This is a genomic window from Bacillus sp. FJAT-27225, assembly GCF_001685025.1.
Classification (GTDB): Bacteria; Bacillota; Bacilli; order Bacillales; family Cytobacillaceae; genus Bacillus_D.
This window is the reverse complement of the sequence record NZ_MAYU01000001.1, coordinates 1-57671: the sequence shown is the minus strand read 5'-3', so window position 1 is coordinate 57671 and position 57671 is coordinate 1. Positions and strand designations below refer to the sequence as shown.

General features: G+C 37.7%; 63 protein-coding genes and 1 pseudogene (1 of these 64 running past the window's edge). 15 read left to right on the top strand and 49 right to left on the bottom strand.

Annotated elements, in window-relative coordinates:
- From A8F94_RS00320 to A8F94_RS00295, 6 genes are all read right to left on the bottom strand, one after another.
- On the bottom strand, nt 1–370 hold the 5' portion of the coding sequence (locus A8F94_RS00320; protein WP_066193814.1) for a VOC family protein. It extends 29 nt beyond the left edge of the window; only the first 370 of its 399 coding nucleotides appear in the window; it begins with the start codon at nt 368–370; its stop codon lies off the left edge, out of view.
- Between the two features lie 298 nt (nt 371–668).
- A complete protein-coding gene (locus tag A8F94_RS00315) occupies nt 669–1199 on the bottom strand; it encodes a GNAT family N-acetyltransferase (protein WP_066193812.1) in 531 nt (176 codons plus the stop codon).
- A 135-nt stretch (nt 1200–1334) separates the two neighbouring features.
- On the bottom strand, nt 1335–2249 hold the full coding sequence (locus A8F94_RS00310; protein ID WP_066193810.1) for a hypothetical protein: 915 nt from the start codon (nt 2247–2249) through the stop codon (nt 1335–1337).
- A 496-nt stretch (nt 2250–2745) separates the two neighbouring features.
- Nucleotides 2746–3060 carry a putative quinol monooxygenase gene (locus tag A8F94_RS00305; protein ID WP_066193807.1) on the bottom strand — a complete coding sequence of 105 codons (315 nt, stop codon included), beginning with the start codon at nt 3058–3060 and terminating at the stop codon, nt 2746–2748.
- A gap of 189 nt (nt 3061–3249) precedes the next feature.
- Nucleotides 3250–3531 carry a hypothetical protein gene (locus tag A8F94_RS00300; RefSeq protein WP_066193804.1) on the bottom strand — a complete coding sequence of 94 codons (282 nt, stop codon included), beginning with the start codon at nt 3529–3531 and terminating at the stop codon, nt 3250–3252.
- Between the two features lie 110 nt (nt 3532–3641).
- Complete coding sequence (locus A8F94_RS00295; protein WP_066193803.1) at nt 3642–3842, bottom strand: hypothetical protein; 201 nt, start codon at nt 3840–3842, stop codon at nt 3642–3644.
- 585 nt (nt 3843–4427) lie between these two features.
- Here A8F94_RS00295 and A8F94_RS00290 point away from each other — a divergent pair.
- Together A8F94_RS00290 and A8F94_RS00285 are read left to right on the top strand one after the other, a co-directional pair.
- Nucleotides 4428–5036, top strand: coding sequence for a hypothetical protein (locus A8F94_RS00290; protein ID WP_066193798.1), 609 nt, complete (start codon nt 4428–4430; stop codon nt 5034–5036).
- The gene (locus A8F94_RS00285) at nt 5017–5643 is read left to right on the top strand and encodes a TetR/AcrR family transcriptional regulator (RefSeq protein WP_066193795.1); all 627 of its coding nucleotides are present in this window, start codon (nt 5017–5019) and stop codon (nt 5641–5643) included. The genes A8F94_RS00290 and A8F94_RS00285 overlap by 20 nt, the downstream gene beginning before the upstream one ends.
- A gap of 198 nt (nt 5644–5841) precedes the next feature.
- Here the strand turns inward: A8F94_RS00285 and A8F94_RS00280 are convergent, their stop codons facing one another.
- The 17 genes from A8F94_RS00280 to A8F94_RS00200 form a co-directional block, all read right to left on the bottom strand.
- Complete coding sequence (locus A8F94_RS00280) at nt 5842–6159, bottom strand: hypothetical protein (RefSeq protein WP_066193793.1); 318 nt, start codon at nt 6157–6159, stop codon at nt 5842–5844.
- A gap of 342 nt (nt 6160–6501) precedes the next feature.
- Nucleotides 6502–7347: an AraC family transcriptional regulator gene (locus A8F94_RS00275; protein WP_066193791.1), complete on the bottom strand. Its 846-nt coding sequence runs from the start codon at nt 7345–7347 to the stop codon at nt 6502–6504.
- A gap of 226 nt (nt 7348–7573) precedes the next feature.
- Entirely contained in the window at nt 7574–8317 is a 744-nt protein-coding gene (locus A8F94_RS00270) for a hypothetical protein (protein WP_066193789.1), read from the bottom strand.
- A gap of 367 nt (nt 8318–8684) precedes the next feature.
- Nucleotides 8685–9182: an AAA family ATPase gene (locus A8F94_RS00265; protein ID WP_066193787.1), complete on the bottom strand. Its 498-nt coding sequence runs from the start codon at nt 9180–9182 to the stop codon at nt 8685–8687.
- Nucleotides 9183–9347: 165 nt separating this feature from the next.
- Nucleotides 9348–9920 carry a GNAT family N-acetyltransferase gene (locus A8F94_RS00260; protein ID WP_066193784.1) on the bottom strand — a complete coding sequence of 191 codons (573 nt, stop codon included), beginning with the start codon at nt 9918–9920 and terminating at the stop codon, nt 9348–9350.
- A 295-nt stretch (nt 9921–10215) separates the two neighbouring features.
- A complete protein-coding gene (gene fabF / locus A8F94_RS00255) occupies nt 10216–11445 on the bottom strand; it encodes a beta-ketoacyl-ACP synthase II (protein ID WP_066193781.1) in 1230 nt (409 codons plus the stop codon).
- A gap of 29 nt (nt 11446–11474) precedes the next feature.
- Complete coding sequence (locus A8F94_RS00250) at nt 11475–11903, bottom strand: PaaI family thioesterase (RefSeq protein ID WP_077247497.1); 429 nt, start codon at nt 11901–11903, stop codon at nt 11475–11477.
- Nucleotides 11904–12608: 705 nt separating this feature from the next.
- The gene (locus tag A8F94_RS00245) at nt 12609–14540 is read right to left on the bottom strand and encodes a serine hydrolase domain-containing protein (RefSeq protein WP_077247496.1); all 1932 of its coding nucleotides are present in this window, start codon (nt 14538–14540) and stop codon (nt 12609–12611) included.
- A gap of 605 nt (nt 14541–15145) precedes the next feature.
- Complete coding sequence (locus A8F94_RS25500) at nt 15146–15385, bottom strand: hypothetical protein (protein ID WP_175384320.1); 240 nt, start codon at nt 15383–15385, stop codon at nt 15146–15148.
- Nucleotides 15386–15684: 299 nt separating this feature from the next.
- The gene (locus A8F94_RS00235) at nt 15685–16557 is read right to left on the bottom strand and encodes an alpha/beta hydrolase (protein WP_175384319.1); all 873 of its coding nucleotides are present in this window, start codon (nt 16555–16557) and stop codon (nt 15685–15687) included.
- A gap of 252 nt (nt 16558–16809) precedes the next feature.
- On the bottom strand, nt 16810–17961 hold the full coding sequence (locus A8F94_RS00230) for a thiolase family protein (protein ID WP_066193773.1): 1152 nt from the start codon (nt 17959–17961) through the stop codon (nt 16810–16812).
- A gap of 140 nt (nt 17962–18101) precedes the next feature.
- On the bottom strand, nt 18102–18692 hold the full coding sequence (locus A8F94_RS00225) for a TetR/AcrR family transcriptional regulator (RefSeq protein ID WP_066193770.1): 591 nt from the start codon (nt 18690–18692) through the stop codon (nt 18102–18104).
- A 442-nt stretch (nt 18693–19134) separates the two neighbouring features.
- On the bottom strand, nt 19135–20121 hold the full coding sequence (locus tag A8F94_RS00220; RefSeq protein WP_066193768.1) for an NAD(P)-dependent alcohol dehydrogenase: 987 nt from the start codon (nt 20119–20121) through the stop codon (nt 19135–19137).
- Between the two features lie 77 nt (nt 20122–20198).
- Nucleotides 20199–20729, bottom strand: coding sequence for a DUF2306 domain-containing protein (locus A8F94_RS00215; RefSeq protein WP_302621296.1), 531 nt, complete (start codon nt 20727–20729; stop codon nt 20199–20201).
- A gap of 417 nt (nt 20730–21146) precedes the next feature.
- A complete protein-coding gene (locus A8F94_RS00210; protein ID WP_254660753.1) occupies nt 21147–21869 on the bottom strand; it encodes a hypothetical protein in 723 nt (240 codons plus the stop codon).
- A 69-nt stretch (nt 21870–21938) separates the two neighbouring features.
- Complete coding sequence (locus tag A8F94_RS00205) at nt 21939–22175, bottom strand: hypothetical protein (protein WP_217490897.1); 237 nt, start codon at nt 22173–22175, stop codon at nt 21939–21941.
- Between the two features lie 193 nt (nt 22176–22368).
- A complete protein-coding gene (locus A8F94_RS00200) occupies nt 22369–25083 on the bottom strand; it encodes a LuxR C-terminal-related transcriptional regulator (protein WP_066193765.1) in 2715 nt (904 codons plus the stop codon).
- 574 nt (nt 25084–25657) lie between these two features.
- Between A8F94_RS00200 and A8F94_RS00195 the strand changes: the two genes are divergently transcribed.
- On the top strand, nt 25658–26527 hold the full coding sequence (locus tag A8F94_RS00195) for a LysR family transcriptional regulator (protein ID WP_077247493.1): 870 nt from the start codon (nt 25658–25660) through the stop codon (nt 26525–26527).
- Between the two features lie 56 nt (nt 26528–26583).
- Here A8F94_RS00195 and A8F94_RS00190 read toward each other — a convergent pair whose 3' ends face one another.
- Nucleotides 26584–27480 (bottom strand): PhzF family phenazine biosynthesis protein, encoded by an 897-nt coding sequence (locus tag A8F94_RS00190; protein WP_066193760.1) that lies wholly within the window; start codon nt 27478–27480, stop codon nt 26584–26586.
- 745 nt (nt 27481–28225) lie between these two features.
- Between A8F94_RS00190 and A8F94_RS00185 the strand changes: the two genes are divergently transcribed.
- From A8F94_RS00185 to A8F94_RS00165, 6 genes are all read left to right on the top strand, one after another.
- The gene (locus A8F94_RS00185) at nt 28226–28816 is read left to right on the top strand and encodes a TetR/AcrR family transcriptional regulator (RefSeq protein WP_066193758.1); all 591 of its coding nucleotides are present in this window, start codon (nt 28226–28228) and stop codon (nt 28814–28816) included.
- Between the two features lie 68 nt (nt 28817–28884).
- On the top strand, nt 28885–29043 hold the full coding sequence (locus A8F94_RS26435; protein WP_368072774.1) for a hypothetical protein: 159 nt from the start codon (nt 28885–28887) through the stop codon (nt 29041–29043).
- On the top strand, nt 28967–29284 hold the full coding sequence (locus A8F94_RS00180; RefSeq protein ID WP_368072772.1) for a DUF2269 family protein: 318 nt from the start codon (nt 28967–28969) through the stop codon (nt 29282–29284). Before A8F94_RS26435 ends, A8F94_RS00180 begins: the two co-directional genes overlap by 77 nt.
- A 1-nt stretch (nt 29285) precedes the next feature.
- Complete coding sequence (locus A8F94_RS00175) at nt 29286–29720, top strand: DoxX family protein (protein WP_066193756.1); 435 nt, start codon at nt 29286–29288, stop codon at nt 29718–29720.
- A gap of 250 nt (nt 29721–29970) precedes the next feature.
- A complete protein-coding gene (locus tag A8F94_RS00170) occupies nt 29971–30354 on the top strand; it encodes a VOC family protein (protein WP_066193753.1) in 384 nt (127 codons plus the stop codon).
- Between the two features lie 710 nt (nt 30355–31064).
- The gene (locus A8F94_RS00165) at nt 31065–31337 is read left to right on the top strand and encodes a hypothetical protein (protein ID WP_066193752.1); all 273 of its coding nucleotides are present in this window, start codon (nt 31065–31067) and stop codon (nt 31335–31337) included.
- A gap of 211 nt (nt 31338–31548) precedes the next feature.
- On the opposite strand, the gene A8F94_RS00160 is transcribed toward A8F94_RS00165, so the two are convergent.
- The 10 genes from A8F94_RS00160 to A8F94_RS00115 all read right to left on the bottom strand — a co-directional run bounded on the left by A8F94_RS00160 (nt 31549) and on the right by A8F94_RS00115 (nt 38574).
- Entirely contained in the window at nt 31549–32763 is a 1215-nt protein-coding gene (locus A8F94_RS00160) for a UTP--glucose-1-phosphate uridylyltransferase (RefSeq protein ID WP_066193750.1), read from the bottom strand.
- 118 nt (nt 32764–32881) lie between these two features.
- Entirely contained in the window at nt 32882–33229 is a 348-nt protein-coding gene (locus A8F94_RS00155; protein WP_066197098.1) for a VOC family protein, read from the bottom strand.
- A gap of 52 nt (nt 33230–33281) precedes the next feature.
- Nucleotides 33282–34037, bottom strand: coding sequence for a hypothetical protein (locus A8F94_RS00150; RefSeq protein ID WP_066193748.1), 756 nt, complete (start codon nt 34035–34037; stop codon nt 33282–33284).
- A gap of 42 nt (nt 34038–34079) precedes the next feature.
- A complete protein-coding gene (locus A8F94_RS00145) occupies nt 34080–34403 on the bottom strand; it encodes a hypothetical protein (RefSeq protein ID WP_066193743.1) in 324 nt (107 codons plus the stop codon).
- Between the two features lie 343 nt (nt 34404–34746).
- The gene (locus A8F94_RS00140) at nt 34747–35370 is read right to left on the bottom strand and encodes a hypothetical protein (RefSeq protein ID WP_077247492.1); all 624 of its coding nucleotides are present in this window, start codon (nt 35368–35370) and stop codon (nt 34747–34749) included.
- Between the two features lie 197 nt (nt 35371–35567).
- A complete protein-coding gene (locus tag A8F94_RS00135; protein WP_066193740.1) occupies nt 35568–36491 on the bottom strand; it encodes a GNAT family N-acetyltransferase in 924 nt (307 codons plus the stop codon).
- 82 nt (nt 36492–36573) lie between these two features.
- Nucleotides 36574–36864: a nucleotidyltransferase domain-containing protein gene (locus A8F94_RS00130; protein WP_066193737.1), complete on the bottom strand. Its 291-nt coding sequence runs from the start codon at nt 36862–36864 to the stop codon at nt 36574–36576.
- Between the two features lie 116 nt (nt 36865–36980).
- The gene (locus A8F94_RS00125) at nt 36981–37241 is read right to left on the bottom strand and encodes a hypothetical protein (protein ID WP_066193734.1); all 261 of its coding nucleotides are present in this window, start codon (nt 37239–37241) and stop codon (nt 36981–36983) included.
- A gap of 77 nt (nt 37242–37318) precedes the next feature.
- Nucleotides 37319–37792 carry an 8-oxo-dGTP diphosphatase gene (locus tag A8F94_RS00120; RefSeq protein ID WP_077247491.1) on the bottom strand — a complete coding sequence of 158 codons (474 nt, stop codon included), beginning with the start codon at nt 37790–37792 and terminating at the stop codon, nt 37319–37321.
- 68 nt (nt 37793–37860) lie between these two features.
- Entirely contained in the window at nt 37861–38574 is a 714-nt protein-coding gene (locus A8F94_RS00115; RefSeq protein WP_066193731.1) for a class I SAM-dependent methyltransferase, read from the bottom strand.
- A 278-nt stretch (nt 38575–38852) separates the two neighbouring features.
- Here A8F94_RS00115 and A8F94_RS00110 point away from each other — a divergent pair, with 278 nt between their 5' ends.
- The gene (locus tag A8F94_RS00110) at nt 38853–39482 is read left to right on the top strand and encodes a homoserine/threonine efflux transporter (protein ID WP_066193728.1); all 630 of its coding nucleotides are present in this window, start codon (nt 38853–38855) and stop codon (nt 39480–39482) included.
- A gap of 111 nt (nt 39483–39593) precedes the next feature.
- Here the strand turns inward: A8F94_RS00110 and A8F94_RS00105 are convergent, their stop codons facing one another.
- Together A8F94_RS00105 and A8F94_RS00100 are read right to left on the bottom strand one after the other, a co-directional pair.
- On the bottom strand, nt 39594–40121 hold the full coding sequence (locus tag A8F94_RS00105; RefSeq protein WP_066193724.1) for a GrpB family protein: 528 nt from the start codon (nt 40119–40121) through the stop codon (nt 39594–39596).
- A gap of 507 nt (nt 40122–40628) precedes the next feature.
- Complete coding sequence (locus A8F94_RS00100; RefSeq protein WP_066193721.1) at nt 40629–41081, bottom strand: hypothetical protein; 453 nt, start codon at nt 41079–41081, stop codon at nt 40629–40631.
- Nucleotides 41082–41218: 137 nt separating this feature from the next.
- Here A8F94_RS00100 and A8F94_RS00095 point away from each other — a divergent pair, with 137 nt between their 5' ends.
- Nucleotides 41219–42592 carry an MFS transporter gene (locus A8F94_RS00095; protein ID WP_066193718.1) on the top strand — a complete coding sequence of 458 codons (1374 nt, stop codon included), beginning with the start codon at nt 41219–41221 and terminating at the stop codon, nt 42590–42592.
- Nucleotides 42593–42751: 159 nt separating this feature from the next.
- Here the strand turns inward: A8F94_RS00095 and A8F94_RS00090 are convergent, their stop codons facing one another.
- Nucleotides 42752–43831 (bottom strand): aldo/keto reductase, encoded by a 1080-nt coding sequence (locus tag A8F94_RS00090; RefSeq protein WP_066193716.1) that lies wholly within the window; start codon nt 43829–43831, stop codon nt 42752–42754.
- Nucleotides 43832–44065: 234 nt separating this feature from the next.
- Here A8F94_RS00090 and A8F94_RS00085 point away from each other — a divergent pair, with 234 nt between their 5' ends.
- Both A8F94_RS00085 and A8F94_RS26620 read left to right on the top strand, forming a co-directional pair.
- The gene (locus A8F94_RS00085; protein WP_066193713.1) at nt 44066–44896 is read left to right on the top strand and encodes a protein-glutamine gamma-glutamyltransferase; all 831 of its coding nucleotides are present in this window, start codon (nt 44066–44068) and stop codon (nt 44894–44896) included.
- A gap of 235 nt (nt 44897–45131) precedes the next feature.
- Nucleotides 45132–45314 carry a YjcZ family sporulation protein gene (locus A8F94_RS26620; RefSeq protein WP_066197095.1) on the top strand — a complete coding sequence of 61 codons (183 nt, stop codon included), beginning with the start codon at nt 45132–45134 and terminating at the stop codon, nt 45312–45314.
- Nucleotides 45315–45536: 222 nt separating this feature from the next.
- On the opposite strand, the gene A8F94_RS00075 is transcribed toward A8F94_RS26620, so the two are convergent.
- From A8F94_RS00075 to A8F94_RS00015, 12 genes and pseudogenes are all read right to left on the bottom strand, one after another.
- Nucleotides 45537–46055: a GrpB family protein gene (locus tag A8F94_RS00075; RefSeq protein WP_066193710.1), complete on the bottom strand. Its 519-nt coding sequence runs from the start codon at nt 46053–46055 to the stop codon at nt 45537–45539.
- 23 nt (nt 46056–46078) lie between these two features.
- Nucleotides 46079–46830 (bottom strand): annotated as a pseudogene (locus A8F94_RS00070) (class I SAM-dependent methyltransferase).
- A gap of 90 nt (nt 46831–46920) precedes the next feature.
- On the bottom strand, nt 46921–47307 hold the full coding sequence (locus A8F94_RS00065) for a VOC family protein (protein WP_066193706.1): 387 nt from the start codon (nt 47305–47307) through the stop codon (nt 46921–46923).
- Nucleotides 47304–47804: a hypothetical protein gene (locus A8F94_RS00060; protein ID WP_066193703.1), complete on the bottom strand. Its 501-nt coding sequence runs from the start codon at nt 47802–47804 to the stop codon at nt 47304–47306. The genes A8F94_RS00065 and A8F94_RS00060 overlap by 4 nt, the downstream gene beginning before the upstream one ends.
- Before the next feature lie 150 nt (nt 47805–47954).
- Nucleotides 47955–48116, bottom strand: coding sequence for a hypothetical protein (locus A8F94_RS25495; RefSeq protein WP_175384318.1), 162 nt, complete (start codon nt 48114–48116; stop codon nt 47955–47957).
- 508 nt (nt 48117–48624) lie between these two features.
- Complete coding sequence (locus A8F94_RS00045) at nt 48625–49101, bottom strand: GNAT family N-acetyltransferase (protein ID WP_066193695.1); 477 nt, start codon at nt 49099–49101, stop codon at nt 48625–48627.
- Between the two features lie 111 nt (nt 49102–49212).
- Nucleotides 49213–49992 (bottom strand): class I SAM-dependent methyltransferase, encoded by a 780-nt coding sequence (locus A8F94_RS00040; RefSeq protein ID WP_066193693.1) that lies wholly within the window; start codon nt 49990–49992, stop codon nt 49213–49215.
- 139 nt (nt 49993–50131) lie between these two features.
- Nucleotides 50132–50995 (bottom strand): phosphotransferase family protein, encoded by an 864-nt coding sequence (locus tag A8F94_RS00035; RefSeq protein WP_066193690.1) that lies wholly within the window; start codon nt 50993–50995, stop codon nt 50132–50134.
- Between the two features lie 80 nt (nt 50996–51075).
- Nucleotides 51076–51702 (bottom strand): hypothetical protein, encoded by a 627-nt coding sequence (locus tag A8F94_RS00030; protein ID WP_066193688.1) that lies wholly within the window; start codon nt 51700–51702, stop codon nt 51076–51078.
- Nucleotides 51703–51919: 217 nt separating this feature from the next.
- Nucleotides 51920–52396: a cell wall elongation regulator TseB-like domain-containing protein gene (locus A8F94_RS00025; protein ID WP_066193686.1), complete on the bottom strand. Its 477-nt coding sequence runs from the start codon at nt 52394–52396 to the stop codon at nt 51920–51922.
- Nucleotides 52397–52568: 172 nt separating this feature from the next.
- On the bottom strand, nt 52569–53057 hold the full coding sequence (locus A8F94_RS00020) for an NUDIX hydrolase (RefSeq protein WP_066193683.1): 489 nt from the start codon (nt 53055–53057) through the stop codon (nt 52569–52571).
- A gap of 91 nt (nt 53058–53148) precedes the next feature.
- The gene (locus A8F94_RS00015) at nt 53149–54084 is read right to left on the bottom strand and encodes an alpha/beta fold hydrolase (protein ID WP_066193680.1); all 936 of its coding nucleotides are present in this window, start codon (nt 54082–54084) and stop codon (nt 53149–53151) included.
- 359 nt (nt 54085–54443) lie between these two features.
- Between A8F94_RS00015 and A8F94_RS00010 the strand changes: the two genes are divergently transcribed.
- Nucleotides 54444–56123: a GMC family oxidoreductase gene (locus tag A8F94_RS00010; protein ID WP_066197093.1), complete on the top strand. Its 1680-nt coding sequence runs from the start codon at nt 54444–54446 to the stop codon at nt 56121–56123.
- 171 nt (nt 56124–56294) lie between these two features.
- Nucleotides 56295–57464, top strand: a complete 1170-nt coding sequence (locus A8F94_RS00005) for an MFS transporter (RefSeq protein WP_066193677.1) — start codon at nt 56295–56297, stop codon at nt 57462–57464.
- Nucleotides 57465–57671 lie beyond the last annotated feature (207 nt).

Genomic DNA, 57671 nt, shown 5'->3' with positions numbered 1-57671 from the left:
CAATTCTTTTATTTTCTTCCTTCTTATCTATGTATTCGAATAAACCAATTCGATTTCCCCAAGGATCAGAAAAAGTGCACCACTTTACTGGGACTTCCTCGCGGGAGAATACTTTAAAATCCTCAACCTTTAAATCACGACCCAGCCTTGACTTTTCCGCTTCTACATCTTTTACAGCCAAGCGAAGAGGTCCGCTGCCTGAGGAAGGTGTTCCTTCAGCTACCTGTAACCAGCATCCAGGTACCACCTCCCATTCCACAAAGCCATCATGCGGAATAAAATCTGGTGCCTTTTTCAAGAATGATTGATACCATTTTTGACCTTCAGTAATATCAGTAACGCGAATTTGATACGTCATTTCAAAAAACAACAAAACCCCTCCCATATAATCATTTTTCTTTTTAACATGATAGATCGTTTAGACATTACAAATTCAACAAAAGGCCGATCCGGGGTTTTATGTAATCAAGAAAGAAACGAAACAGAGTATAATCCTATCTGAATCAACAGGCTGTTATAAAAATACTTTTTAAATCAACCATGTCTTAGGTTTATATGTAAATCGCACACTTTCTTTATGAATAGATTCTTTTGTCCTTTTTCTTCCCTATTGTTCAATTAATTCTTATGAAATAAACTATACTACCTCCTCAATTAACATAAATGGGTCAAACCTCTTTATACATAAGAATGTCATCGGCATAAAATTCCTCATTAAACTTTACTTCTTTTATTTTTCGCCCTTCCTCAACAAATCCCATACTTTTGTAAAGTGAAATCGCCCGTTGATTTGTTGATAATACACCTAAGCTTACTTTTTCAATCAAGGGGTTTTGCTCCGCCCAGTTTAACAGTTCTTTAATTAGCAGTTTGCCAATGCCCTGGTTCCTGTATTCTTTCTTAACCATTGCAGAAAAGGAACCCGTATGAGAAAGTCTTTTCGTATTTTTGGAACGAAAGACAATAAACCCGACAACTTTCTGTTTCATTTCAGCTACAATTAGAGTTTCCCTATCATTCTCTAAGATTTTCTGGAACCAGCTCCTCATTTGCGCAGTGGTTTCTTCGAACTCTTCTATAACCGAAATCATAAATTCGCTTTCTAAAAGAACTTCCCTTTCAAGTTCCAAAAGGGCTTCCGCATCTTTACTATTCCCCGTTCTTAAGGAAACTTGGGGTTTACTTTGCTGCATCAGCATTAGCCTCCCTCTATCAAAAACTTGCGATTCAAATAGGCACCTTGGTTCTTCTTGAATAAGAGTGCCAAATACAGCTGTTTACTTTACAAGCATTTGCTGGCACTTGATCACTCTCAGTATATTGCTTTAACAGTTTCACTCATTAGTAGCATGCTCCAATTGCCTTATAATTGCAGCCAATTGTTTGGTTAGATAAGGTGATACGTTGCCAATTCTAGCTACTTCTTCTAATAGCGGAAAGGTGAGTCCTCCCCATGGACCTAGTGGATCGAATACTTGCCTGCCTATTCGCAAGCCTGCTTTTTCGATATGGTTATTTAATCTTTGCAACCCTTCATTTAGTAGGCTGACTGGGAGCGGTTTGTTCCTACGCTGTGACCACTCTACCAAAAAAAACATTCCCCGCAAGATATCATATTCAAAAAACCTTGGAAAACAAGGATTCAGCCACTCCATATTGACGACGTGTCCACTTTCTTTGGAACATACAAGACTATGTTCTATCAAGTAACGTGCACCTTCATCCAAGAAAACGGATTCCTGCTCTGTGAATGGTCTGTTTGTATACCAAAGGATAGCCTCAAGCGGAGGTAGTGTTGAAACAAAAGAGCTCTTATGAGAATGAGTATAAGCTGTAGGCTCACAGTTCAGTCCTCCATCAGGCAGCTGATGCTTCAGGAACCATTCTCGAATCCAAGGTAGATCCTTATCCAAATCACAGCCATATGCCATCAAAACCATATAATATACGGCAAGCTCACAATGGCAACAGTCCATCTTCATTCTATCGGCTTCACTTGTTGGATAATCATCGGCGTTTATGACGAAGGTTGGCCAAGTTTGAACCTCAAGCAAATATTTTGCTCTGGCAATAGCGGAAGCAGGAATTTGTTTAACCTCCCCCATTTCATAAAGAGTAGCCATATGCCACCACGCCCCATTCCATTTCCTACGTCCGTTTTCGCCACGTTCAATATCAAATTCTGCATTAGATTCAAGAAATCGTATAGATACTTCGATTGCATCATGAATACTTTGATTTGTTTTCATCTTGAAATTCCCCTTATATTTACTATTACAAAATTACTGCTAGTATCAGATTTACATTGTATCAATTACATATAAAAGAACTTTGCCACTTACATAAATGGAATCTATATTTATAAACAATTGCATGAAAGCCTGTATATTGATTAAGTCTGTACCAAATGAGGTTTCGATTGAACAAAGCCATCCGCCTTGTAAATTTTTCTAAAACAAATAGGTTGACCTTATATTCACAGAATATTCCGTTTTATGTTTATCGGCATTAAGTAGCGTTTAGGGGATAAATAATATGCAGTATCTTTGGAAATCCTCAAATTAAAAACTATATTCTTCTTCCACTAACCCGTTTGTTCAATAAGGAGTTCAACAAAAAAGTGCGGTAATCCTTCCTGGATCATCGCACCCACCCGTATATATAAGTACGTTTGTTCACAACCTTTGCTTTGAATAAGAAAAAAGTTGCCACATGACAGCCAGTCCTATATTATGGAGTTTAATTCTAATTAGATGAAATGCCCTTCCCACCTTTTGTTATTAAGGTGCTGATTCTTTCCATACCAGTAATAATTGGTTTCGCACGACTTATTAATGTCTGGGTAGCTTCGAGACTTAGTGACGCTTGATGGGCATCTTCATTAGCCCACACTTCATAAACATAAACAGAACTTGGCTCATTCTCAGAAATATTCACAAGATATATTTCACATTCATCCAGGTTCTTCATTGATTCTCCCGCTTCCAACAGAATATCAACCATTTTTTCTTTTTCGCCTTCTTGTACCATAAACTTGTTAAATAGACTAAATTTGCTCATACCATCCTCCTTAATTATGTCACCTGTTAAGTATTTCTATATCTAAACACGCTTCTCCTATTATTCCCATAAATAAAACTAATCAAATCTTCTTGAGCTAACCTGCCCCGTTCGTTTAATAAGGAATTCAACAAAAAGGTGCTTTAATCCTCCTGGACCATCGCACCCGTTAGCTGAATATATAACTACTTAACTTGCTGTTGTGTTACCTCTTAACTTTAAAAAAGTTTTTACAATAAGTGCAAGGGAAATGAACAAAGTAATAAAACTTGCAACAAAGAAACCAATTGCATATGAAGGAATATTCGCTTCTGGTACTCGGTCATTTATTTCTAATCCTAAAAAGTATACTCCAATGCCATCACCATCCACATTTGTTCCAAGAGACCATAAATCTACTCCTTTGTTGACCATTAGAACAGTAATGAAAGCAAGAAAAATAAAGACTATCCAACTATTAATAGTATTCATTTATACCCCTCTTCACATAAAATATTAGAATATTTTCTCTTTTACCTCAACTACTCGTTGCACGAACCTGTTAGTCATAACTACATTGACCGCAGTGAATGATTATCGATTTAATTATCTTGACGAATGGCAATCCTTGTACTTAAAAAAATAGATATGCCACCCACTAAAAACGCAATTAAGTAAAAAATTCCGAATCCCAAATCGACTCCTTGTGGAACTGAACGATCGACTGATATTCCAAAAATAACTGTTCCTGCAATAATAACTAATCCGATAATTAACAATGCTCCTTTTAAAAACCTTTTCATATTTCTCTTCTCCCCTTTAATCGAACCTTTATAAAATAATACCATAAATAACCAAATGTTTAGTTTAAAAGTTACCGTCGTGTTTCAAAACTAAACTCCCCCGTTTTGTTCAATAAGAAATTCAACTACATTTTATTATTCGTTTGGGAATTCCGACCAGAAAGCCCTCGAAGGAACTTTTCTTTGGCCGTTCTTTATATAGCCCCATCGCCTTATTATTCTCTGTGATAGCAGTTGTATTAGGCATACTTTCTCGGTATTAAGGAATTATTGATTAATGGTAAACTGAGGAACTAGCAATCTGGAATTAACGAAGAAAAGCAATGCGTTTTCATGGATAGAAGGTGTCCTGAATTTTCAGGACACTTTTTTTGAAGAAACTCCGTACCTGGTGATAAAAAGTATGGCGCTAGCAAGCTCTCCTATTATTTTTCACTAAAATCGGACCACCTTTCTATTGTAATACCTCTCATGTCGTTATTTGCCGAACAGAACATGGTGACAAGGAATCATCCTCATCATAAAATTTAATTAACTCCAGTTAATTAATTTACTTGGGTAAAAATATGTTGAGGAGGTACTTCCTTGATCCGTAAACTCGAAGGCGTAACTATTAAGATGTGGCTTATGTTTTTAATTAGTTCACAAGCCATTTACCTGTTCATGCAGACGTATTCCATCCCTAGGATTGTTAAGGAAGCTGGCGGCTTAATGATATTTGATGTTAAGCCGTTGGGCTATAGTTTTACGTATGCGGTTAAATTTCTATCCCGGCTGTCTGAGGAAGGGTATAACGTGTATACGCATGTGCAATTACCGCTGGATTTTTTCTTTCCGTTGCTAAACTGCCTGGCCGGATTGTGTTTGTTCGGTTTGCTTATCCGCTTTTCCCATAAGTTGACCGGGAAATCAGCTCCAACGAGCCATTCCTCTTTTTCAAAAATTGTATTGTCCCTCCCATTGATTGCCATGATCTGTGATTACCTGGAAAACATCTTGATATTCGTAATGCTTACCTATCAATCGGCGGTTCCCAGAGGTATTGTAAATGCGGGAAGTGCTTTTACGATTACAAAGAGCATGGCTACTTCACTTTTTTATAGTCTGGCCATCATAATTTTTATCTTAAGCTGTGTGTCCTGGATAAGAAAACAGAGAAAGAAGGAATCTATTCGTGGAACATTTTGGGGTTAGGGAAAAAAAGGCTGCACTTTTGAAAGTATCGATACTTGAAGAAATGATAAAGCTTCTGGAATTTAAAAATCTAAATGACATTACCGTTGATGAATTGTGTACGAACGTCAATACGACCAAAGTAACGTTTTTTAACTACTTCCATTACAAGGAACAAGTGCTGGACTATTTTGTACGAAAATGGCTTTATGACAGAAGCTTTGACACCCACTGCAAACGTTATTCGGGAGAGGAAGGTTTGTATCACGTTTTTCAAACGATTTGCGAAGATTTTATACCTGGCAAAAAAATCATGGTTTCCCTCATCCATTATTATAGTAAGCTCACTGAGAAACCTGCCGCCATCGAGCTTTCATCTTATGAATATTACTTATTTAATGCAAAAGCATTCGAGCAAAAGGTCAAGCCCCTGAACTTGCAAGAGGTATTTATCTACTATCTCTCGGAGATACCGTCCATCCACTCCTCCAGATACACTGACGTTGTCGTTCAATTACTTGCTTTAATGTATGGTGTCCCAATTCAAACTCATATTATGGAGCTGAATGATATGTATCCTTTCTATCAGAGAGGCCTCTATAGCATTTTACGTGGAAATTGCACGTAGGTCTCAAGGTACACAGAAACTTAATCTAGATTCCGTTCGAGTAAGAAAAAGTGGATTTTATCCTTATTGGATAAGCCCACTGATTATTGCAATAAGGAAAACGTTATGCGGACTTGTAGTATTGGATTTCAATACACCTAGTATTCCTTCACTTTACAACATCTTGGTATTCAACTATTCTCCGTCGAATAAGAACTTTTAATTCATTATTTGGTTTAGAACATCTCCTTCACCATTCTTGTCCACAGATTCCAAAACTATTTTGTTTTGACCGTTCAAGAAGTAATAGTATGTATAGGAATCTCCTTTAATCGTAACAGAAACCATCCAATTTTTATCACCTGATAAATTCGCTATAAAAGGTTGTATCGTTATGGTTTCCTCTGGAAGGTTTTTGTTAACCGTTAAATATTCAAAAACTGCCTTTTCGGTAGAAATCAATTTATATTGAACATAACCAATAACGATAACTATCACACCTACTAAACCCAATAAAATCGTTAAGAATTTTTTCAATTTATCACCCCCAAAAATGAATTTATAGTGTAATTTTACACCTTATACAACTTTTTGTCACCATGATTTTCCAATAACATTGCAAAAAAAGCAGCTCAGTTTTTAGATTTTGAGCTGCTCTATATATAATTTATCTCTAACATTATATTCAACTAAACTAAACGGTTTGTTTAAGCACATTCACTACAAGCATTTTTCAATAATGTGCTTTTCCACGTTTGTTCAATAAGGAGTTCAACAAAAAATGCGTTAATCCTGCTTGATCAACGCACCTGTTTGTTTAAGTATAATTTTTTACAATCGATATTCTAATTTAAGTTTTGTAAAAAAGGAGAATAAAACTTATTTTGGAATTACGGGCACCCAAAGTTCGTTTCTTGGTTTATGCTTGGGTGGATAATAACATTCGATACAAGGTATATCCGCCAGTTCATATCCAGAAGTCGGAACCCATTCTGTGTATAATCGTTTCCAAGCATTCACTATACCTGGAAATACAGCCCAGGTCCTGTGAGTTATAGAGAGTATTTCCATATCACTTGGAATCTCTTTATTATATCTGACACCCATAAAATATGTAAATTCTTCATCCATAATGGCTGCCTCTTTTCCACAAACGCCCAAAAGACTTTCAAGTGTGCATTTTGGTTCTTCCCAGGACATATCAATCAATTGTTGCATAAATCCATCTTTTTTGGCACTACTCCAAAGCGTGGGAATTGTTTTAAAGGCTCTACTCGTTTTGACTGCCTTACCTTTACCTGCAACTTTTAGATCAAAATCAAGATTCTCAATTCGATACTCCATTTCGGTATCCCCTTTTATCGAAATTTGAAAGGAAATTCTAGGAAAGGCTTTTAATTTTACCCCTTGGTTACGAGCTTCGGAAGGTTTAACTCCATGCGTCTTTTGAAAAGCACGGGAAAAAGAATCAGGGGACTCATAGCCATATTTTAAGGCTACGTCTATAATTCGGATGTCACTTTTTTGAATATCAAATGCAGCAAGGGTTAAGCGTCTCCGTCTGATATATTCAGATAGGGATATTCCAGAAATAGATGAAAACATCCTTGAAAAATGATACTCGGAACTATGAGCTACTTGTGCAATTTTTTTATAATTTATATCCTCCTCCAGATTGTTTTCAATGTAATCCAAAGCACTATTCATTCTATCTATCCAATCCATTACTCCTCTCCTTCTACTTATTAAATTTTACAAGAAAAGGTATTTGTTTACCCGACATTTCCTGCACAAATATGTCGGATTATTTCAATACCACTGACTTAATTCTATTTCCTTCAGAAATTTCCTTGTTATGCCAACCTGCATCATAAATGATGAGGAATTCAACAAAAGGCGTTAATCCTTCCTGGACAACGCAAAAGAAAACTGCCCTGTTAATACGATTTTTCTAACGAGCCATTTGTTCTAAATATGGTTGTAAATATTCTTCGCAATACCTTTTGCCGTCAAAAAAATTGGATACTGAATCTATATTATTCTCCAAATAAACCACACTTTGAAATTCAGGTTTTTCACCTTTTAGCAGAAGTTCTTCTGTAAAATGTTTATAGCTTTCAATTAATTCATAGGAGGTTATTTTTAATTTAATGTGATACAGAACTACTATGAAATCAAATGTTCCACCTGTTTTAATAAAAACTGGTGTACACTTTTCAATCTTATTAGCTTCATAAATCCCTAACTCTTCAGCAAGTTCACGTAAAACATTTTCTTTAAGATCGAAATAATCATCTTTCTTATCATTCCAACTCAACCCACCACCCACACACTGAAACCTTCCAGGGTACGCCGTATGATTACCCATTTCACCAAAGACAAATTTTGAATCATTTGTTTCAACTAATCCAGCTCCAAATACAACTTTACACCCTTCATCATCTGTAATACGGTTTCTAACAGTATGTAAATAGTGAGCATAATCGGTACAGTTAATCACTATCTTGTACGAGTTCTGCTCTTCAATAATACTTTGAACATTAAAAACTTCTCCCCTATGAAATGCGTTTTGTTGGTTAATTTCTTCCCAAAAATCTTCTACTTCTTTCCTTCGTTTTGAGGATAATTCGACAATCGTATTAGAATAAAGAATTTCTACATCCTTTGTTAGTTCTATCAATTGAATCGGTTTCATTTTTGCCCCCGAAAATAAATTTTGAATCAGAAATTCATTAATTATCCGGTACCGTTTGTTTAATAAGGACTTCAACAAAAAGGCGGTTAATCCTTCTTGATCCAATGCACTCGTTCGATTAAGTACACTTTTTTCACAAACTAAAGTTTATTACAGGAATACCGCCCCTATACTTGAACAAAATAAAAGCTTTACTCCATTATTGAAGTAAAGCACCCGATAGTTTAAGTGTACCACTTCGCAAAGTTACATCGATTTTAACATATATACATTGAAACTTTTCTTACTCACACATTTCATTTTATATCATATAGAGCACCTCCCAGAAAAAAAGGTACTCTATACACACGATTCATTGAACTCCTTGTTATTCTTTTCCGCTAAACTCTAAAATATTTAAACCCTCGGATGCCTCTGGTGCTTCAAAAAATTTAGTAACATGTATAAACACCGCTTCCGTGTCAAAAGCTGCTCTTTCAGGTTGTTCTTTACGCCTTTGTGCAATTTGACGTAAGCATTGCTCGTTATTTAAATTAAGGAAAATTAGTTGATGGCTTGCATTGACCTCTGACGCGATATCCAAAAACCACTTTCGCAGTTTCTGAGTGTTAGCTGGAAAATCCATCACTACATCTGTACCGACACTTAATATGTTTTGGACATGCTTTTTCACCAATGGTTTAAGCTGAACAGAGAATTTTAGATAGTCATCAAATGAAACAATTTGATTGGGATAAAGAGATGAAAGCCATTCATCCTCAGACAACAGTACCGCATGTTTATCTATCGCCAATTGTTTTGATTTAGTTGATTTTCCAGCTCCCATTTTTCCACAGAAAAAGTATAGCGTCCCTAATTGTTTCATATTTTTGACCCCCGAGCTTATTTTAGTTTAAACTTTTTACTTCGTTAGTTCCCATAGACATTCTCCTCTTATTAATATTTAGACGTTAAGATTTATATCGAATTTACTTACTTATTGTACTAATTTTCTTTACTTTGGCTCTTACAAATCATTGATTCGAAATAACTATCTTTTATTAATGAGAAAAAACTCTTCGCTTATTATTGAATACATTTTTAAATCTTGATGTTTTCCTTTGGCGAGCAGTCCTTTTCTAATGACTCCTTCAAAGGACATCTTTGCCTTTTCCATCACGCGTGCCGAACCGATATTTTCTAAGTAACATCTTGCTTGAATACGAACTAAGTTCATATTGTTAAAGCCGAACTTTATTACTTCACTTGCGGCTTCTGTGGCAAATCCCATTCCCCAATAATCCTTGGATAGAGCATATCCGATTTCAGCTACTTTATGTTGTGTATCCCATATGACAAATTCAATCGTACCAATCAATTTTCTGTTTTCTTTATATTCGATACCCCAATGAACCAAATTCTTATTTTCCCATTGATTTATTACCCGTTCAATTGTCTCCTTTGTTTCTTCTAAAGAATTGTGAGCGTTCCAAGAAGCGTACTTTGGCACTTCCTCATTAGAACAGTATGAATACATATCTTCTATATCATCTAAAGTTATCTTTCTAAGTTTAAGTCTTTCGGTTTCTAAGTTCGGAAAATCGCTAAATATTTTATCAATCATTAAAAACCATCCTCCGATTTGTACTATATTTCTCTTCGAAAGGTACAATTTCCTTCTTTCACTAAACTGCCCCTAGTTCAATAAGATAAAAGAGTTCCCTAACCGGCCCATGTTCATAAGCTAAAGGATCTTTAGTTTAAGTAAACATTTAACAAAATAAATTAGTTGTGCGGAGAAAGATAAATAGTATTTATGATTAATCATCTAATGGTTTTCAAATCAAAGTGAATTCAGTTATTTCCGTTATTGTGTGAGTTCCGGACTTTTATATAATTCCAAAATTTTAATCTTTATTTTAAAACTTCTTAAATACTAATACAGCGTTATGACCTCCAAAACCAAAACCATTTGAAAGGGCATAATTTATCTTACAATCCACTGAGTGGTTTGGTACATAATCTAAATCACATTCTTCATCGAAATGTTCATAATTAATTGTAGGAGGTGCAATATTTTCCAAGATACTTTTTATAGTAATGATTGCTTCCACCCCACCAGCAGCACCAAATAGATGACCTGTCATTGATTTTGTCGAACTAACCTTTAGAGCATATGCATGGTCACCGAATACACTTTTTATTGCTTTCGTTTCCGATTTATCACCTTCTGGAGTGCTGGTTCCATGAGCATTTATATAATCAACATCACCATGATTAATTTCAGCCATTTCTATTGCGAGATTCATTGCTCTAAATGCACCCTGAAAATCTGGTGAAGTAATATGATAAGCATCAGTTGTTGACCCATATCCGATAATTTCTCCAAGAATAGTTGCCCCTCTATTTTTTGCATGCTCATATTCTTCAAGTAGTAAAATTCCAGCTCCTTCAGACATTACGAAACCATCACGATTTTTATCAAAAGGTCTACTAGCTGCTGTTGGAAAATCATTATTTGTTGACATCGCTTGCATTCTTGAAAAACCTGAATAGGCTAATGGATTAATTGGTGCTTCTGCCCCACCTGCTAAAATGGCATCTGAATAACCATGACGTATGTTCAAAAACGCCTCTCCAATTGCATGATTTCCAGTTGCACATGCAGAAACAGGAGCAAAACTAGTTCCTTTGAATCCTGTTTTTATTGAAATGATTCCAACCGCCATATTACTAATCATCATAGGTACCATAAAAGGAGAAACTTTTCTCGGTCCTTTTTCTAGAAGTGTTTTATGATTCTCTAGTACAGTGTCTATACCACCAATACCCGAACCAATGAAAACTCCACATCGATTAGCATCGAAATCCCCAATTGTTAATTTTGATTGATCCAATGCTTGTTTTGATGCTGCATATGCATATTGAACAAATTTGTCATACTTTCCTAACTCTTTTTTATCAAAATAATTTTCAGGAAAAAATCCTTCGACATAACCACCTATTTTAGTACTAATACCTTCATAGCTCTCAAATTCAACCTTTTTAATTCCTGATTTCGAAGCCTTTATATTATTCCATAAAGTTTCTACATCACTACCTAAACATGAAACGGCACCATATCCAGTTATCACAACTCTACGAGTCATTGAAATCCCTCCTAAAATAAAGCTAAAGATTATCTGTTCTTTGCATTTCTCCCTTTTAAAGTCATACAAGTAGAACTTGCTTTAGCAACCAATGACATATCTTCATCATAAATTGAGCATTCAATAAGACCTATGGTACTTCCTTTTTTCACTACAACAGCATGGGCTTTTATGGTTGTCTTCCATATGGGTTTTAAGTAGTTGATTTTCAATTCGACTGTTGTGAAAGTTTCATGTTCATTCAACAATGTAGCATATGCAACTCCCATTGCTGCATCTGCCAAATCACATAGAATACCTCCATGTACAGTTCCCATCGGATTGAAATGAACTTCCTCTGTCGTTAATTTAAATACGGACTCTCCATTCTTAACTTCTACTGGCTCAAATCCAATTAATTTTGCCACAGGAGGGACTGAAATTTCCATATTGGCATTTAATTTAATCGTGTTCTCCATCATCTATCTCCCTTTACTAATTTGTGCATTCTACGTTTCAAGTACAACCTTAAACACTAACTACTGGAGAAATGCCAGAAAACCCAAGCGGCATCGTTATTGCTAATAGTCCTGCTTTTTTTAATTCAATATAAGTCGGTTTGCATAAAAGGTGTTAACACACCATAAGCCATTTGCTAAGCCAGTATTCGATATAACCAATAAGAAACCCACCATTAGCTGAGCCTATACATCCCTTCTTTTGCTTGCTAAACATTTCACCAAAGAGACCAAACGGTCTTTTGTTTTTCAAAAAAAATAATATAAATAAAAGAATTAGAAAAGAATTGCTTTTATCAGAATGATTACCATGTCTAAATATCGCTTATCCTTATAGAATCTGCTGAGGGCCAATGTTCCTTCCATGGAAGTAAGAAAACACTGCCATCTGTTCAGTTTCAACATGTTTTTCAATCATTTTGACTCATTCCAAACTCCCAATCCATTGTTAAATGTTACACTTCAACTTCCAATGAAGGTTAGTTGAAGTGTGTTGTTTAAATTGTGTTCAACAATCGGGACGGATTGCAAAAGATTGTACTTAAATGAGTTAGGCTGGATTAACGGGAATTATTAAGATTCGACTATGCAAGCACTTACATTATCCGTATGAATAACTCCGTACACGTATACTGTAAAGGTCCTTCACAATCAAATTAAACAAGTCTAACTATAAAACTGCCAAACGATCAACAGGAAGATGAGAATAAGGAACATGACCATTGATAATTTATAATAGAATTTTTGTGATTTAGTTATCTCTGTTTTTCGTCCTTTTACCAGCATTAAGACAATCGATACGACACCTAAAGCAGTTAATCCATAATTTATCATAATATGTCCTACAATTTCTGAATAACCCCGTAAACTTACCATAAGCATTCTAGCTACCAATATGAAATTGTTTATGACGATTGCTGTCCCTGTTAAAATTAAAATGCTATTCCACCTTTGCAGAGGTGATGCAGGATGTTTCTTTCTTCTCCGCCGGATTCCCTGGAAAAGTAAAATAAAAGGCGAAATGATTAAATACAAAACACAAAGGATCGCTAATATTAAATGAATAATCAGAAATGGCGTCGATTTCCATGTGGATACCGGCAAATAATCTGAAGTGGAGGCGGAAATTTGCGTTACTTTCCCATTTTTCACATGAAAGTAAATGGGCCCTATAGTAGAAAATATCGTATCACCTTTTATTTTTTTATATACATAAGGACTTGTTTGAATGTAATTGGCGTTTAAGCCCAACGCGTTCAATTGGATTTCACGATCACTAACAGCGGTAATTTTTAATGAAAGCAATTCGTAATAGAAGTTTAGAAAACCATGATACGTTCTTTGGGCAGGCGTATACGTTCCCTCAAGTTCTGAGGCATCTGGCATGTTTTCATTTGAAACTGCAACAGATACAGGCTCCTCCCCGACCAATTCCTTCGTTAAGCCGTAGCGAATATCCACTTCTCCTGATTGATTTGTCAGTATAATAACAGCAAAGTTATCCTCCGGAACAATATGGAAGTTACTAGAGAAAGCCTCCGTATTCCCTCTGTGTGTAAGGCCTCTCTTTTGACCCGCGTATTCCCAAAATCCATGGGCATTTCCGGGTATGTTATCATTAGCACTGTAGCTTTGAGTTAGGAATTCATCCAACGTCTCCTTTTTTTGAAACAGTGGGGATGACTCCCCTTCCTTCAGCATTAACGCTGATGCAAATTTAGCTAAATCTTCAGCATTTCCATTTATTGCACCACTCGGATACATTGATATATATAACGCATTGGATTCGTTAAATTGTGATGGCCCCCCCGGTTTATACCCTGTAGCCTTGTTCTCTAACAGCTTCTTATTGTCACTAAGCTTCGGATGTATTGAGGCATTTTGGCTGCCTATTTTTGAAAAAATATGTTCCGAAACATATTGATAAAAGTCCTGTCCGGTGAGACGCTCAATTATATATGCTGCAAGAGAGGCACTGAAGTTAGAATACGCTACAACTTCACCAGGTTTATACACCTGTATTGGTTCTGCCAGCTTTAATCCTTCTTCTAAGGACTTGACCTTATCCGGTGATGAATAGCCTAACTCAAAGATATAATCTTCGAATCCAGCAGTATGGTGCATCAAGTCTAACATTGTAATAGGAGAATCATATTTCAACTTTGTCAAAAATCCCTCTGGCAAATATTTGCGAATATCTTCATTTAAGTCGATTTTCCCTTGCTCCACCATCTGCATGACAGATGTCCAGACAAATAGTTTACTAATTGACCCCCATTCAAACACAGTTTTCTGGGGATCAACAGGGATATTTTTTTCAATATCAGCATCCCCATACCCCTTAGACAAAACAATTTGATTATCTTTTAAAATGACAATTGCTGCCCCTGATGTTGTTTTTCCAATATAGTCTTTCATATAATTGTCAACAAAACCTTCCAGGTCAGAGATCGGAATTCCTGAAGGGGTCGTATTTTCCGATTTAGAGATTGGTGCCTTCGCAGCCCATGAAGTTACGGGCCATGAAAAAAAAATAGAACCCAATACAATCATACTCAAAACAATAGAAACAATCTTTTTTCTCACAAGTGTGCGCAAGCTAATAATCCCCCTAAATCTACTATCTAGATTTCCCCTGCCAATGAACAGCCATAGACAAAGTTATTCACAAATTTGAGCCTTCTTAATTTAGAAAAAATGCTTTTTTACTCTCTTCATCAAGGGAATAGTGAAAATATATTTATTTATTAATGACCATCCATCAAATTTTTGTACATTTGTCCGAAGGGTTCCAGAGGCATTTTCATTTGTACATAATTAACTATTTCTACGTTATTTTCTTTTTATCTCCAATTCGAGCAATGAGTTTTAACCTCTATCTCTAATATAAAACATAAACCATCTTTCTCTTTATATTGATAGTTCATACCTTAAACCTCCCTCCAAATTGATTGTTATTATCCTTATCTTAGGTTCTCTTTGAAAATGATTCAGTCCCTTGACTTTAATACGGTTGCAAAAAATATAAGTTTCAAATTTTAGGAAAATTTTCTAGAATATTACAATTCGACAAGTATTTTCGTACTTAGAATCCTCCGAAGATACTTACAAGAATCCTTTTTTTTAACTATGACGCGATAACATGAAAGAACTTTTGACGTACTTTTGTAACTGACTACCCTTTTTGAGACAGGAAACCCCTTTTATGCAGCCAATTTACGGTATTTAACCGGTGATTGGCTGTATAGTTTCGTTTGAAGGATTTTATCATAATAAGTAATGTTTTCTTCGGAGATTTGTATCACACATGCATACGTTGTGCGATTTCCCGCTAAAGATAATGACTTGCCTATTATTACATCATGCATATAAATTGTATTCATCGCGGCCACAAAAAAGAATTTTCCATTGAATTGATGAAGGGACCGATGATTAATAGCCATACTTTTTTCTGTATCCTTTGTTCCTCTAAATAACCTGCACTTCCAATAGTTAACTGTTCTAATAATAGAAGTGCAGGATAGAATGACTGCATTTGAAGTGTCTTTTGTCGACAATCTGAAACAGGTAAGAATGTCTTGTCTTACGAAAAATGTATACTGTATTGCACGGATAGCAGCGACATAGCCTCCTGGACCTGCACCAATAACCAATGTATCTACTTTGTTCCCCTTTCATGAACTAATCCCGTATCTTGGTGTTAAATGATTAAAAATGATTTATAAAAATCATAGGCTTTTTTTCAATCTTGTTGAGCCGTAAAATTCTTCTGAAAGAAAGGTAGTACCTGCTTCCAATATTGTGGATCTGTTTCTGAGTTTCGATGACCTTGACTTTCCACATAAATATGCGGAACATCTACATTTCTCACAATATAATCTAATTCAGAAGAAGGAATAAAGTCATCCTTATTCGAGTGAATCAAAAGAACAGCTGATTTTGTATTTTTGAGAGCTTGAGGTACATCAAACTCCTTTATCTCTTTTCTTGTTATTCCCGCTCTTATAAACATTAATTTAGCTATCATTGGTCCTAATGGGTAATAGGGCAGCTTATAGCTCTTTAATGCTGCCTTTATGATCGTACTGATTTGGACAGGAATAGAATCAGCAACCACTGCTTTTATTCCAATGTCCTCTTTTATTGCTAATACACTACCAAAACCACCAAGCGAATGAGCTAAAATGCCAATCCGAGTTGGATCAATTTCATTTCTTGATTTAGCATAATGGATCGCAGCGATGACGTCATCCCGGAAAATTTTCACTGTAGGAGCCTTAACATTATCGCTTTCTCCATGACTTCTTACATCAAATAGCAATAAGGCGTATCCCTGTTCGTAAAGAGGCTTTACATATCGTTTCATTTTTGCCCGGTTAGACCCCCAACCATGAACCAAAATAATTAGAGGGCTTTTTTGTTCACTCGAATTTGCTGGGATAAACCACCCGGTTACTTGATCCTTACCACTTTTAAAACTTACATTCTCATAAGGGAAATCTGGTGTGATATCCACTGGATATTTTCTAGGAGTTTGGCTTTTTGTAGTGAGTTTCCAAACAATTGCAACTAACGAAACTAAGAAGATGAAACAGGCCCAAAATATTATAAGCACGTAATTCACTCCTTTGTAAATTCAGCATTTTAAAATAAGAAACCAAACGGTCTCTTTTTATCCAAAAAAATTTATGAACAAAATAGTTATCAATACGTTCTATATAATTTTTTAATCACTTATTTGATTATACTTTTATCATTGTAAATAACTTACCCAACATAAAGGTTCCTTGAATAGTGGAATTAACATGGCACAATTAAAATTATCCTGAATTGGAAATGAAACTTTCCAGTATGTTCGTTACGTGGATTAAGTTAATCTTTCTATAATAGTTGCGTTAGCCATTCCATTTGCTTCACACATAGTTTGTAAACCGTAGCGTCCTCCGGTTCTTTCCAACTCATTCATCATCGTAATCATTAATCTTGTGCCACTTTCTCCAAGCGGATGGCCTAATGAAATTGCACCGCCGTTTGGATTCAGTTTATCAGTGTCGACACTGAATTCTTTAAGCCATGCAAGCGGAACAGAAGCAAATGCTTCACTAACCTCAAAGATATCTATATCTTGAATGGAGAGACCTGCTTTTTTCAATACTTTCTTTGTTGCCGGTATTACTCCAGTAAGCATTAAAGTAGGATCAGATCCAATAACGGAACGGCCAATTATGCGAAACCTTGGTTTTAATCCAAGTTCCACTGCTTTTTCTCTTGACATTAACAATACAGCAGCTGCACCATCAGATATTTGGCTAGAGCTTCCAGCTGTAATTTTTCCATCCTCTTTAAATGCCGGTTTTAATAAACTAAGTTTTTCAAGGCTTGTTTTTTCTCTTGGGCCTTCATCTTGCATCATCACGATCTTTGTTCCATCTGGCAAATATACTTCTACAGGCATGATTTCTCTATCAAATCGTCCCTCATTTCTGGCATTAATAGCTTTTTGATGGCTTTTCAGTGAATATTCATCCATTTCCTGTCGGCTGATTTCCCATTTTTCTGCAATTCTTTCAGCTGATAATCCTTGACTGATGATTTCATATTTAGAAGTAAGTACCTCATTTGGTGTAACACCTATTCGATTTGACCACATGGGTACGCGTGACATGCTTTCAACTCCTGCTGCAACGACAATATCCATGTCACCACTGATAATTGCCTGAGCAGCAAAATGAATAGCTTGTTGACTCGATCCGCACTGACGGTCTATCGTTGCTCCAGGGACTTCAATTGGGTAGTCAGCAATTAATAATGCCATTCTGGCAATGTTAGAAGCTTGCTCCCCAACCTGGTCAACACATCCCATTATGACGTCCTCAACCAGTTCAGGTGAAATTCCTGCTCTTCTTACCACTTCCCTTAAAGGTTTTGCAGCTAATTCCTCTGCTCGAATTCCACTTAATAAACCATCTTTTTTGCCTATTGGAGTTCTAACACCTTCTATAATAACCGCTTCACGCATAAACAACTTCCTTTCTACCTAATAAATTTTCATCCAATTTAATAATTGAAAAAATTCGATAATCATAAAAAGAAACCAAGCAGTCTCTTTTTTAAGTAAAAAATGCCAAGCAACAATAATTGTTGCTTGTTGATAATCCCTTAAATAGAAAAGGAACGGATATAATTTTGCAAATGAACCACGGCATTATCCAAGTAAGTGGAATCCTGATACAGCCGACTTAAAGCCAAGCTTCCTTCCAAAGTAGAAATTATAATAATTGAGGCTTGTTTCGCATTAACATCGACGGTGAATTCATTAATTTCTTGCCCACTAACAATTAACCCTTCCACGAACTCTAATAAATCTTTCATTGCAGATCGTACGAGGGAAGCTAATTCAGAGGAAGTGTCGTCAAATTCAATTGCACCGTTCATTAGCGGGCAGCCTCCAGGTAATGGAAAGCCTTTTTCTAAATCCTGAAAAACACTTAGTACAGCAAATAAACGATTTTGCATGCTTTTTTTATCTTTTATTGCTTGCCTATAATGCTCAGTCATAATTTGAACAGAATACTCAAATGCTTCAATGGTTAGTTCTTTTTTGCTGTCAAAGTGCCGGTATATCCCCCCTTTTTTCAATCCAGTCTCTTCCATAATGTCACTAATTGAAGAAGATGCATAACCTTTTTGGTTAAAATGATTTGAAGATTTAGAGATGATCATTTGCCGAGTCTCTTGACCTTTTCGCAATTTCCAGTTCACTCCTTTTGCAAAATGAAATATTTGAAATTACATAAGATCTACCACTAGATGGAGATTTTCACAATTAAAAGAGACCGAATGGTTTCATTTGATTAAAGTATACATCAATTTGAATTCATTATCAACAAGTGGATTAAAATACAATTCATAAAATTTTGAGGATGTCTGTATTGTTTTCATTCCCAGTGCTCCTTGCAAACAACTTATAGACAACAAAGAGAACACCTTTTACGACTACTTAAGTCACTCCATCCAATCGATACCCCACGGCGGAACCATACTGATTAAATCATAGCGCCTTGTGCCCTAATGAGCAGATGCGGTAAGCATTTGGCTAAATCTTCCCCAGTTCCATTTATTGCACCACTCGGGTATATATGTCACGGATTGGATTCAGCAAATTGTGATGGCCCCCTCGATTTATTGTGTATTAAGATTGTTGTTTTGCCCCAAATTTTATGACTACATTTCCCCTCTTATGCCCCTTCTCAACATATCTATGGGCTTCAACTATCTCCTCAAACTGAAAGTATCTATCAATGACCACTTTTAACTTACCAGTTTCTACAAGTTCTTTTAGGTATTCCAGTGCTTCTGGGGTTTCAGGTGAATTTTGACCCAAAATGAATTTCTTACTGCTTGTCAATTTAGTCCAAAGCATTCGAACATTTGGTAATACTACAGCAATATTTATATAGGTTCCATCCTTTTTTAGCGATCTCATACAAGCTGAAAACGAACTCTTACCTACTGTGTCAAAGATAACATCGTAACTCTCACCTTTAACTGAAAAGTCTTCCTTCGTGTAATCAATTACCTTGTCGGCTCCTAGAGATTTTACCAATGCCGTATTCGTGGTACTGCAAACCCCTGTAACTTTTGCTCCGAGATGTTTGGCAATCTGTACAGCATAACCTCCTACACTTCCTGAAGCACCATAGATAAGAACTTTTTGACCACTCTCAATGTTCGCTTTTCTAAGATGAAATAATGCTGCTCGTGCCCCAATTGGGATAGCAGCGGCTTCCTCATAAGATATATTAGAAGGTATAAGAGTTACTGGCCCTTCTTCAGGCAGACACTTATACTCGGCATAAGCACCAAAACCCACTAGGGATGCTGCAAAAACATGATCACCTTTCTTAAACAGTTTGACAGCTTTTCCTACTGACTCGACTACACCTGCTAATTCCATCCCCAAAATTTCTTTTTTCGGTTTTCTAAAACCTAATGCGATTCGGGCAGGTAGCCAAAATTCTCGTGGAACTACAAAAGCACGTGTTCGAATATCTGCTACTGAAACTGTTGTCGCCTTTACCTTAACAAGTATTTCATTTTCTGCAGGAGTAGGTTTTTCAACTTCTTTTAGTTGAAGAACCTCGGGGGGACCATACTTTGTGTACACAATCGCTTTCATCAATATTATTCCTCCAATTCGTGATTTCCCATTAGTTTCATGCGAATAAATTGAATAAATTGGAAACAACTCACTCTTTAGCAGCTTCCTTCAGGTTTTTTACTGATAGGAAGAATCGGTTGATGTCGTGCGAGCTCGAGGGCTGACCTCTTGCGGATTGCCCATTCGGCAACGATGAGGTTAATTACCCATCCTGCCCCCATCAGTAGGGCTTCGCTGAGCTCACTTGGCGGGCCAGCAATTATTTCCCCAGCCAATAGTGTCAACATCTGTGTACCCGCACCAAGCCCGATCGCATAGCCACGTATCATCCATGCGCCGTGCTGGCCCACCTGTCCTCGCCGGATTGCGGCAAAGCCGAGAAGGATAGACACGACCATGGCCGACCCAAACATGAGCCGGAAAATATAAAGCAGCAGCTCACCAGTACCGTCCACACGGGGATGGAACAGGGTCATCCACAGTCCTGAAATCCCAACCATTAGTCCGCATAAAACCAAGAGCAAACCAGTAGCACGATGCCAACCAGGCCTACGTCGCCTGAAACCAGTTGCGAATTGGAATGCACCCAATATCGCATACACGATGGAGCATAAGATATGCAGCACTACCGGTAAAGTCACCGCAAAGAACCGTTCGTTGGTCAGCGTTATTTCAGCTCCACTAGCCAGCACTGATAGGCGGAATATTCCAGCAGCGAGCGGAGGTGCACTCAGAAAGAGGAGTGCAGCGACGAGCCACTTTGCCGAAACTTCTTTTGCAGGTGCTTTTATTTTCTGAGATGTAGGTTTCCCTAGCTCATTGCGCTCAGGCACATTGGGGGCTTGATCTTTATCGTAGACACTCACTATTAAATTCAACTCCTTGAAAGAATTTGCGTGGTGGTTTGTTTAAGATAACGGGTTACATTGTTTATTGATAGAGTGCTATCTAGAAGCAATGAGCGGCGGTATAGCCACTTGTTCAATTCTTCCACTATCCAACGAACTTAATTTAACTTCTGTTTGGCGTGACTGGATGGAAGCCTAGACTTTCTTTCGCTTTTCAAACAGGAGCGCATATCCTAGAAAAATTAGAGCCAGTCCCATCGGCACCGCCAATATCCGATCAAGCGGGTGTCCGAGTAACGATGCTGCCAATGGCGCTAAGGCCCCGAAGGCAAGCACGCCAGCCGCCCATCGAGGTAGGATGCCGGCGCGGAGCGTAGCAATACTAAACAGTATGCCGCCAAGAATATACAGTAGAGCTCCTAACCGCCCAAATGCTGGGAGGAATCCAAGGTTAACCTCGCTTGCGTACCCACTGAAAATCCCCAAGAAGCCCTCCACAAACTTAGGTACGTCTGCTGCCACCAAAGGTAAGATAAAGGCTTCGGCGAATGTAAAGACTGTCGTGGCTATCCAAAAAAGACTAAACAGGAAGTAGCCAATTAAACCAATCCAACCCGCTTCGCTCACTTGCCTTGCGTAGATTCCCAGAGTACCGATAAGAGCCAAGAGGGCCATGGCGATGGTCAAGTACGATGCCATTGCCCCAGCCCCCGTAATCACTGAAGAAAGATTGTCAGGTGGATGGATCAGCTGAATGCCAATATAAAGGATACCTGCCACCATAGCTGCTAAGCCTGACCAGCGGATAAGATTCGCCGATGTTACCTTGATTTTGTTCTCCAACCTGGCCTCGAAGCCCTGGTTGGTGTAATTGTGCTCGTTCCCTTCAATGATTGATGTCCTGGGATCTGTTTTCATCTGTTTCTCTCCTTTTTTAAACAATTTGTTTTGCCTGTGTTACCATCTGACGGGTTCGGCTGATTGGGATCAATTACGATTGATTGAAATTAATGTCAGGCCGAGATCACGCACTTTCCTCAATAAGCCATATAATTCAGCCTGATCGGCCACTGGGCCAGAGAGGATGGTTGTTCCGTCGGTTTTGTGGGTAAAGGCCATGTTCGCAAACTTGTCGGCCCACCGGGAATCAAGGTATCCCTTGAGACGAATTTCGTACATTCCAGGCTCATGATGGTCTGCTGTTAATGCACGTGTTTCACTCATTTCATTCCTCCTTTATTTCACTTCTGTGGATGTATTCCATTACTTTCCTAACCAAAAGATACATGTTGATGTGGTGAGAAAGCATCACTACATGTGGTGATTTATGTGGTGATTTTTCACCAGGAGGCTGTTAGAAAAGAAAAAGCCCTATCACGTGGTTCATGATAGGGCCAGGGTGCAATATTTGAGCTTACTAGAACAAATCGAGTTTCTCAGCCAGGCGGACTGCCGCCCGCCTGTTATTCACCTCAAGCTTGCTATATATGTTCTTAGTGTGGGTTCGTAAAGTATTGAGAGACACTATGAGTTCACGGGCAATCTCTGGACCACTCAGGTCGGTTCTGAGTAGCCTAAGCACTTCAAGTTCACGATCACTCAGAGGCTCTTTCATAATCTGTTCGGCATGCGTTTTACTCTCATCCCCGGCAAAGGTTGTTAGGAGGCTACGGACATAGTTCAGAGCGATCCCATGTTTCGCTGCAGCTTCCAGCAATGCGGCCATCGGTTCACCTTCATCCAAAAAGATGCGGACGTAGCCCTCCGGCTCAGCCAGGGTCAGTACCCGTTCCAGTGGTACAAGCGCTGCAGGGAGATTGCCTTTTAAATACAGCGTGAGTGCCTGCAAAATCAGAATTTCAATGGCGCTTCCCATCCTCCCATCCTCTTCCGCTGCTTGGAGGAGGCGTTCCAGGAGTCCTTTGGCCTGAAGTATGGAAGGCTCTTGCCTGTCGTTCTTATATTTTGCCAAGAGCACTCTAACCAAAGTGATATGCTCGAATTCACGTAGGTAGTAAAGGTCATCCTCTACGGTCAGGCCCTGTTCCCGCGCCCAGTCTAGGGCTTTATCCAATCTACCCTGCGCCACCCACACCCGTGCTTTCAACGCTGCTACGGGACGTACATTTGGAAAAAAATCACTAATATACAGGTTCTCTGCCTTATGGAGCAGATCGAGCGCATCGTCCAGATCTCCTTGTGCTTCCCGTATTCGAGCCATTGCGACGCGCCAGCGAAACCCGTTTTGCTGGAACCCAGTCTGCTCGCCCTGCTCCTTACTTTTAAGTAGATACTGCGTAGCTTCATGTAAATCGTTATGCTCATAGTAGAGCTCACTCATTCCCACGTACATGTCTGCCATTCCCCGAAGTACGGGATTGCCCTGTTTCATGGCGAGTTGCAAGCCCTGCTCATAGATCCGCATCGCCTGACGGGGTCTACCTTGTGCGATCCGTATATCAGCCAGAGCGATTGTGCCCCCGATAACGTCAGAGATATTTCCGCTCTGCTGTACTCTTACCATCCCACCAGCAAACATCCGGTACGCTGTTTCGAGATCCCCGTTCGTCCAAGAGGTGAGTCCCAGGATCGCAGTTGCCGCACCACGTCGAAGTTGGTCATCCTCCGGTACTAGGTCGAGCACCTGTTGGGCGTATTTTATAGCGCCGGTTACATCACCCAACACCTGAGCAAGTCCTGCACGCAGCACGGCAATTGTACCTGGCAGACCACGAAATTCCTCTTCGTCCATGAAGACCACCTCTGCCAATGAGGCTTCCCTTCCCTCAAGGATGTCCGTTGTCGTTTCCAACCAGAGTTCTGCAGATTGGAGCCGCCCTTCAACGGCCTCTAACTCACCGCAAGCCAGTAACGCCCATGCATATGCAACACTGAGTACAGGCCTGAAGCGGAACAGATCTTCGGGTAATGCCTTCATCCAGCTTCGCACCGTTCCAATCTGTTTACTCCTGCGCATATCTGGCCATGCTAGCTCGACTAGGTCCGCCGCTCGAGCGAAATCCTCAGCGGCCAGTGCGTGGCGGATTGCATCGGCTGCCGAGCCGTGTTGCTCATACCACGAACTTGCGCGCCGATGCAGCGTAGCTACTATATCAGGCTGCTCCTCTCTCAAATGTGTAATGAGAACTTCGGCAAAGAGATGATGATAGCGATACCAGTGACGACTGTCATCCAGAGGAACGACAAAAAAATTACCTCTTAGCAGAGTCTCCAACATTGTGTTACCTTCTTTTTGCCCAGTGACGGCATCGCACAAAGGACCATTTAACCGGTTAAGAATGGAGGTCTGTAGTAAAAAGCTCCGAACATGATTAGGCTGCCGTTGTAGAACCTCTTCGACTAAATAGTCCAAAATAAAACGATTGTCTCCAGCGAATGCCCATATGAATGCTGGTATGTCCTTGCGCCCCTGCATCGAGAGTGCTGCCAACTGAAGACCAGTAATCCAGCCTTCTGTACGGGTTTCCAGCGCAGTAATTTCGTCGGTTGAAAGTTTTAGGTCCATCAACTGATTGAGGAACGTGGCCGCTTCATTGGGAGTAAAGCGTAAATCGGTTGCACGCAACTCGGTTAAGTGACCCCGGGCACGTAACCGGCCTAGGTGAAACTGCGGATCCTCACGGGTAGCGATGACCAGGTGCATCTGTGGCGGGAGATGCTCAATTAGGAAGTGAAGGCAATCGTCTATTCGTTTGGAATCAATGACATGATAGTCGTCAAGAACAAGCACAAATTTGAACGGGATGGTTGTCATTTCATTAAGCAGTGCCGTCAGAATCGATTCCGTTGACGGTTGCTGTGTCGAGTTGAGCGAACTAACTACGCTCTCTCCAATATTCTCCGCGATCGTCTGCAATGCAGCGACAATGTGAGTTAAGAAGCGCGTATAGTCTTCATCCCCTTCGTCAAGCGACAGCCATGCAACAGTTCGCTCACAACCGGTGACCCATTGACTGACCAACGTAGTCTTGCCAAAGCCAGCGGAGGCAGAGATGAGGGTCAGCTTGCGGTTCAGACCCTCATTCAATCGCTCGATCAGGCGCGGTCTGAGGATAACATTAGTCCTTGGCATAGGGATATAAAGTTTGGTGGATAAAATTGGAATATTCATAGATTAATAATAACACGAAAATCGGCTTCCGCAACAAATTGCAAAATAATTGATTGACCGATCCTATGACTCCACAAAAAGCCTTTTGTTTGGCATATAACACCTCTTAGCATAGCTTTATCATGATTTTTATCATAATAATGATAACGAAACAAATTTCTTTCACATAATCGAATCACTGTAAAGGAAAAAAGTGGGTGGTATATAAAACCTATAAAGAGCAAGTGTCGTCAAATTCAATGCACCGTACGACTACTTAAGTTACTCTATCCAATCATGAAATTAAATCCATTGAGGATGAAATCCTGCAAATAAGCGAGTATTGGTGAGAAAATTGAATTAAACTGAGGGAGTTTAAGTAAGATACAATGAAATAAAAGAGAATATTTATATATTCTTATAAAAAATTTTCGAAAGAAGGCATAAAATACCTACTATTGCAAAGTTTATGGAAAATTATTGCTATAGTTCTTACTTAGTGTTTAACTAACGTATGACGAAAGTTCAATCAGCACTGATTGAGTACTTCATACAACTTGCAATTTTTGATGCTAAGATAAATTTATGAAAATGGGTGAGTGTATTGGCAATTTTTCAGTATGAAGTTTTTTTAGCAGTGGTTGACAATGGTAGTTTCACTAAAGCAGGGGAGAAACTCGGGTTGTCTCAATCAGGAGTAAGTCATAATATTTCAACGCTTGAAGCGGAACTAGGAATGGTATTACTTCATCGCAATCGTAATGGGATTTCTTTAACTGACGCTGGAGTAAGAGTCATATCGCATATACGCCAGATTGTTCGTCATGCAAATTTGCTGGAGCAAGAAGCAGCGCTTATTAAAGGATTTGAGATAGGAAGCATTAAAATTGGTAGCTTCCCTAGTTTTTCTTCAAAAATCTTTCCTAGTATTATTAGAACCTATGTAAAAATGTATCCTCATATTCAGATAGAACTTTATGAGGGCGGCTATGACGATATAAAAAATTGGCTAACAACAGGAACTATTGATATAGGTTTTCTTCCGCTTCCAGCAAATGGATTTGAAACCATTCATTTATTTACAGATAAATTAGCCCTTTTAGTTCATAGGGATCATCGTTTGAGTACACAAAAACAAGTTCATATAAAATCACTACATAATGAACCATTTATCATGCCTAAAGCTGGATGTGATTTTTTAATAAAGGATTTTCTCAAAAAAAGCAACGTACAACCTACTGTTCTTTTTGAAGTTATAGATAACAACACTATAATATCTATGGTTCAAGAAAAGCTAGGAATAACCATTATCTCAGAAATGATTTTATCTGAAAAAATTTCAAACACAAAAGTTATTCCCTTAGAACATGACTTGGTTCGTGAAATAGGCATGGCGCTAAAATCAATTAAGCAAGCTTCACCCGCTGTCAAGAGATTTATTGAGATTACAAGAGGATTATTTTAAAGAAACGGCTCGAATTTGAAGTATCTGGGAAATCTTCCGATTCAAGCCGTTTGCATTTATATGGTTAAGATTCCACGAATAGTTGTAATTGCTGCACCAGCCACTTTAATGGCTGGGTTTGTTTTATTAGGAATTACCGTCACATTAAGCAAACCAGGTCTTCCCACTGCATCACCTTGGGCAATCTTTAAATTTGTTGTTTTTGTTTGGGAAATGAGACCTTCTAAATAAAGAAAACCAGCTAATGCCCCATTTGCAGCACCTGTTACCGGATCCTCAGAAATACCAACACCCGGGGCAAAATCTCTCGTATATATATCAACATCTTTCTTCGTGTTAAACGTATATAGATGTGTAGTACTAATCGTATGTTCTTTATTATGTTTTCCTAGAGCTGCTAAATCAGGCATTGCTTCATCGATGGCCTCTTGATCTTTAATCGGCACGAGTAGATGCCAGTTACCTGTATTAGCTAGTTTTATGGGATATTCCAAATCTATACTATTAGATTTAACACCAATCATTTGACTAAGGATGTTGTAATCAATTGCAATTTCTTTCGTTTGTGGGGTAACTTGTGTCATCTCCACAACAGTTAATTCACCACCTTCTTTGTGCCACATAACAGGTATATTCCCAATATTCGTTTCTAACACAATGCCGTCTTTATGTTTAGCTAAACCAAATTCCGTCGCCAGCAACCATGTTAACCCGACCGTTGCATGACCGCAAAAATTGATTTCTTCAGTGGGAGTAAAAAATTTCACTTTATAATCTGCGTTATTATTTTGTGAAGGCAGTAAAAAGACAGATTCAGGTAAATTTAACTCTTTAGCAATGCTTTGCATTTCACTTTCTGTTAGCTTTTCTGCATCTAATACGACTCCCGCAGTATTTCCTCCAAACTTTTGTGTAGTAAAGGCATCTACATGAAAAACCCTAATTTCTCTCATCTTTATTATCCCCTTTCATATCGTGCTAACTTGATTGTATGCCTTCTTATTGAAGCAGTAAAATGAATGTTTTTTATGCAATAAATCAGAAATACGAATGGATTCTGGAGTTCAGCAATAATTAAAGTTCCTAACAGGTTTTTCATTATTTACAAATTGAAGATATATTTGACTATGTATCAGTTGAAGAAGAATAAAAAAAACGGCTTGATTTTCCTTAAACAGGAACCTAGCCGATTACATAAACTCACCAGGACCCATTAATTTCTGATCCTGGATTAACGCCCCCATTAGTTGAAGAAGAAGCTATCTTCCATAAAAATCCTCGATGTATGAGTGAATATAGTATTCGGACACATTAACCCATACTATTGCCAGCCCTTGAGCTGCTTATTTTCTGACGATTTTTCATGTAACTAAATATCAATGACTTTAAAGTATTCGTTATCCTTTAAAGAAAAAAACCTAAAATTTAGGACCTTAGGCAACTTTATTGGTTTATGTAAAACTCTCGGCAAGGATATGGTTCCAGACATTATATCCCTCCTTTACGTGACTTCTTATTGAACATAAGCACTCGTATGTTTAAGTACATTTTTCACAAAATTAACTTTGAAAAAAAGTGGGACTGGCGAAATTGTTAAACAACTAGGAACCAATACGCATATTTTACAAACCGATGGTCGGTATGTTAAGCTGAATGTATTCAAAATAAGACTGATTCTACTACTCCGGAGGGTTGACATTGAAACAAGATGAACGAAGATTGCAAACAACTAGGCTTCTACTTGAAACGACTAAAGAGCTGATACGGGAAAAAGGATGCCATTCGATTACGATGAAGGACATCATGAACAGATCGGGCTTGTCAAAGGGGGCTATTTTCCATTATGTGAAGAGCAAAGACGAACTTTTTGTGTGGGTATTGCAGGAGCGCTTGGAAGAGACTAACCACCTTTTTATGAACGAAGTGGAGCAAGGACGCCGATCATTTGATGAGCCATATCAAAAAATATTTGAAAGTATTTCGGCTTATGCAAATGCGGACGTGACGAACAAAGCGCTGATGTATTTACTTGGAAAGGAGGACCAGCCGGTTATTGCGGAAGCACTCAAGCAGTATTATGAACGTGCTGTATTCTTATCCAGACAGTGGATCGAGACCGGTCAAAGGCATGGTGTTATTTCAGAATTGGTCGATGCAGGCAAAACAGCAGAAATGTTCGTTCTTCTAACAATCGGTTTGCGTGTCCAATCCACGATTCCATCTGTTACTTCTGTTTTTAGGGCCCAAGAATTCTCGTCGTTTATTATCGATATCTTAAAATCCCGGTAAAGGGAACAGAAGTGATGATAGTATGAGCTTGTGGTTAACATTGCATCTGATTGGAGTCGTATTATTCGTTGGTAAAAATATTACAGCAGCCTTTGGAAGATAAGGGCGCATTTGACGAAAAACGTCCTGCTGGCCGATTATATATTTACGATTCCGGGTCATGCCCTCAGCATCGTCTCGGGCAGTATAATGGCTGCACAGGCGGGAATGCCAATGGCGGGGTTTAACTGGCTTAAGTTGTCGCTCATATTATTAGCCATAACCGGGATCATCTGGGCCGTTATTCTTATACCGATGCAGCTTAGAATGATACGATACAGTGCGGAATGCATCGAAAGCGGCACTATCTCCAAGGATTATCAGGATGCTTCTCGCTCGTGGGCTGTCTTCGGCGTCGCTGCTACGCTATTGCGCGTTCGTCATATTATACTTTATGGTAACAAAAGGTTTCTAAAAGGGAGGGATTAAGGTGGTACCATTTTATGTGCTTGTCACCGCTTTTCTTCTGTTCAAGGCCATTGGCTTGATTGGAGTACCCTATTTCGAAGGCTGGCATACCTCGCTTCAAGGAGCAGTAGCCTTCATGCTGCTGCTTACCGCATCCGCTCATTGGGGGACAAGGCGCTATGATTTAATCAGTATGGTTCCGTCGGCTTTTCCTAGACCGGATTGGATAGTTACAGCTACAGGAATATTTGAAATTGCCGGAGCTATCGGTATAATGTTTCAGCCTACCTCTAAGGTAGCGTCTTTAGGATTGGCGGTGTTGCTAATAGTAATGTTTCCAGCAAATATACGGGCGGCCAGAGAAAAATTAACGATCGGAGGGCGGCCTGTACCTAAGCTGATTCCCCGAACCTTACTTCAAATCGTTTTTATTACAGCCGTCCTTTTGGCAGGTTGAACCTACGGTTTCATTCGGAAACCCATTATTTCCTGATATTGGCTTTTTTTAGTTACCAACTACATTGTTCGTAAACAAATAAAACGATTGTTCAAGAAGCGGCTCTTGATCAAGCAGTTGCAAAAATGTTTGACTAAGCACATCTCTTTATATTCACATTAGATTCGAACTGCGACATATTATTTTAAAAAGGGTTTTCTTTTAATTTATTGAATAAGTAAGTAAAGCTGAATCAAAGGGTGGGATGTTTATGAATTCACTTGGTTCTCCAATCGCTTGTAAGGTAAATAATGTTTTTATTCATGTCAGTGACCTAGAAAGATCAGCAGAATGGTACAGCAATCTACTTGGAATACCCTTTAATCTAGATAATGTTGCATCTCCTGTTTACAATATTCCAGTTACAGGAGAGACTGGACTTACTTTAGATGACCACACTTTTGATCCAAGCTTTAAGCTGAAACCTTCGGATCATGTTTTATTTAATTTTTTCGTCAAAGATATTGATGTAGCATACAAATTTATTAAAAGCAAAGGAATAATAGTTGTTAAAGAAATAGAGCGTATTGGTGATTTTGCCTATTTTAATTTTGAAGATTTAGACGGAAATGTATTAATGATTTGCAATTGCTAAATATGTTGATCAAGGTTTATATTTCTATTCAATAGCTCTTTTTACTTATGCACAATTAAAGTTCAATGTGACTTAATGCTTAAAAAGTCGTATTAATGTTTTTTTGATTTGGGTATCTATGAGACGGTTAAATTACGGTCTAGATACCTTTACCCTAAAGGATACCCGAGCAAGGTTAACAATTGAAACCCTGGGAACCTTGCTCCACCTCCTCTGTTACCAATTATGCATATCAGCCACCTTCTACATGCCCCGTTTGCTTAATAAGGATTTCAACAAAAAGGGCGATGATTCCTCTTGGAACATTGCTCCGGTTAGCTAAAAAGAAAGTTATTTTTTCCTACCGATGTAAAGCAAGTGAGTTGAAATTCCCAGAATATATGGGTCTGTGGCAATCTCTTTCATTAAATCAACGATTTTTTTAACTTCCTGTTCACCTTTGCCCCTCCAGTAATTCCAACTCTCATTGTTTAAAATAGCACCCGCATTTGAACCTATTAAGTCTAAAGTTTCAAAACCATGCGGTTCTTGGATTCCGCTCTCCGCCCCGGTGTGACGGCAGGTTATTTGTAGGTAATTAACGAATATCCCTTAATTTGAGTGTTAAAGAAGTTTTCGGACATTTTGATGATTTGTGTGAGTGATATTCATGTTACACTAATTAATATAGTTCTGAATTATCAATAAATTTACGTTGAGGGTGAGATACATTGAAGGGTAAATATGGATTTTTATCTGTTATTTTTACCATATCAGGACTTGTACTATTTTACTTGAGTTCTCTAGGAAGTAACGGAATTTTCAACCCTTTTCTTTACACCGGGCTTGCTTCTTGGATAACGAGTTTTGTGTTAGGGGTAAAAGGAGTCAAAACAAATGAAAGTGGTTCTTTAAAATATGTTGGTATGGGTATGATTTCGCTAATTATTATAGGCTATGGATTATTAATCGTTATATCTGGCATTCGTGGGTTCGGAGCCTAAAAAGTATTATTGTAAACAACATCATGGGTCAACCGGATTCAATTAAACAGACATCGCTAAACGAGTAGCGAAAATGGATTCGTTTTAGATAAAAGGCACGATTTTACTTAACTTCTTGATGGGTTAAGAGAAAAGGATAAAAAACCTCCTCTACAATCATGATTGTGAGGAGGTTTTCCATTTACAAGGTACTTTATCAACTTAATCCTAACTATTCGTTTGAAAGAATTGCTTTTCTTGCAGTTTCAGGGCTGTCTTCCCCGCTTTTATTTTTAACAGGTGCAAATTCCTTTTCTCTTGGGACCTGCAGGACGGCAATCGATTCAGCTTCTGGGAATAAGTCAAAATAAAATTGCTCCAGTTTATAGCCATTTGGTTCAGTTGGTTTAAATTCATTGCCGCTTTCGTCCACGGTCGGAATGGATTTATGGGCAAAATGATATGGTAGGGGCTTGTTTGCTATTTCCTTGATAAAATCCAGCTTGAATAAATGAATGCTAATATGGGCATTCGTCATATCCGGATCTTCACTTTCTTCTTGGGTCATTTCCGAGTACTCAATTACAGACGGTTTTCCGTCCATCAGACAGAAAACTCCTACCTTCTCTTGCGGATTTCGTTTGGCCGCTGATTTGCTGGCTATCGGCGAATCTTTTTCATCAGCAAATCCGACAAAAACCGGATCGGCAATTTTAATAATCGCATTATCCACATTATACATAAAGATCCATTTAACGCCCCGCTTTTCCATATCCGCTAGTGCACCGCTCGATTTCAGAGCTGAGAATACTCCCCCGTTTCCGTTCGGAGAAAGAGAAAGGCTCGACTTTGTTTTTAACATCAATTTGCCATCAGGCGTTAATGTCGGTGCGGTTGGCTGAACGAAAAAAGTGATGAAATCTGGATTGTATCCAAAGTAATTGTGCTGTTGAAAGAAATCCCTTGTTTCCTCATCATTAATTGGGCTTGTCATGATATACCAAGGGATCATATTATCCGTTTGTTTGTAGAGCTGAAGCAACCGTTTTGCCTGAAGTTCAAATAATGATTCATGCCCAGGTAGTCCAATGTCATATGTTCCTTTTGGTCCGTCATGCCCAAGCCTGGTTCCCTGCCCTCCCGCAAGAAGAACAGCCGCTACTTTCCCGTTTTCGATCATATCCATACCATCTTGTTTATATTCTAGTATCTTTCTCTCCGATAGATTCTCTAATACTTCGTAAGGGACAGGTCCGATACTCTTTCTTTCGGGGTTGTAAGATGAAGTCAGTTTTTCAGCTGCAGAGCTGATTTCTGTTAAGTTTACCTTCTCTATGTCCGCCAACAGCTGATCTTGTTGGCTTTCCGATAGTTCATCCCAAAAGGCTAGAAGATGTGACTGATTAAATTCTTTTAATGTTTCCTGTATCTCTGAAAAACGATTCATAAAAATAACCTCTCCATTTTAAAAAGATTTTTCTTTAAACCTGCATCCTTAGTGTAACAAAAAAAGGAGCTGCAATTAAAACTCCTTGTTTCGCAACAATATTATTTTAATTACAACCTTATTTCTCCCATAGCTCAACCAGTCTGCCTTCAGGATCTTTAATCCAAATGAACTTACCAAATTCACTAACCTCTTTTTCCTTAACGAGAGGTACACCAAGTTGCTCAAGATGGTTAATAGTCTCGTCTAGATTATAAACTTCAAAATTCAACATTACTTGCTGTTCTGGTGGGAAATAAGGGTCATCTTCAGTAAAGAAAGAAAATATCGTTTCATTTCCTGACTGAGGTTTAATAATAGTTCCATTCCAATTATCTATATCGATCTTCAGCACGTCACTGTACCACTTTTTTGTTACTTCCAGATTTTTCGTCCTCCAAAATACTCCCCCAAAACCTTTTATCATCATAAAAAATAGCTCCCCTCTCTCCATCATTATTTATTGGAAAGACTTTTCATCAATCATGAAACTTTTTAGATGTCCTCAATTTCCGATTCAAAAGGATTAGAGTGACACAAGCAGCCGCCAGTATTGCAACCGTACCATAAAGTACATAGACTAGATTGTTATTCCCAGATTCGGCCTGTGCTAAGCGTCCGCCGCTCAAACCATCTTGGCCAGTATCTTCGCCTATGAGTCCTTCATGCATTTCGACAATGATAGTCTGAAAATCTTCAATCGATTTTTCTTCGGCTTTAAGAAGATCCTTCGCTTCCTTATTTATGGCCTTTACTTGTTTCCCGTTATAAACGAACCATACGTCGTGTTGCATACTATGAAGGAGACTTTCGCCTTCCTTAATTTCCGACAATGCCTTTACCTCTTCATAAGAATATCCGAATATGGCAAGGTCATAAGCTCCTGACTCAGTTTGATATGTCGAGATTGCATTCACAGGCTTTCCATCCTGAAAAACAACAGAAATATATTCCCTGGGATCGATGATGCCTTCACTACCTATTTTCTTCTTAACATAGAAATCCTTGCCCATTATATAGATTTTCAGCAGTGGCCCGAACGTGATATTTTCGGATGAAGTAAAATTGAAACTTCCAGGATCAGTGCCTTTAACGGTATCCAAAACAATTCTCTTAAAAAATGTGTCGGCATACTCTTGGGCACCCTTAGGAATTTCTGTTTCTGCTGAGATTGCTGGAAAAGAACCCAATAGAATACTGAATAATAAAGTGCAAATTCCCATCAGTTTTTTCATATGAACCCCCTTTATTTTTAGTAGTATATTCCTACCCTGTTGTTATTCAATTGTCGATGTTTCTTTCATTTCCATAAAGTCTTCTTCACATATTTCACTTTTGCCGGTAACCAAGAGAGTTTGGAATTCTAGAAAAAGTCCTTGTATTTCTTTTTGTTGGTTAATCAAATCCATACATTTTTGATACTCGTTTTCATCTTTATATCTTGATATTTCTATCCATTGCGTGGCATCAATCTTACTGTTGAGATACATTGTATGAAACTCTAAATATCTCCCGTAAATTTCTGATACTTTTTCTTGAATGGCTAAATATTCGTCTATCTTATCTTTTAGGATGTGGTACTGATAAACTTTAACAAACATCATTTCCCCCCAAATCTTAGAAAATAGTAATTAAACAAAACTTATCTTTCAATTTTCATCCTTTAAAGATCAAAGCAGTGTAAAAGATACACCCCTAGATACTGGGAAGATATCCTCGCCATTGGTTCCAGGCTTCCATATACTCACTTAAGTCGTGGGGATGAACTTTGATACATACACCAATACGTGTATACAACTGAAAAACAACTTCCTCCAAAAGCCTGTCCTTGGTAAAAGAAGAATCATTGTTCCACAGAGAAAACGATGAATAAAGTGTGCTTAAATCGAGACTATCTGGAGAAGAACAAAAAGCATAAGTAAAATCATATATTTTTGGACCGATTTAAGGCGATGGGTCAATAACTCCGTTTAATTTGTTATCCGAGTATACAAAATTATGAACACCAGTATCTCCATGAAGATAATATTTATCCTCGTAACTGTGGTAAAAGTTTAATTTCTTTACTAAAATCTCAACCCTTTTATGATCCTCGTTTGGTAAAAAGTCGCCAATGTTTTCCCTGGCAGACTCCGAACTTGCATGATTAAAGTCTGACCACGATTTTCTTTGAATTCCGTTAACTCTACCCCAGGGAATGCCTTTGTCCAACCTTTGATATTTATTGAATAACTCTTTTATTAAAATCGTCATCCATTCTAACTTTGGCCCCCGGTTATAATGGGTCTCTCCTGGAATATAAGAGTAGACAATAAACTCGTTTTTATCGTCTGTATAAAGAACATCAGGCAACAATTTGACATCTTGATAAGCGAGAAGAAAATCATGAGTTGGAATAATAATCTTAGAGCTGTCTACTTTTATAACATAGGTTGGGATCTTCTTGATTAAAAGGGTATATAAATCTCCATTGGTAGTCCCCTTTTTTAATCTCTTTAATTCCAGATTATTATTCACTATCAAACCGCTATTAACCAGTAAATCAATAATTTCATTTATCTTTTGCACCTTTTTGTCCTCATTAGACTATTTTGTAAACTGCATATCCTTATAAGTTCGCTACTTTCTTCAAGTATCCTGCGCCGTTTGTTATATATGTACTCAGTACTGCAATATTTCAAATGAATCACAGCAAAATTTTTCGCGTAAGATTTTTTAAAAAACAGCCATCCCAATGAAGGTGGCTGCATTCTGTAAAGTACTATTTACTTTTTTAACTCTTGGTAATACAACTCAAGTAGTTTTTCTACAGGAATATTATCTATTGTCATTCCTGTAATGTCACTTTCTGTAATTTGTAAGTTTCTAAGGTTACTTTTACTAATCTTTGTCCCTTGAAGGTCACATCTTTCAAAAGAAAGTGGTTCACTGTCATCTCCAAGGTTTGTATCTATAAAGCGAACCCCTCCGAGAGTAACTAACCGCATTTTGCTATAAGAAAGGTTTAAATCTGCAAAAAATGAATGCTTGAAATTAATGTTTTGGAATTTTGAATGACTAAGGTTACAGTTGCTTAGTTGAGTATTCATTAGGTTACTGTTACTAAAAGTACTCCCTTCTAAATCCACTGCATAACATTCGGTTTTTTCCATATTGCAATTTTCATATTGAGTATTGGAAATATCTTTGTTTTCCACTAAGTTCTCTTTGCCTAATGAACTTACTTTTCTCTTAATGTAACCATATTCATCTTCTGTTTCATAGGTGGTTCTATAACCCATTTTCTCGTAAAAATGGTGGTTATTCACTTGTCTACTTGATGTCTCAAGGTCCCAAGTTCTTAGGGTCGGAAATTCCTCCTCAATTAATTCTATTACTCTAGAACCGATTTTTCTCCCTTGATAATCTGGGTCAACGAAAATACGGTCTATTCTTCCAAAAGACTTGCCCGTTATGGTCACTATAATACCGCCAACAATGTCTTCGTCATATATTATTTTGTAGTAATTTAATTCTTCAATCATATATTTAGTCATTTCCACTGAAGAATAACCAGGAGGTTGGATATTGTAATCCAAAATATCAGGATTTAGAAGCCATTTTCTTGCTTCTTCATCAAATGTTTTTATCATTAATTCTGTTAGCTTCTCGGCATCCGAAATAATTGCTTTTTCAATAGTTATCAACATTTACCCCCCTTTTACCTTAATAAATTCTATAAATAGGTGGTAGATACCTTGTTTCACTAAACTTTGAGCACATTTTGCCAAGTTAGCAAAATAGGGACAATAATTTTACCGCAACTTCTTTTGGCCTAACATCTATCGTTTTGATTTCCACCCAAAGCGGCAGCTTCCAATTCTTCTTTAAAACATTGTAGAAAATTTGTTGATTTTCCCTGAAGAATACTACATCTATATCTTTATGCTCCCTATTCACTTTTCCAATATGCAAATCTATCGCCCAGCCACCCGCAATTCCCCATAACGAAGGAATACTTGAGAAAATTTCATTTAGTTCAATAACGGTTAAAGACATCCAATTATCTAAATCTGATCTCAAAAAATCCTCCTCCAGCGTTAGTCAGTAAGAGTTTTTAAAAAGCCCGTTATTTCTTCCTTAATAAATCCACCTGTTACTACTGATTAAGCTAAGCATTTATTGATTGAGTCCATTATCTAATCAACCGCGTCCTCAATCTTTAAACCTACTTCGTCATTATATAAACCAAGTGTAGAATAAGCAGCGACATAAAAGTTAGCAAACATTTCAGCCGCTTTTTTTGGAATATATTCAGATTCGGCCCATTCTTCAGAAAGATGATCGAGCACTTTAATAATTTCGGAAACTTTTTCGGAATTTAACCCATATCCTAATCGAAGAGGTATTATAAGTCCGTTGTCTCCTAATATTAATTCTTCTAAAGTATCTACATCCATTGCTCCTCACCTCTTTATTTGTGTCATCATATAAACCCAAGACTTTACCGCTTCTAGAACAATCCAAGAGTCTTATTTTATGTATTTCTAATTTTGACTTTCGCTTCTTTATTTTCCTTATGGTCCCATTCTACCTGGATTTCGAAAGTGCCTTCCTGGAAGAAATATGGAAACCTTCTTCGAATGGATTCCTGCATAGGTAACCTATATGCATCCTCTATATTTACCCAAACTGCTTTTCCTTCTGGAGAATTCTCCAGTAGTTCTCCTTTGAAATCAGTTGTTATGTAATTGAATATCATATATCGATCATTTGCGGCAGGGTTAACATATTCATAAAGCCCTTTATATAGTAGGTTTCTTACTTCCAACCCTGTTTCTTCCTTTACTTCTCTAATTGCACTCTCTACAAAACTTTCAGGGAATTCAACTTTGCCTCCTGGCGGGATAAAGCCTCTAAAATCATCATGTTGTCTATCCAGAAGTAAAACCTTGTCTTCATCTTGAATCATACAAACAGTCCAGAATTTATAATTTATGGAATTAGCCATCACAATCTCCCTAACTCATGTAAATTCGCCTTAATTCCCTTACGATTAAATTCTCCGCAATTTTCAATCTAACAGCAGGGTTCCGTTTTTCTCACAACAAAAGTTATGGCGTCAGTACTAAGCAATACAGGTTTTTCATTTCTTACAATCTGATATTCAAGTGGCTTAACAGTTTCGTTTATTACTTCCCATCCATCCCCATATATACGATATAATTTTGCCAACATTTCTTCTGTTGTTAGATTTATTTCCAATAGTGCTTCTAATTCTTCATTCGTTTCAAGCGACGTTTCGTTAAAATTGGTGTTTATGATTAAGCAATTGATTCCATTAACCTTTGTTCCTGTTGCCATCCGTTGAATTACTTTTTCAAACTTCTCTATTGAAGCGAGATGCTCTAGACTCGATACAGCAACGATATAATCAAACTCCTCTTTTTGAATGGTATAATCGCTAATGTCTGATTTAACAATTTGTATAATTTCACTTACTCCGAACTCCGTGCTATATTGTTTGAGTTTTTCTACCGCAGAGTCGAGTAAATCAACACACACAACTTTCCCCTTATTAATAGTTTGCGCAATTGGAATACTGTTTCTCCCTACGCCAGATCCCAAGTCTAAAACACTAAGATTATCCCTATCCTTAAAAAGACCCAATTGATCCATTACCGTCTTGACTGGTTTATATAACCAAGACCCCTTTTCAAAAAGCCGATAATGATCATAGCAAAAATCGTGATATTCCTTTTCTGCATTTCTTATAAGCTCAATTCTGTTCATACTTTTTTTCTCCATATTATTTTTAATAAATCCAACCCCGATTATTTAATAAAGAATTAACAAAAATGCGGAGGTAAATACCCCTTTTCCCTAACCAAACATTCTGATTAACATACCATTAAAGAAAAACATCCAATTAAAAGTTCCAACTCATCGTTATGATAGTTATCTCTTATTCAATAAATAAACGATTGGACCTGCTTTTTTTTAAGAGAATCTGATATACTGTAAAAATAATTCATTGGGTAGTCATTATAAAACTGGAAGGGGGAAATAAAATGGATAGCCTGCTAACATACATTTCAATAGCTGCAATGATGGTTGTTATACCTGGGGCAGATACTATGCTACTAGTAAGAAACACACTCAGCTACGGGCCCCGAGCCGGAATTTTTACAGTTGTGGGAATGGCAACAGGGCTATCCTTTTGGACGCTTATTGCTATTCTCGGGTTATCTGTTGTCATTGCAAAGTCTGTCTTTTTATTCAGTACGATCAAATACTTAGGAGCGGCATACTTAATTTATTTAGGCATAAAGAGCTTTTTTGCTAAAAGTGCATTTTCTTTAAAGGAAATACAAGAACAGTCCAATGTACCTTCCAAATCCTCTAGCCGGCATAACAAAGAGTCATTTATGCAAGCAATGCTTAATAATGTTCTTAATCCAAAGACTGTTTTGGTTTATATTACGGTCATGCCGCAATTTATTAATTTGAATGGGAACATCAATCAGCAACTGATAGTATTAGCGGCAATCCTTACTTTACTTGCAGTATTGTGGTTCCTTACTCTTGTTTATGTAATTGATTACGCAAAAAAATGGTTGAATAACTCTAAATTCCAGAAAGCCTTTCAAAAATCAACAGGTTTGGTTTTAATAGGTTTTGGTGTTAAAACAGGATTATAATAAAAATTTTCTCCGTTCAGGCAACTGAACGGTTTTTCATTTTGTACTAACTTCCACTTTCGTCTCCCTACTATTTTCTAAAAATACATATCGGGATAGCGCTTAGTTGCCTTATATCCTCTTCCTAAAAATTTCTTTTACGAATTGTTCCTTAAAGTCGGTATAATCATCAATTCCGCCATTATGTTGTTCTATAAATCTCATTTTAAGATTTTGGTATTCTTCCCTGGCTGCTTGATTCGAAATCAAGTAATCCCTAAAAAAGATTAAATTTTGCCAAAGGTCTTTCTCATATTCGACCATATGGATAAAGTGGGTCTTTTCTTCGTATGTATCATCCGTAAACTTGGCAAGTACGATTTCTTTCGGACGCTGTACCCTCAATCTTAAAAAACCAATACTGGCTAGGCCCTTAAAAATATATTTATCGACATTTTCAATATCATCTACTCCCACCAATACATCCAAGATTGGCTTCGCAACCATATCCTTGATGGCTGTGCTCCCAATATGTTCAATTCGGTGTTCCTCAATTCCGGTTGCTTGAATAATATCTTGTTTCACCCTACCAAACTCTTTCTGCCACTCAACCGTAGGTGCTGCCAATCTTACTTCATCCCTTTTTAATCCTAGTTTCATTAGTCCACCCCACTTATAGGTTAAAAATTAATTCGACTGTTTTTTCCAAATTCCTTCTTTCAATCACCCTAAAATTGCTGAAAAAACCTACTTACTAAAACGAAAAGCAGTACGATTTCGAAATCCACTGCTTTAGAAATGATTTGGTATTTGATTTTTCCCAAACCTGCTACTCCAAATGTTTGCTCCATTAAAATTTATTCAGTTTACCCTTTTTAATCTGTTGAATAGTGATAATCAAACCAGTAAGCCCCGCAGAAAAGGATGGCAATAAACTCTAAAGGAAAAAATTCCATTCGTCAGTTGTCAAAGAGGTAATAAGAAAAATAAGTGGTAAGCCCAATGCAATTAACGATACTATAAGTCCAATGGTAGGATTATTTTTCAATGTATCACCCTCTTCTAACATATTTAACTGAATTATATACCATAAATGGAAATTTACCTCTCCTGCATTACCTGTCTAAGGATGTGTTAATCTTGTCGGTCTGCTCTTGTTGGATAAGCCTATTTACACTGCTTAATATGATTGCTCAAAACACTCGGGCCCAATTTTTCTGTTTTTGAATTGGATAGCCTCACCTGAACTTGAACATTTTCCATCTCGGCTGTGATTAAATCAAATCGTCCTCCCCAAGTTGGACTATCTTCTTCCTGAGTAGGATATAATCTAAAACGCCAGCTAATTTCATTTGGTTTAAATGCAAACCCTTCATACCCATCATAATTCCCATATTGTGTTGGCACTGGTAGATGGACTGCAATAATACTAATGTTCGTTCGAGCAAAACTTGGCGGATTCAGTTGGACCTTGTAAACCAATGCAGCTCCCATCGCATTTGGAGGATGCTGATCAGTTGGGGTTAAAACCATACTACAAGGCACTGTAATGGCCTTAGCTTGCATAGGATACAATGAAGTAATGATGCTAAATAAACTAACCAATAGTAACTTTTTCATAAAGCACCTCTTCCCATTCTTTTGGTTAGTTTATCCGATTCAGTTTAATAAACATCCTTTTACCTGTATACAACGTTTAATTTTGATATAATCATTAACTATATGTACCTTTATAAAGATAGAAAGAAGGAAATTTGATGTCAGAAAGAAGTAATGGGGATTTGGTGAAAAGCCCTAGATTGTTAATTGCGGCTATTGTGTTGGGGGTTGTTTTAAACCCTTTAAATACAACGATGATTACAGTGGCATTGCCAGCCATACAAACGGAGTTTCAACTTACATCCAGGGATATATCCTGGTTAATTTCTTCCTATTTCATTATAAGCGCTATTTTCATGCCATTAGCCGGAAAATTAAGCGATCATTACGGCAGGAAGAAAATCTATCTGCTAGGGTTGGTCCTAGTGTCTATTTCTTCGTTTTTGGCGCCCTTATCCCCAAATATGATGTTTTTGCTTGGAATGAGAGGCATCCAAGCGATTGGGACTTCCGCTCTTTTTCCCGCTGGAATCGGAATTGTCCGAACCACTATCACTAAAAACCAAAATAGGGTAATTGCTACACTGGCAGTATTTGCAACAGTTACGGCAGCACTTGGACCAACAATAAGCGGACTATTAATTCAGTTTGCCGGATGGCCGGTTATTTTTTATGTAAATTTCCCTTTCATCATTATTTCAGCAATACTAACTTTGGTTTATATACCGAATGATGTAAAGGCTGCGGTTAAGCCATACAAATGGGATTTCATTGGTATTATTCTATTCAGCATCCTTATGTCGTCCTGGGTGACCTTTTTCCAATCATTAGAAAGCGGCTTTAATAGTTGGACGTTCGGCTTGTCGTTATTAGTTTCGATTTTCTTTTACTTCTACGAAAAAAAGAGAAAAGAGCCATTTTTAAATGTCGTATTTTTAAGGAAAAACCCGAAAATATCACTTATTTATTTTCAATTTATCTTAGTCACACTTGTATTCTTCGCCTTAATTTTATCTATGCCGACCTATTTGCAAAAGGTGATCATGCTTGACTCAAAAACGGCGGGTATGATGATGCTATCTATTTCGATCTTTGCAATGGTGATGACACCTATAGCGACACGTTGGACAGAAAAGGTCGGATTTAGAATTCCATTATTATTTGGAGCTGCGGTGGGAATCGTAGGGGTTGGGTTACTGGTTGCATTTAATCAACAATCCAGTCTGCTGTGGATTTTTATAGTGTTGGCAATCACAGGTATAAGCAATGGTGCATTAACGATTGGCACACAAAATTCACTCTATTCGATTGTCCCAAAAGAACAAAGCGGAATAGCTTCCGGTTTACTGCAGACTTCACGATTTATCGGGAACATCCTTGCATCAAGCTTATATGGCGTTATGTTTGCTGCTGGGGTAAATGATCACAATAAAAACTCAATTGCCTTCGTTTTAATGATCGTATCTATTTTGATCATACCTGTCATTTTTTATATTACACAAAAAGAAAGAGTTAGCCATGGTGAAAGATAAATCCGGGTGGAAAATTCAAGAGCCTTTTAAGCCAAATTTCAGCATTTGGCTTTTTTTCTTGCTTTGAAGCAAATTTTACATTGAACAAAGACGAACCCGCACAATATCTGGTGTGTGGTTCGTCTTTAAGTGTCAGCTAAAATTATTGCTCCATCATCTTTATATATTTCGATTTTTGCTATCCATTAACCTTTTGTATCCTTCTAAATATCCTTTCTCTGCAGCCGAAGCTCGATCAAATGAATTCATAGCGCGGTGCCATAATGGGTAAATAGGTTCAGGTGTTGTTAAATCAGTAATTTGCGAAATATCTTCGTCCGTTAACTTTAAATTATAGGATGCAATGTTTTCGTGCAACTGTTCTTTATTTCTTGCAGCCAAGACGATTGAATCGACATTTGGTCTGTCACGCAGCCATGCAAGGACGACTTGGGGGACTGTCGCTTTATGTTTTGATGCCACATCCTTCAACAAATCGACTAGATTATAAAATAAATCGATATCCTTAATATATGGTTCGGACCAGCCATCCCCTTGTCTTGTACCTGGTTCGGCTTTCTTGTTTCTCGTAATTTTACCTGTGAGAAGCCCCTCACCCAGCGGAGACCAAATACTATTAGCAATCCCGAGTTCTTTGCCTGCTGGTAAAAGTTCATACTCTGCCTCACGTGATTCCGGGGTGTAATATATTTGCTGTGCAATTGGCGGCGTCATATTGTTTTCTACTGCCAGTGTATGCGTCTTGGCAAGCGCCCAACCACTGTAATTGGATACTCCCCAATAGCGAATCTTCCCTTTTTTAATGAGGTCATTCATTACCTGGACAGTCTCGTAGACAGGTACTTGGCCATCCCAAAGGTGGACATAGTATAAATCTATGTAGTCGGTACCGAGCCTTTTTAATGAAGCGTCTATTGACGATTCAATATTGATTCTAGTCGCGCCAACATCATTCGGATTATCTGTCAGCTGAAATCCCGTTTTACTGCTAATAACCATTTCATGCCGCTTGCCTCTAATCGCCTTGCCTAAAACAATTTCTGCATCCCCTTTCGCGTACATATTCGCAGTATCAAATTGATTAATGCCTTGATCCAGCGCATAATCCACCATATAATTTGCCGTTTCTTGGTCCATGTCACCGGCATTTTCAAAGCCTTTCGTACCACTGAACGGTATCGTGCCCAAAGCATATTTTGAAACATTCAACCCCGACTTACCAAATAGATTATTATCCATCATCATTCCTCCCATGCATTGTTTTCCCACCAACTTTGAAATGAAACATTGGTGGTTCAGAGGAATCTGGGTTCATTAAAACAGCCTGCCTCATACTTTCCAGTGATTTTTTTGGATGCTCTTTTCTATATAAGGACAGATAATTATTGTTTCTGCATCTTAACATGATAAATAAAAATGAGAATACGATAGATATGAATGCAGATGAAAAGTCGTAGAGGAATGGGGGATTGTATGATCCAACTATCAGGGGTCCCGTTTCAACAGAGTGAAAATTGGCAATTTGGAAGTATTGAGAAAACAATTATTAACCAGATGCAGAATTCTCCGGTCTTGTATTCTTATTATTCCGAGCCTGAATTGTTGTTTGAACTTAAAGTCCGTAAGAACATTATCCAAAGTGCGAAAGAAATGAACAATAGTCAAGCAGCGTTTACTACGTTTGCATATGCCCGCTGCAACCCAAGGTACTGGCAATTAACCACGGAAGGCGGGTTCCTTTTAAGACCCGATGTACAACCGGCTGATGCGATTCTGGATATTTTTCGGAACAGTTCCCTCTATGCATTTGAATGTGCAACCGCTATTCCAATCATCTATTACCACGCCATATTGAAAAGTATGGGTACCAATATATTTAATTCACTGTTTCAAGATTTATATCTATACAGCTGGCATACAGATACTGACGTGGGTATCATCACTTTTTATTCCAATCATTTTCTCCCTGGAGATGTTTTGTACTTTAATAATCCTGACTTTGATCGAAGAAAACCACAGTTCAGAGGTATTAATGCTGTTGCCCTTGATGATGGCAGATTTTTTGGACATGGATTTAATATAAGGCCATCACAAGAAATGATTCAAATTCTAAATGAAAAAAGAAAACCGTATAGTGATCAACCAGCTTATTTAACAAAATTGGTGACAAGGCCTTCTTTTAAGTATTTATTTGGAATGGCAAGCTGGTTTAGAAACGGTAATGCATACAAAATGCAGCGTCCAATTGTGCACCATGGCAAAAGCTCGATTTCATATGCTCACTATCTTTATTATTTACTATAATATCTGGTCATTTCACACCCCTGACATTTACCCATTTTTTAATAGACGGGCTCAAAACCCAGCTCTGGGAGTACTATATAGGGAAATTCCTTACATGAATGGAAGTGTGATAATGTATCCAAACCTTAACGCATCACCGTATCTTGGTGCTAATGTTCCTCCGAATATTGCACCAAACATTGCTCCAAATATTTCCCCAAATGTAGCTCCAAACATTGCTTCAAACATTGCTCCAATGCCTGCTTATACAGCTCCTGTTTATGATTATGGATGTCCAACTCCGGTTTATGGTTATGAATGTGCATCTCCTGTTTATGGTTATGGCTGTCCTAGTTATCGGAATAATTTTGCCTTAATTGTAGTATTGTTTATTTTGCTTATCATTATAGGTGCAAGTTGTTTCGGCTTTAGCAAGTGATAACTGAAATGCTTAAATGCGGAAAAATTATGTAAAAATAATTAATATGGCTTGAGGAGCTTTCCTCAAGCCGCATTTTTTTTAAAAAACTTAATAGTATGATTTGGCCTTAAAAATGCCAATTCCTCTCAAACTACTCAACTCAAAAAAAGCCCCTTATTGAGCATACCTGTACGGTTTGTTCATTAGCGGAATCACGCATTAAAACAATCAATGTTATTTTTACTGTAATTGCTTCCTAGCTTTTTCGATTGTTGCTTTTATAAACGGTTCTTTATTCTTCGTATAGGTCGGTCTATCAAACTTGTGTTTAGAAGCAAGTTCCTTTTTTAATGCAGCATACTCTTCGGCTACTTGAGGGTGTATCCTAAGATAATCACGAAATACTATTTTTTCAATCCATTCACGGCTATTATATTCGCAAATATGAAGATGACACGTGCCTTCTCCCCATAATCCCTTCCTAAAAAACATTCTTTCTTTAAACTCAGGTTTAGGAACATATTCATATTCTATTTCACTAAGAAAACTAACAAAATTTTTTACATCATCTAGGTCTTGTACACCTAAAATAATATCAATGATTGGTTTTGCTGCTAATCCCTTTATAGAGGTGCTTCCAATATGTTCAATTCCGATTATCTTTTCAGCTAAAACGTTAAGGATTCTTATTTTCTCATATTCATATTGTTTTTCCCAATTTGAACTATAATCACTAAGAGTTACTGTTGGTTTCGTCATATTTGTCCCACTTGGAAGAATAGCTATCCTTTTATTGACTTCATTATCATCGTAGTCGGAAACTTCCTTGCCTTGTATAAAGAATAGTAGCGATCAGATATCTCCTCACTAACTGTATCAAATTCAGATGACACGACACTTTCAATAACAGCGCCTATTGTAAAACCCGCTCTAATTAATTCATTTATGTACGTTGCCATCTTTCTTTTAGGAATGACAACTGGTGCTTCTTCACCTTTAAATCTCGGATATTTTGTTACCCCTTCATCTTGATATGAGCCATCAAGGTAGATTTGTCCTTCATGGCTTTTCAAATGTGGGTACAGAGGATGATCCCAACTAAATATAAAGTATCCACCGGGCTTTAAATAGGAATGAATCAAATCAAATGTAGCGGAAAGATTTGTTGTCCATCCAATTGCATATATCGAATAAACCACATCGAAATATTCCTTAGGTATACCAACGTCATTTTCCATTGGTGAACAAATTAAATTGGCTTTAACATCCTTAAGAGTTTCGCTTGCTGTTTTTATTTGAGCCTCTGATAAATCAATACTAGTTCGGCAGCACCTTTTTCTGCCATATACTTCAATGAATGACCGCTGCCACAACCAATATCAAGAACTTTTTTATTCGCAATTTCATCAAATAGTCCTAACTCATCTTCTGTTTGTGCAAAAGGGCCATAACTTGGCAATGCGTCCACACCATTAAAATGATGTGCTACTTTATCCCAGCTTTTTCGGTTTTGTTTAAGAATATCAGTGGACAATTCTTCACCCCATAATAAATTTCGAACTACTACACAGCCGTTATTTAATAAGAAAGGACTTTCCCCCTCGCGAAGATAAAGCCCTGTTTCTTAACAAAAGATTTCATGTATGTTGCCGTCAGGGTCAGCAAAGAAAGCAGTTGTCTGGCCCCAGGGCATTTGTGAAGGTTCTTTAATTGGGGTAGCTCCCTTTTCTATTATTTCTTTAAAGGATTGCTCCACTTCCTCTTGTGTTTCACATGGGAATGCCAATTCAAAAGACTGGCCATTCTTCTCCTCACTAAAGGAGCTGTGTCCGTCAGTGATATCGGACATTATTTCCCTCGAACAAATAGAAAATCTTACCCCCTCATTATGAAACTCAACATAATTCGGAGATTCACTTTTGATTGTAAACCCTAGGACATCTCGGTAGAAATTAGTCATTCCTTCCACGTTATCGGTAACTAGTGTGATCAGGTTTATTTGTGCTTTCAATTCATCTTCTCCTCCCATTCTTTTTCAATCATACCGTGATGGTACAGAACCTTTAAAACATCCATTGTCCATATACTTTTCCAAACTTTTGCTGATTCTTCATCACAATTCCAGTTTAAAATGAAATGTCCATCTTCTGCTTGGGTTTTAATTTCATTTTCCAAACTACTGATAACAAACTCTTTAATTGGCAAATACAATGGACTTTCAGGTGAATGGGCAAAGAAAAACGGTTTCGCGCAATAAGTAGTGGCCCATTTATCGGAGTCAGTTTCAATAATTTCGTCAATATCTTTTTCTAATTGATTTAGAATGATCGACTGGTATGGTTCTTCTGTTCTTATGGCCAATCGAAGCAAACTGAGCGCTTCCAAAAAGTAAAATTGCCTTGGTTCATCAGAAGTATGAATGCTACTCATTTTCGCTATGGCATTTTCGGTTACTTCTCTTTGAAAATCGCCTGGAACTAATTCACTATATTCATATAAATAACCCACCAATTCAGCACAGGGATTATCGGTCCAATCCTCGCTTCTTTGATTAGGCCTCGGGTGCCAACATTTCAGTTCGTAATCATATGAATCTAGTATGTATTGGATGCCTTTTTGTACTACAACGTCGTCTGATGAAGCACCAACTTCACTAAGCTACTGAAAAGCCATACAGGTATCCATTCCATTTGGAATAACTGTATGTCCTTCCCCCATGTTTCTAAATCCGCCATTTTCCCCTTGATACTGTTGTAATAAAGAAATAACGTTTTGAGGGTTTCCATTTTCAAAATGAAAACAAAACAATTCTTGTTCCAAGTCCCTTCCGTTATCCATTAAATAATGTCGTGCTTTTTGGAAATTTTCAAAAGATAATGTTCGAACCGTAAACACTTCCTTAAGATTAACTTATTTAAAACTAATAAACTACTCTCTTTAGAACCTTAGAAAGATGAAGGATCAGCTGGATTAGAATAAAAACTTAAAACTCCCATAATAATCAGGACAATAATAATTAAAAGTAGGCTCAACACTAAAACAGTTATATTCCGGCGATTTTTAATGTTCTTCGCCCTGTTTAGATATGAAATTACAAAATAAACAAGAAGGCTTACTATAATCAGCAGAATGACTGGAGGCAGAAACATCCCCATATAATTCCCCCTTGGCTTTCTCGAATCACTATTAAGAATTCAATAAAATAGTGCGAAAAACCTTCTTGATCTTCGTACCGTGCACTTTTAATAAATTCATCTGGTATTGGAGAATATGTATTAAGGTTCAGCTATGCATAAGATACTGACTGTTTGTGGCGCATTTGGTTGAGCTAATTTAATACAGCACTTTCTGTTAACTTTTCGAATTTAAACAAAATCAGTTTTGGTGAAAGCTGCACTTCTTTAGTCTTTTTGTAACCTAATTTTTCATAAAGTTGATGATTGCGAAAACTTAACGAGGGTGTGTAGAGAGTCCATAATTTCACATTTGGAAATTCCCTTTCGATAAAATGGATGGCGGAAGTGCCGATTCCTTTATTTTGAATGGAAGGATCTATAAAAATTTTATCGATATGCATTCGGTTATCATTTCCTCTTACGTCGAACGCTCCTATAATTTTTTCCCCGTCTAAAATTGTATAATGATAGAATTTTTTAATATTCTCTGCCAACTTTTCAGGCGTTTCACAGGCTGGATTGGTATCATAGTCTTGGTACTTTTCCAGATCCTCTTGAAATGCAGCCTTTTGTATAGAAAGTAAATGAATAATATCCCCCAACACAGATTTTCTAAAAACGATTGTCATATCAAAACCCTCTCTTATTTTATCTCCCAGGCCAGATACTAACTCAATAAGAAGAGCTCGACGTATTGCCCTGTTTCTTCAAATCAATCAACGCAACTCACTAAGAGTTAATTAAACAGTTGCTCGAACTATATAACGGGAATGTGTTACAGGTAAGCCCTCTTCTGTACTGTTTTGTTCAAAAACCTTGGATATTTCTAATAAGTATTTTTCTTTCAGCGTTTCAAAGATAAAAGGTTGTTGACCAAAACAGCGCAATTTTAATACATCCATTGGAGAACCAATGTATTCAATACTATTCTTTACTTCAATTGTTGAATAAGAGAAATTACTCAATTCTAGTTTTTTATAAAGAGTATCCAAGATTGGAGTTCCATTTGAAGTCTCAAAAAGGTTTGGGAATAGAAGCGGCAATTCTTTGGCTAACTCATCACCAGGATGGAGACCCATTATTTTCCCACCTTGTGTAACGACTTTATTAAGGTAAGGGTAGGATGAGGTAGGCCCCTTTCTCACATATGCACAATCAAATTCGTTTGGTTTAAAAGGTAATCCATCCTTTGTATTACCAACAACAAACGAAACATTAGAATTGTTATTCTGCAATCCAGTATTTATAAAATTATCTGTTGCATCAAATCCTACTATTGTTCTTGCTGCCAAACTACATTTAAGCGTAAACTCACCGTGCCCACATCCCACGTCCAATACTTTCTTATTTACTATAAGTTGAGTCACTTCTTCATCAAAAACAGATTCCCCATTTGGTTCTGTCAGGGTTGAATTCCAAGTGTATGTATATTTTCCCTGGAGGTTGCTAAGCTGCTTGTACCATTCGATTGAATGTGGCTGCAGCCAACCTTCAAGAGTAGCCGGGTTCATGATATTCATAGATTATCCTCCACGAAGAGCTTATCCATTACATTTTCTTCACGGCAATTAAAAGTCCTTCTTGATAATCTAACACTGATCCAGCTATTTCCATAAAAAAAGCTATCTGTACGACAGTCCTTCTATGCAGCACACTATGTTATTGTAAAAAATCTTTTAATCTTTTTACATTTTCCTTTAGAAATAAAGCATTTTTCTCAATACCACGGCGTTTACACCAGCCAATACTATTAAAAGCATCTGTAAATCGGTAAAATGGCAACACAATTTCTAAATCAATTAACGGCCTGACACTCTTATATCCTTCTTGAAAAGCCTTATACAAGGTGGGATCGAAGCATAAGAAATCTCGATACAGTTTAGTAAAATCGATTTCTGTTGAACCAAACCGAACGCTCTCAAAATCTATAATTCCTGAAACTTTATTATCATCAACAATAATATTTGCCGGGCGAAAATCCATATGTACAAAACTTGGACCATCAGGTGATGGTAGTTGGTTTCTCATTTTCTCGAATCTTTCAATTGCCTGTTTATATAATTGTGGGGCCAAAACGAACTTTACATCTTCAGCGAAACTATAAAATTGCTCCTCAATGAAACTGGACCAGTTCGCAAATTCATTTCGTATGCCAGTTAACTCTTTTCCGGCAGGCGGATGAATAGTATGCATCTTGGCTTGGAGAACCCCAACTTGAAATGCTACGGTTGGCGAATCATTGGCTGTTAAAGGTGTTCCTTTTAACTCCGATAATAAAAAGGCGCCGGGGCACTCCTCATCTCCGGACCAGTAATCCAACAGGTCAGGAATTGAGACACTTCCTGTTAATATTTCGTACGCTTCTATTTCCCGCTGGTACTTTAATTTTGTAAATGGAATTTTTATAAAAATATTTTCACCATTAGCCAAGTTGCATTTATACACAGTAGAACTATGTGAATCCTCTACCTCGTTTATTGATTGAACCTTCAATTCAAATTGTTTGATGATGCGATTTAACATTAAACTCCCACCCTTTAATTTAAAAATGCGTCAATCCTTTTGAATCAACGCAAACATTATAATTTTTTTATTCATACTATCTACTCTTCTGGCGGCAGCTTATAAAGTACTTTTCCTTCTCCATCAAGGAACTCCATTCTAGGAATATCATTTTGATCGACAACCATACGAATTCTTGGTTGGCCTTTACTATCAGTAAGTTGGACAATTACATCTCCATCCTCATTTTTCCCCATAAATGCACGACGGACATTTCCTGCCCACAACTTATTTAATTCCTCATTTTTTTCTTCCTCAGATTTTGTTGAATTACGAATTTCCCTATCTTTTTTAACATCTTCTCTTAAGTTTGTATTTGGCCTGTCAAAAATAGAAAAGCCATAATTCTTTTTACCGTTTTCCTCATGGTGCAACACCTGAACAACTTGGTCCTGTTTATATTGGTCAAACGTCAAACTGCCATACGATACATGATTGCCGTCATTGTCTTTTTGGCTTCCATAAATTAAACCACCCGACTCATCACCTTCTGAATTATAAAACATCAATCCAGCAACTGGATCACTTTGGCGATGCCCAGGAAGGATATCTTCCCCATCCATCATTGCAGGAGGGATATTCTGGTTGTTAAATAATCTTAGTCTAACCGTTCCATTTTCATCGACAATATTAAGCTGTTCCACATCAAGCCTTTTTAATTTCTCCACCTAAACACCCCCAAAAATTTACTGCAACTCTATTTTATATTTCGACATAATTTTCCATACTCCTTCTTAACTTTCGTAGACAATAAAACACAAAAAATAGGCAATCATTTATGAAATACGTTCCGCTTATACTTAATGAGATATCAAAAATTTATGTTATTTGTAATAAAGCCGCCCAAAAACGAAACTCTTTTCCTCTCGGGGGCAGAGGCTTAGCTTACAGATTAAGTATTTTTGTCACGTATTCGCCTGTATCAAAATTGACTAAATAATAATTTAATTGGTCGTTGCCGATTGAATATGAGACCTCCCAAATAGGGATATTTTTGTACATACCCAGCTTAATTGAATGAATCTCTGAAGGTTTCATTTCTTCGGTTACAATTCGGATTGCTTCTTTTTCTGATACCCCATCACTTATTTTTCGGACAGTAACCTTTTCGCTGTTTTCGGGAAACCAGGCGATAATCTCTTCACCCTTATTGTTTTTTCCCTCAATTACATATGTTGTTTTATCAAATCCATTGTATAGTTGAAAACGCGAATGCCTTTCTATTCCGGCTTTTTCTTTTGCTAAAGGTACCACCTTTTTTTCTACAGCCTTGACAGATTCAATTGCATTTGAATATATCCAGGCTGAAAGCCCAATTGCCACTAATAAGAATAGCAACAGGAATAATATTATTTTTTTCACGATTATCCCCTCTCATATTATGATTTTTTAAGGTATTTAACTAAACTTCCGTTTGTATAATAAAGAATATGAAAATGTTTAATTAACTGAATTCAAAGGGAAAAAGATCGTTGTTAAATTGAGCGCTATAACGCGAACCCTCGCAATTATTTGTTCAACAACGAGAAAAAATCTACCTGGATATACCTATTTGGTGTTTGATTACAAATTCGGGATTCGTTACATATTCCATATAATTCACTCCTCCGTTAAACTCCAAATACGCCTGAAAGCGAGTCCGAATGGCTGGATGTGTGATGAAATCGAGCACCATATCTTTAGGAACCCAGCGGCTCTCGGTTGTTTCTTCGGAAACAGCTAGCTCCCCGCCAATTGGTTTACAAACAAAATCAAACATTACTTGTGTAGGAACTTCGGTCACACCATCATACCATTTAAAAATCCCAGTATTTGAATAAACACCAATTAAGTAGCTAACCGTAGTGTCGATCCCACTTTCCTCTTTGATTTCACGAACTAAAGCATTAATGAGATTTTCTCCAACTTCCACTTGTCCGCCTGGGTATACCCAACCGCCATCTCGAGTTTTGACTAAAAGAACATTTCCTTCACCATCCTCAACGAATCCACCTGCGGCTACAATGTGCGTGGGAAATGGCATATTTTGAACCTCCTTGTACGGCAACTTTTGAATTATAAAGAGAACCGGCCAGGCATGACCTGATTAGAATCTTCTGACCTATATGTATCTATTAAAGTTTGTTATAATTTTGGACATTTTGATTAATTAATTTAAGAATACTATCTATTACAATCTTAGGGTTTTCAAGATGAACTGAGTGACCAGTATCCGCTTCAATATGTTCTGTATTGTTTGTTAAATCGGTTAATAGCAACTGATTTTTCTTCCAACCTTCAGTTTGTTTTTTTGCACTGATTACTACAACCGGCAAATCCATTCGCAAAGGTTTGGATGTTAGTAGTTGTTGAGCGGAAATTACACTGTCCAGATATTCTTGGTATACTGATTTATATGCACCAAGTGTATATCCGATATAGTTTAGTGACTTATCGTATTCCGTTGCAAGAAACTTCCTGCCTATCTTCTGTTTAAACAATCTGGGTATACCTATTAATGAAGTGATATAGCCAATTGTTACAAGCCTTCTAAAGTTCATAATTCTTTTACTATTCTCCGTGGAAAGAAAATATTGATTCTCATGTGCAGCATCTTCCAAAACCAGGCCGATCACGTCATCGGGATACATACTTGCAAACAGCCTCATCGAGAGGCCGCCAAATGAATGGCCGACTAGTATATAAGGTGGTTTTATATTCAGATGACTAAGGATATCCCTCATTTCCTCGACACTATCCAATGAGGTCATACTTTTCCTCTTTGTCTTGCTCCATCCGTAGTTTCCTCGATCATAAGATATGACACGGGCAACCTTTGAAATCTCAGGCTGAATATAGCACCAATCAATCGATATGGAACTAAATCCCGCTTCCAAGATTACAGTGACAGGTCCTTCCCCAGTAGCGATTGCGTGTACCTCTGACATTCTGGTTTTAATTATCTGTCCCGGCGGATTGACCTTGTTTTTTCTATCCAAAGCTAAGTTCCAAAGCGTCAAAGGAAATCCCATAATGCCCAACGTGTTTCTTGCGATAGTCGGTAAAATCATCATTACCTCCAAAATATAACAATTTTTTCATTGAAGATTATAATTCGATAACGCTTAGATTAATCCTTCTTTTTCATTAACCTCCACTTTTAGTCTTTTAAGATATCTATCCAGGAATAGGGCTATATTGACAATGCCCAAAAAGTTATATTCCCTTCGCAGTATGTTGGAGTTCAGCTCTTTTACTAATTTAGAACACCTCCCGCAAATCATTTGTCACCATGAGGGGTTCTTAATCATAAAATGAGATTGGTCTTTAGATTAATAAAGATGGATTTCTCTTTGCACTTAATTGGGAACCAATGGGTAATGTTTATTGATTTAAGTGATTCTAGATGCCATTCGAAAGGATTGATTACATGGCAAGATTAAAGCCGTTTGACTATATTGTGATTGGGGCCGGGACAGCGGGGGGCGTCATTGCAAAAAAGTTATCCGATAATCGAAGAACCACTGTTCTTGTGCTTGAGCCTGGTACGAATATGACAGAAGAACTAAGTAGTCCCTCCGGAGCAGTTGCGGCAGCCTTAGCTAGTGATAATCGGCATTCTTTTAACATCCTTTCGAGACTTGAACCAACAATCGGTGGCCGCCAGTTGTTATTATCAGGCGGAAGAGCAATTGGCGGAAGTTCAGAGCATAACGCCATGTTAGCTGTACGCTGCAGCAGCAACCTTTATAATGAGTGGGCAAAGCTTGTCGGTTCTCAGTGGAGTTATCAAAATGTACGACCATTATTTATAGAAAATGAGACATACACAGGGGAAACACAAGAACCCGAAGAACGGGGTACCAAAGGCCCAATTTTTATTAGGCAGCAGATTGTTCCAGAAAACGGGCTTACGACAATTTTAGCAAAAGCTACGTCAGATGTTCTAAATATACCTATTGTTGAAGACTATAATACTGGAATTAGAGACTGTACCTTTTTCCGATCTCAATTCACCCAGGAGGAAGTCGATGGCGGATTCATCCGTTCGTCAACTGCAACAGGATATTTGAATGAAAATATTGTAACTCAAGGGGATGAATTTGATCCTGATGAAATTGGAGTTGGTTCAAGGAAACTGGCCATTTTAGCTAAATCTACAGTTAATAAGATTATTTTTTCAGAAGATGAAGATGTTCCTGTTGCCAGGAGTGTTGAGTTTGTAAAAGACGGCAAATCACATAGAGCTTCTGCAAGAAAAGGAATATTTGTTTGTGCTGGAAATTTATCATCGGTAATCCTTCAGCGTTCAGGGGTTGGGAGAACAGAAGATTTAACTAGAGCAGGTATAGTAACGGTTGTAGAGAGTCCAAATGTCGGATATAACCTTCAAACTCATTATGCTGTCGGAATCGGAATAGAGGTAGAAACGTCAAGGCTACAGCGGGTAATGTCACGTGATCCTGACCAACCTATTCCTATAGGCGCCTTTAAACAAGCAGATGGGGCAGGACGACGCCTACAGTTATTAGGAAATATAGGTCCAAGATTTGTACCTTCCCCTGATGTTACAATAAATAATTGGGAGTTCAATCCTGATAACCCAACTAATGTAATGAGTATTGGCATCGTAGACCTAAATCCAAAAAGCAAGGGTACAATTATGGCAGCACATAGCGATCCAGAAGCTTACCCATCCGTAGATTTTAACCCACTCGCTAACCAGGATGACTTGGACTATATGGTTGATCAATATATAGAGACTTTTAAGATTATAAGAAGAGCCCGTCAGTTAGATCCAGATGGTGTTTATAAGGTCGTTTATCCTCCTGAAAATATATTCAATATAAAAAATGAGCAGGAAAAAAGAAGTGTATTATCAGACTTTGTAAGAGCATCTTATACCGCTCTAAATCATTACGGAGGCCAATGCAGAATGGGTAGGAATATTGAAGAAGGTGTGGTCGATGGTTTCCTGAATGTCTTTGGAACGAAAAATCTTAAAGTAGCAGATCTTTCTATAGCTCCTATTATGCCAGATGGCAACACTGTATTGCCGTGTCAGATGATCGGCCTTAATGCGGCCAAATTTGCTCAAAATGATTTATAAATAAACAGAAGCACTGTCTGAGAGGATAGTGCTTTTTTAATTCTTAATTACACTTTTCCTTCAAGTGATATTTTCAATTCCTGCAGAGTATGGTACATTATTATTTTGTTCTTGAGAAAACTTTCATTAAGGGGAAGTATTCCACTTGGGGGAATTAGGAAGGAAGTTAATATGGATAAACGTATATATTTTTTAATGGTCATTGCCTTTGTAATCGGTATGGTTGAACTGATCATTAGTGGCATATTAGATTTAATTGCTGAGGATTTAAATGTAAGCATTGGACAAGCAGGTTTGCTGATCACGGTTTTCGCATTAATTTTTGCAGTTGCATCACCGATTTTGCTTGTCATGACTGCTAAAATTGAAAGAAAGCGTCTCATGTTAGCGTGTTTATACATATTTTTTGTTGGTTGCATCGTGACGGTATTTGCACCTACTTTTTCAATTTTATTTATAGGAAGAATTATTTTAGCATTGAGCGGGGCGCTCTTAATCATCCTATGTTTGGTCATGGCCCCCAGCTTGGCAGGAGAACAGTATAAAGGCCGGGCAATTGGGATTGTCTCCATGGGAGTAAGTGCTTCATTAGTATTAGGAGTTCCAATCGGGCTTATAATGGGAAATAGTTTTGGATGGAGAGCACCATTCGTACTTATAACGGTATTGACAGGATTATCAATAGTTGGCGTACATTTATTAATGGGTCGTATAGAACCAAAACCTCAAATTCCTTTAAGGCAACAGCTTGCAGCATTTAAAAATCACAAGATCACATTAGGACTGACAACGACATTCCTGTATATGACGGGTCATTCCATTATGTATTCGTACTTCAAGCCATATTTAGAAGTAACCACCGGTCTTAATGCAAATTGGGTTAGTGCTATCTATTTAATATTTGGTTTTGCTGCTGTATGCGGCGGTGGGATTGGCGGTATACTAGCCGATTCATTCGGTTCAAGAAAAACAATGGTTATCGCTCTGGCAGTTTTTAGTGCTATCTTCTTTGTATTTCCAAAAACAACAGATATCCTTCCAGTATTTTTGATTATTATTATCATATGGGGGATTCTCAGCTGGGCGATTTCACCGGCTATGCAATCTTATTTGATTGAAAACGCACCAGAATCATCGGAAATTCAGCAAAGCTTGAATAATTCCTCTCTTCATTTGGGTATTGCAGTTGGTTCAGTTATTGGGGCTGGAATAGTCGATACCCTTTCAATCACAGTAAACCCATATGCAGCCGGGATCTTCATCTTCTTCTCATTCATTACTGTAGTCCTTTCTGTTTCCAGTAAGAAAAAGACTTCATACAAAACAAAGAGCGCAATTTGAGTAATGTCAAATTGCGCTTTTTTTATCGTTTTACGACAGAAGACTCCCTCTTCAATCGTGTGAAGGGCAAAGCCAAACGATAAGGGGGAGATGAATGGCGGTTGGCTTTAGCCAAAGTCTTCCTTGTTTGATATAATAAGAACATACATTCGACTCAAGGTGGTGATGAAGCACCATGTTAGTCAACAAGGCATATAAATTCCGTAT

What these genes read in the sequence shown, in the direction of transcription:
- A8F94_RS00270 (WP_066193789.1), bottom strand. Translation starts at nt 8,317, where the DNA reads ATGAAACCGATTCAATTGATAGAACTAACAAAGGATGTAGAAATTCTT.
- A8F94_RS00015 (WP_066193680.1), bottom strand. Translation starts at nt 54,084, where the DNA reads ATGATTTTACCGACTATCGCAAGAAACACGTTGGGCATTATGGGATTT.
- A8F94_RS00170 (WP_066193753.1), top strand. Translation starts at nt 29,971, where the DNA reads ATGAATTCACTTGGTTCTCCAATCGCTTGTAAGGTAAATAATGTTTTT.
- A8F94_RS26620 (WP_066197095.1), top strand. Translation starts at nt 45,132, where the DNA reads ATGCCTGCTTATACAGCTCCTGTTTATGATTATGGATGTCCAACTCCG.
- A8F94_RS00110 (WP_066193728.1), top strand. Translation starts at nt 38,853, where the DNA reads ATGGATAGCCTGCTAACATACATTTCAATAGCTGCAATGATGGTTGTT.
- A8F94_RS00310 (WP_066193810.1), bottom strand. Translation starts at nt 2,249, where the DNA reads ATGAAAACAAATCAAAGTATTCATGATGCAATCGAAGTATCTATACGA.
- A8F94_RS00220 (WP_066193768.1), bottom strand. Translation starts at nt 20,121, where the DNA reads ATGAAAGCGATTGTGTACACAAAGTATGGTCCCCCCGAGGTTCTTCAA.
- A8F94_RS00260 (WP_066193784.1), bottom strand. Translation starts at nt 9,920, where the DNA reads ATGATTGATAAAATATTTAGCGATTTTCCGAACTTAGAAACCGAAAGA.
- A8F94_RS00210 (WP_254660753.1), bottom strand. Translation starts at nt 21,869, where the DNA reads ATGAAAACAGATCCCAGGACATCAATCATTGAAGGGAACGAGCACAAT.
- A8F94_RS00230 (WP_066193773.1), bottom strand. Translation starts at nt 17,961, where the DNA reads ATGCGTGAAGCGGTTATTATAGAAGGTGTTAGAACTCCAATAGGCAAA.
- A8F94_RS00160 (WP_066193750.1), bottom strand. Translation starts at nt 32,763, where the DNA reads ATGAATCGTTTTTCAGAGATACAGGAAACATTAAAAGAATTTAATCAG.
- A8F94_RS00295 (WP_066193803.1), bottom strand. Translation starts at nt 3,842, where the DNA reads ATGAAAAGGTTTTTAAAAGGAGCATTGTTAATTATCGGATTAGTTATT.
- A8F94_RS00315 (WP_066193812.1), bottom strand. Translation starts at nt 1,199, where the DNA reads ATGCTGATGCAGCAAAGTAAACCCCAAGTTTCCTTAAGAACGGGGAAT.
- A8F94_RS00105 (WP_066193724.1), bottom strand. Translation starts at nt 40,121, where the DNA reads ATGAAACTAGGATTAAAAAGGGATGAAGTAAGATTGGCAGCACCTACG.
- fabF (WP_066193781.1), bottom strand. Translation starts at nt 11,445, where the DNA reads ATGACTCGTAGAGTTGTGATAACTGGATATGGTGCCGTTTCATGTTTA.
- A8F94_RS00085 (WP_066193713.1), top strand. Translation starts at nt 44,066, where the DNA reads ATGATCCAACTATCAGGGGTCCCGTTTCAACAGAGTGAAAATTGGCAA.
- A8F94_RS00035 (WP_066193690.1), bottom strand. Translation starts at nt 50,995, where the DNA reads ATGTTAAATCGCATCATCAAACAATTTGAATTGAAGGTTCAATCAATA.
- A8F94_RS00305 (WP_066193807.1), bottom strand. Translation starts at nt 3,060, where the DNA reads ATGAGCAAATTTAGTCTATTTAACAAGTTTATGGTACAAGAAGGCGAA.
- A8F94_RS00010 (WP_066197093.1), top strand. Translation starts at nt 54,444, where the DNA reads ATGGCAAGATTAAAGCCGTTTGACTATATTGTGATTGGGGCCGGGACA.
- A8F94_RS25500 (WP_175384320.1), bottom strand. Translation starts at nt 15,385, where the DNA reads ATGGCTATTAATCATCGGTCCCTTCATCAATTCAATGGAAAATTCTTT.
- A8F94_RS00250 (WP_077247497.1), bottom strand. Translation starts at nt 11,903, where the DNA reads ATGGAGAACACGATTAAATTAAATGCCAATATGGAAATTTCAGTCCCT.
- A8F94_RS00005 (WP_066193677.1), top strand. Translation starts at nt 56,295, where the DNA reads ATGGATAAACGTATATATTTTTTAATGGTCATTGCCTTTGTAATCGGT.
- A8F94_RS00045 (WP_066193695.1), bottom strand. Translation starts at nt 49,101, where the DNA reads ATGACAATCGTTTTTAGAAAATCTGTGTTGGGGGATATTATTCATTTA.
- A8F94_RS00115 (WP_066193731.1), bottom strand. Translation starts at nt 38,574, where the DNA reads ATGAACAGAATTGAGCTTATAAGAAATGCAGAAAAGGAATATCACGAT.
- A8F94_RS00205 (WP_217490897.1), bottom strand. Translation starts at nt 22,175, where the DNA reads ATGAGTGAAACACGTGCATTAACAGCAGACCATCATGAGCCTGGAATG.
- A8F94_RS00155 (WP_066197098.1), bottom strand. Translation starts at nt 33,229, where the DNA reads ATGATAAAAGGTTTTGGGGGAGTATTTTGGAGGACGAAAAATCTGGAA.
- A8F94_RS00075 (WP_066193710.1), bottom strand. Translation starts at nt 46,055, where the DNA reads ATGACGAAACCAACAGTAACTCTTAGTGATTATAGTTCAAATTGGGAA.
- A8F94_RS00040 (WP_066193693.1), bottom strand. Translation starts at nt 49,992, where the DNA reads ATGAATATCATGAACCCGGCTACTCTTGAAGGTTGGCTGCAGCCACAT.
- A8F94_RS00265 (WP_066193787.1), bottom strand. Translation starts at nt 9,182, where the DNA reads ATGAAACAATTAGGGACGCTATACTTTTTCTGTGGAAAAATGGGAGCT.
- A8F94_RS00275 (WP_066193791.1), bottom strand. Translation starts at nt 7,347, where the DNA reads ATGGATTGGATAGATAGAATGAATAGTGCTTTGGATTACATTGAAAAC.
- A8F94_RS00300 (WP_066193804.1), bottom strand. Translation starts at nt 3,531, where the DNA reads ATGAATACTATTAATAGTTGGATAGTCTTTATTTTTCTTGCTTTCATT.
- A8F94_RS00200 (WP_066193765.1), bottom strand. Translation starts at nt 25,083, where the DNA reads ATGAATATTCCAATTTTATCCACCAAACTTTATATCCCTATGCCAAGG.
- A8F94_RS00020 (WP_066193683.1), bottom strand. Translation starts at nt 53,057, where the DNA reads ATGCCATTTCCCACGCACATTGTAGCCGCAGGTGGATTCGTTGAGGAT.
- A8F94_RS00150 (WP_066193748.1), bottom strand. Translation starts at nt 34,037, where the DNA reads ATGAAAAAACTGATGGGAATTTGCACTTTATTATTCAGTATTCTATTG.
- A8F94_RS00120 (WP_077247491.1), bottom strand. Translation starts at nt 37,792, where the DNA reads ATGGCTAATTCCATAAATTATAAATTCTGGACTGTTTGTATGATTCAA.
- A8F94_RS00145 (WP_066193743.1), bottom strand. Translation starts at nt 34,403, where the DNA reads ATGTTTGTTAAAGTTTATCAGTACCACATCCTAAAAGATAAGATAGAC.
- A8F94_RS00190 (WP_066193760.1), bottom strand. Translation starts at nt 27,480, where the DNA reads ATGAGAGAAATTAGGGTTTTTCATGTAGATGCCTTTACTACACAAAAG.
- A8F94_RS00125 (WP_066193734.1), bottom strand. Translation starts at nt 37,241, where the DNA reads ATGGATGTAGATACTTTAGAAGAATTAATATTAGGAGACAACGGACTT.
- A8F94_RS00100 (WP_066193721.1), bottom strand. Translation starts at nt 41,081, where the DNA reads ATGAAAAAGTTACTATTGGTTAGTTTATTTAGCATCATTACTTCATTG.
- A8F94_RS00090 (WP_066193716.1), bottom strand. Translation starts at nt 43,831, where the DNA reads ATGGATAATAATCTATTTGGTAAGTCGGGGTTGAATGTTTCAAAATAT.
- A8F94_RS00095 (WP_066193718.1), top strand. Translation starts at nt 41,219, where the DNA reads ATGTCAGAAAGAAGTAATGGGGATTTGGTGAAAAGCCCTAGATTGTTA.
- A8F94_RS00135 (WP_066193740.1), bottom strand. Translation starts at nt 36,491, where the DNA reads ATGTTGATAACTATTGAAAAAGCAATTATTTCGGATGCCGAGAAGCTA.